Annotated in this window: 46 protein-coding genes and 1 pseudogene (1 of these 47 running past the window's edge); 16 read left to right on the top strand and 31 right to left on the bottom strand. The window is 71.4% G+C overall.

Going from position 1 to position 57,671, the window contains the following annotated elements:
• Positions 1 to 252: pseudogene (locus ABT025_RS22940) on the top strand (hypothetical protein); the annotation flags it as partial.
• Here ABT025_RS22940 and lepB read toward each other — a convergent pair.
• Complete coding sequence (lepB, locus tag ABT025_RS22945) at positions 249 to 869, bottom strand: signal peptidase I (RefSeq protein ID WP_350997442.1); 621 nt, start codon at positions 867 to 869, stop codon at positions 249 to 251. The pseudogene ABT025_RS22940 and the gene lepB sit on opposite strands and share 4 nt — an antisense overlap.
• A complete protein-coding gene (locus ABT025_RS22950) occupies positions 866 to 1,354 on the bottom strand; it encodes a hypothetical protein (RefSeq protein ID WP_350997445.1) in 489 nt (162 codons plus the stop codon). The genes lepB and ABT025_RS22950 overlap by 4 nt, the downstream gene beginning before the upstream one ends.
• A gap of 460 nt (positions 1,355 to 1,814) precedes the next feature.
• Here ABT025_RS22950 and ABT025_RS22955 point away from each other — a divergent pair, with 460 nt between their 5' ends.
• Together ABT025_RS22955 and ABT025_RS22960 are read left to right on the top strand one after the other, a co-directional pair.
• Positions 1,815 to 10,466 (top strand): golvesin C-terminal-like domain-containing protein, encoded by an 8,652-nt coding sequence (locus ABT025_RS22955; RefSeq protein WP_350997600.1) that lies wholly within the window; start codon positions 1,815 to 1,817, stop codon positions 10,464 to 10,466.
• Positions 10,467 to 10,507: 41 nt separating this feature from the next.
• A complete protein-coding gene (locus ABT025_RS22960; protein WP_350997448.1) occupies positions 10,508 to 11,044 on the top strand; it encodes a hypothetical protein in 537 nt (178 codons plus the stop codon).
• Between the two features lie 260 nt (positions 11,045 to 11,304).
• On the opposite strand, the gene ABT025_RS22965 is transcribed toward ABT025_RS22960, so the two are convergent.
• The 5 genes from ABT025_RS22965 to ABT025_RS22985 form a co-directional block, all read right to left on the bottom strand.
• The gene (locus tag ABT025_RS22965; protein ID WP_350997451.1) at positions 11,305 to 12,210 is read right to left on the bottom strand and encodes a universal stress protein; all 906 of its coding nucleotides are present in this window, start codon (positions 12,208 to 12,210) and stop codon (positions 11,305 to 11,307) included.
• 55 nt (positions 12,211 to 12,265) lie between these two features.
• Positions 12,266 to 13,207 (bottom strand): universal stress protein, encoded by a 942-nt coding sequence (locus ABT025_RS22970; protein WP_350997454.1) that lies wholly within the window; start codon positions 13,205 to 13,207, stop codon positions 12,266 to 12,268.
• 835 nt (positions 13,208 to 14,042) lie between these two features.
• On the bottom strand, positions 14,043 to 14,441 hold the full coding sequence (locus ABT025_RS22975) for a RidA family protein (protein WP_350997457.1): 399 nt from the start codon (positions 14,439 to 14,441) through the stop codon (positions 14,043 to 14,045).
• A gap of 4 nt (positions 14,442 to 14,445) precedes the next feature.
• Entirely contained in the window at positions 14,446 to 15,297 is an 852-nt protein-coding gene (locus ABT025_RS22980; RefSeq protein WP_350997460.1) for a fumarylacetoacetate hydrolase family protein, read from the bottom strand.
• Positions 15,294 to 15,761: a YybH family protein gene (locus ABT025_RS22985; protein WP_350997463.1), complete on the bottom strand. Its 468-nt coding sequence runs from the start codon at positions 15,759 to 15,761 to the stop codon at positions 15,294 to 15,296. Before ABT025_RS22985 ends, ABT025_RS22980 begins: the two co-directional genes overlap by 4 nt.
• A gap of 62 nt (positions 15,762 to 15,823) precedes the next feature.
• On the opposite strand from ABT025_RS22985, the gene ABT025_RS22990 reads away from it, so the two are divergent.
• The gene (locus ABT025_RS22990; protein WP_350997466.1) at positions 15,824 to 16,744 is read left to right on the top strand and encodes an MFS transporter; all 921 of its coding nucleotides are present in this window, start codon (positions 15,824 to 15,826) and stop codon (positions 16,742 to 16,744) included.
• A 219-nt stretch (positions 16,745 to 16,963) separates the two neighbouring features.
• Here ABT025_RS22990 and ABT025_RS22995 read toward each other — a convergent pair whose 3' ends face one another.
• The 6 genes from ABT025_RS22995 to ABT025_RS23020 form a co-directional block, all read right to left on the bottom strand.
• Positions 16,964 to 18,880, bottom strand: a complete 1,917-nt coding sequence (locus ABT025_RS22995) for a hypothetical protein (RefSeq protein WP_350997469.1) — start codon at positions 18,878 to 18,880, stop codon at positions 16,964 to 16,966.
• A complete protein-coding gene (locus tag ABT025_RS23000) occupies positions 18,877 to 22,710 on the bottom strand; it encodes a vWA domain-containing protein (RefSeq protein ID WP_350997472.1) in 3,834 nt (1,277 codons plus the stop codon). Before ABT025_RS23000 ends, ABT025_RS22995 begins: the two co-directional genes overlap by 4 nt.
• 3 nt (positions 22,711 to 22,713) lie before the next feature.
• Positions 22,714 to 23,937 (bottom strand): AAA family ATPase, encoded by a 1,224-nt coding sequence (locus tag ABT025_RS23005; RefSeq protein WP_350997475.1) that lies wholly within the window; start codon positions 23,935 to 23,937, stop codon positions 22,714 to 22,716.
• Positions 23,934 to 29,126: a hypothetical protein gene (locus ABT025_RS23010; protein ID WP_350997477.1), complete on the bottom strand. Its 5,193-nt coding sequence runs from the start codon at positions 29,124 to 29,126 to the stop codon at positions 23,934 to 23,936. Before ABT025_RS23010 ends, ABT025_RS23005 begins: the two co-directional genes overlap by 4 nt.
• Positions 29,123 to 29,983: a DUF4132 domain-containing protein gene (locus tag ABT025_RS23015; RefSeq protein WP_350997480.1), complete on the bottom strand. Its 861-nt coding sequence runs from the start codon at positions 29,981 to 29,983 to the stop codon at positions 29,123 to 29,125. The genes ABT025_RS23010 and ABT025_RS23015 overlap by 4 nt, the downstream gene beginning before the upstream one ends.
• A gap of 399 nt (positions 29,984 to 30,382) precedes the next feature.
• On the bottom strand, positions 30,383 to 31,015 hold the full coding sequence (locus tag ABT025_RS23020) for an NAD(P)-dependent oxidoreductase (RefSeq protein WP_350997483.1): 633 nt from the start codon (positions 31,013 to 31,015) through the stop codon (positions 30,383 to 30,385).
• Positions 31,016 to 31,169: 154 nt separating this feature from the next.
• Here ABT025_RS23020 and ABT025_RS23025 point away from each other — a divergent pair, with 154 nt between their 5' ends.
• A complete protein-coding gene (locus tag ABT025_RS23025; RefSeq protein WP_350997486.1) occupies positions 31,170 to 31,772 on the top strand; it encodes a TetR/AcrR family transcriptional regulator in 603 nt (200 codons plus the stop codon).
• Positions 31,773 to 31,906: 134 nt separating this feature from the next.
• On the opposite strand, the gene ABT025_RS23030 is transcribed toward ABT025_RS23025, so the two are convergent.
• Complete coding sequence (locus tag ABT025_RS23030) at positions 31,907 to 32,917, bottom strand: aldo/keto reductase (RefSeq protein ID WP_350997489.1); 1,011 nt, start codon at positions 32,915 to 32,917, stop codon at positions 31,907 to 31,909.
• A gap of 87 nt (positions 32,918 to 33,004) precedes the next feature.
• Between ABT025_RS23030 and ABT025_RS23035 the strand changes: the two genes are divergently transcribed.
• Positions 33,005 to 33,910, top strand: coding sequence for an AraC family transcriptional regulator (locus ABT025_RS23035; RefSeq protein WP_350997492.1), 906 nt, complete (start codon positions 33,005 to 33,007; stop codon positions 33,908 to 33,910).
• A 359-nt stretch (positions 33,911 to 34,269) separates the two neighbouring features.
• Here the strand turns inward: ABT025_RS23035 and ABT025_RS23040 are convergent, their stop codons facing one another.
• Positions 34,270 to 34,614 carry a hypothetical protein gene (locus ABT025_RS23040; RefSeq protein ID WP_350997495.1) on the bottom strand — a complete coding sequence of 115 codons (345 nt, stop codon included), beginning with the start codon at positions 34,612 to 34,614 and terminating at the stop codon, positions 34,270 to 34,272.
• 396 nt (positions 34,615 to 35,010) lie between these two features.
• Entirely contained in the window at positions 35,011 to 35,655 is a 645-nt protein-coding gene (locus ABT025_RS23045) for a LysE family translocator (protein WP_350997497.1), read from the bottom strand.
• Between the two features lie 493 nt (positions 35,656 to 36,148).
• Between ABT025_RS23045 and ABT025_RS23050 the strand changes: the two genes are divergently transcribed.
• Positions 36,149 to 37,375 carry a metallophosphoesterase gene (locus tag ABT025_RS23050; protein WP_350997500.1) on the top strand — a complete coding sequence of 409 codons (1,227 nt, stop codon included), beginning with the start codon at positions 36,149 to 36,151 and terminating at the stop codon, positions 37,373 to 37,375.
• A gap of 415 nt (positions 37,376 to 37,790) precedes the next feature.
• Here the strand turns inward: ABT025_RS23050 and ABT025_RS23055 are convergent, their stop codons facing one another.
• Entirely contained in the window at positions 37,791 to 38,243 is a 453-nt protein-coding gene (locus ABT025_RS23055) for an Lrp/AsnC family transcriptional regulator (RefSeq protein WP_350997503.1), read from the bottom strand.
• A 157-nt stretch (positions 38,244 to 38,400) separates the two neighbouring features.
• Between ABT025_RS23055 and ABT025_RS23060 the strand changes: the two genes are divergently transcribed.
• The gene (locus ABT025_RS23060; protein WP_350997506.1) at positions 38,401 to 39,021 is read left to right on the top strand and encodes a LysE family translocator; all 621 of its coding nucleotides are present in this window, start codon (positions 38,401 to 38,403) and stop codon (positions 39,019 to 39,021) included.
• A 384-nt stretch (positions 39,022 to 39,405) separates the two neighbouring features.
• Here the strand turns inward: ABT025_RS23060 and ABT025_RS23065 are convergent, their stop codons facing one another.
• From ABT025_RS23065 to ABT025_RS23090, 6 genes are all read right to left on the bottom strand, one after another.
• The gene (locus tag ABT025_RS23065) at positions 39,406 to 39,996 is read right to left on the bottom strand and encodes a hypothetical protein (protein WP_350997509.1); all 591 of its coding nucleotides are present in this window, start codon (positions 39,994 to 39,996) and stop codon (positions 39,406 to 39,408) included.
• A gap of 14 nt (positions 39,997 to 40,010) precedes the next feature.
• Positions 40,011 to 41,174, bottom strand: coding sequence for an ROK family glucokinase (locus tag ABT025_RS23070; RefSeq protein WP_123463723.1), 1,164 nt, complete (start codon positions 41,172 to 41,174; stop codon positions 40,011 to 40,013).
• A gap of 175 nt (positions 41,175 to 41,349) precedes the next feature.
• Positions 41,350 to 42,210 (bottom strand): ATP-binding cassette domain-containing protein, encoded by an 861-nt coding sequence (locus tag ABT025_RS23075; protein WP_350997513.1) that lies wholly within the window; start codon positions 42,208 to 42,210, stop codon positions 41,350 to 41,352.
• Positions 42,207 to 43,259 carry an ABC transporter permease gene (locus ABT025_RS23080; protein ID WP_350997516.1) on the bottom strand — a complete coding sequence of 351 codons (1,053 nt, stop codon included), beginning with the start codon at positions 43,257 to 43,259 and terminating at the stop codon, positions 42,207 to 42,209. Before ABT025_RS23080 ends, ABT025_RS23075 begins: the two co-directional genes overlap by 4 nt.
• The gene (locus ABT025_RS23085) at positions 43,256 to 44,269 is read right to left on the bottom strand and encodes a sugar ABC transporter substrate-binding protein (RefSeq protein ID WP_502972002.1); all 1,014 of its coding nucleotides are present in this window, start codon (positions 44,267 to 44,269) and stop codon (positions 43,256 to 43,258) included. The genes ABT025_RS23080 and ABT025_RS23085 overlap by 4 nt, the downstream gene beginning before the upstream one ends.
• A 229-nt stretch (positions 44,270 to 44,498) precedes the next feature.
• Entirely contained in the window at positions 44,499 to 45,257 is a 759-nt protein-coding gene (locus ABT025_RS23090) for a GntR family transcriptional regulator (RefSeq protein WP_350997527.1), read from the bottom strand.
• A gap of 159 nt (positions 45,258 to 45,416) precedes the next feature.
• Between ABT025_RS23090 and ABT025_RS23095 the strand changes: the two genes are divergently transcribed.
• Positions 45,417 to 46,421 carry a Gfo/Idh/MocA family protein gene (locus tag ABT025_RS23095; RefSeq protein WP_350997530.1) on the top strand — a complete coding sequence of 335 codons (1,005 nt, stop codon included), beginning with the start codon at positions 45,417 to 45,419 and terminating at the stop codon, positions 46,419 to 46,421.
• 22 nt (positions 46,422 to 46,443) lie between these two features.
• Here the strand turns inward: ABT025_RS23095 and ABT025_RS23100 are convergent, their stop codons facing one another.
• From ABT025_RS23100 to ABT025_RS23115, 4 genes are all read right to left on the bottom strand, one after another.
• On the bottom strand, positions 46,444 to 47,640 hold the full coding sequence (locus ABT025_RS23100) for a cytochrome P450 family protein (RefSeq protein ID WP_350997533.1): 1,197 nt from the start codon (positions 47,638 to 47,640) through the stop codon (positions 46,444 to 46,446).
• Positions 47,641 to 47,651: 11 nt separating this feature from the next.
• Positions 47,652 to 48,071, bottom strand: a complete 420-nt coding sequence (locus tag ABT025_RS23105) for a PaaI family thioesterase (RefSeq protein ID WP_350997536.1) — start codon at positions 48,069 to 48,071, stop codon at positions 47,652 to 47,654.
• A gap of 239 nt (positions 48,072 to 48,310) precedes the next feature.
• Positions 48,311 to 49,030, bottom strand: coding sequence for a response regulator (locus tag ABT025_RS23110; RefSeq protein ID WP_350997538.1), 720 nt, complete (start codon positions 49,028 to 49,030; stop codon positions 48,311 to 48,313).
• Positions 49,027 to 50,244, bottom strand: coding sequence for a sensor histidine kinase (locus ABT025_RS23115; protein ID WP_350997541.1), 1,218 nt, complete (start codon positions 50,242 to 50,244; stop codon positions 49,027 to 49,029). The genes ABT025_RS23110 and ABT025_RS23115 overlap by 4 nt, the downstream gene beginning before the upstream one ends.
• 146 nt (positions 50,245 to 50,390) lie before the next feature.
• Here ABT025_RS23115 and ABT025_RS23120 point away from each other — a divergent pair, with 146 nt between their 5' ends.
• Positions 50,391 to 50,594, top strand: coding sequence for a hypothetical protein (locus ABT025_RS23120; protein WP_350997544.1), 204 nt, complete (start codon positions 50,391 to 50,393; stop codon positions 50,592 to 50,594).
• On the opposite strand, the gene ABT025_RS23125 is transcribed toward ABT025_RS23120, so the two are convergent.
• Positions 50,584 to 51,507 carry a DMT family transporter gene (locus ABT025_RS23125; protein WP_350997547.1) on the bottom strand — a complete coding sequence of 308 codons (924 nt, stop codon included), beginning with the start codon at positions 51,505 to 51,507 and terminating at the stop codon, positions 50,584 to 50,586. The two genes, ABT025_RS23120 and ABT025_RS23125, sit on opposite strands and share 11 nt — an antisense overlap.
• 151 nt (positions 51,508 to 51,658) lie before the next feature.
• Here ABT025_RS23125 and ABT025_RS23130 point away from each other — a divergent pair, with 151 nt between their 5' ends.
• The 6 genes from ABT025_RS23130 (at position 51,659) to ABT025_RS23155 (ending at position 55,677) form a co-directional block, all read left to right on the top strand.
• Positions 51,659 to 52,303: a TetR/AcrR family transcriptional regulator gene (locus ABT025_RS23130; RefSeq protein ID WP_350997549.1), complete on the top strand. Its 645-nt coding sequence runs from the start codon at positions 51,659 to 51,661 to the stop codon at positions 52,301 to 52,303.
• 135 nt (positions 52,304 to 52,438) lie between these two features.
• Entirely contained in the window at positions 52,439 to 52,873 is a 435-nt protein-coding gene (locus tag ABT025_RS23135; RefSeq protein ID WP_350997552.1) for a hypothetical protein, read from the top strand.
• Between the two features lie 50 nt (positions 52,874 to 52,923).
• Positions 52,924 to 53,541: a TIGR03086 family metal-binding protein gene (locus ABT025_RS23140; protein WP_350997555.1), complete on the top strand. Its 618-nt coding sequence runs from the start codon at positions 52,924 to 52,926 to the stop codon at positions 53,539 to 53,541.
• Between the two features lie 226 nt (positions 53,542 to 53,767).
• Positions 53,768 to 54,514 carry an SDR family NAD(P)-dependent oxidoreductase gene (locus tag ABT025_RS23145; RefSeq protein ID WP_350997558.1) on the top strand — a complete coding sequence of 249 codons (747 nt, stop codon included), beginning with the start codon at positions 53,768 to 53,770 and terminating at the stop codon, positions 54,512 to 54,514.
• A 44-nt stretch (positions 54,515 to 54,558) separates the two neighbouring features.
• Positions 54,559 to 54,798 carry a hypothetical protein gene (locus ABT025_RS23150; RefSeq protein WP_350997561.1) on the top strand — a complete coding sequence of 80 codons (240 nt, stop codon included), beginning with the start codon at positions 54,559 to 54,561 and terminating at the stop codon, positions 54,796 to 54,798.
• A 48-nt stretch (positions 54,799 to 54,846) separates the two neighbouring features.
• On the top strand, positions 54,847 to 55,677 hold the full coding sequence (locus ABT025_RS23155) for an aldo/keto reductase (RefSeq protein ID WP_350997564.1): 831 nt from the start codon (positions 54,847 to 54,849) through the stop codon (positions 55,675 to 55,677).
• Between the two features lie 29 nt (positions 55,678 to 55,706).
• Here ABT025_RS23155 and ABT025_RS23160 read toward each other — a convergent pair whose 3' ends face one another.
• The 3 genes from ABT025_RS23160 to allB all read right to left on the bottom strand — a co-directional run.
• Positions 55,707 to 56,036, bottom strand: coding sequence for a putative quinol monooxygenase (locus ABT025_RS23160; protein ID WP_350997567.1), 330 nt, complete (start codon positions 56,034 to 56,036; stop codon positions 55,707 to 55,709).
• Positions 56,037 to 56,233: 197 nt separating this feature from the next.
• Complete coding sequence (gene alc, locus ABT025_RS23165; RefSeq protein ID WP_350997570.1) at positions 56,234 to 57,349, bottom strand: allantoicase; 1,116 nt, start codon at positions 57,347 to 57,349, stop codon at positions 56,234 to 56,236.
• Positions 57,350 to 57,351: 2 nt separating this feature from the next.
• Positions 57,352 to 57,671, bottom strand: the 3' end of a protein-coding gene (gene allB / locus ABT025_RS23170; RefSeq protein WP_350997603.1) for an allantoinase AllB. It continues 1,024 nt past the right edge of the window; 320 of the gene's 1,344 nt are visible here — the last part of the coding sequence; its start codon lies off the right edge, out of view; the stop codon is at positions 57,352 to 57,354.

Here is a 57,671-nt window from a genome sequence, read left to right on the forward strand (position 1 = left end):
CTCTGCCACGCATGGACCAGGGGCAACGGCAAACACCAAGGCGCGGCGTTCCGGCGCCTGGCGGAGGCCGCAGGCGGCGACGACACCGTGGACACCTACTGCGCCGCGCTGTCCGGCGCCGACAACGCGGCCTCGAAGCCCGGGAAGTCGACCGGAACACCCGCGACCGCACCGTCGAAGGACCACCCGACGCCCCCTCCCCCACGAGGAAGGAGTGCGGAGCACACCCCCGGCGCCGGTCAGCGTCCCTAAGGGCTGTCCCGACGGGTCCGCCGGCCGGCCAGCATGCAGATGCCGCCGACGAAGGCGGCCAGTACGCCGAGCGCTACGGCCAGTCCGAGTCCGACCGGGGCACCGCCGCTCTCGAGTGCGCGGCCCTGGACCGCGGCGGTGGGAACGGTGCCGGAGTCCTCGCTCAGGAAGTACCGCGAGTCGTTCGAGTTCTCACGGTTGTCCCCCAGCAGGAACATGCGTCCGTCCGGCACCTTCACGTCGTAGGGTGCCGTGTCGAACCCGGCATCCGCCTTCTTCGCATAAGGCTCGTCAGCCCGTGTTCCGTTGATGGTCAGGGTTCCGTCGGCGAAGACGACGCGGTCGCCACCGAGTCCGATGACGCGCTGGAGGACCGGCAGCCCGCCGTAGCGGTCCGGCACGCCGTAGAGCACGACGTCCCCTCTCCGCACGTCGTTGCCACCGGATCGCTCGACCACGACGCGTTCGCCCTCGCGGTACGTGGGTTCCATCGCTGCTCTGGCAGTGACCACCGTGTAGGAACTCAGAACCGTCCAGAGGGCCCCGGCAGCCGTGAGGGCGCCCAGAACCACGAGGGCGAGGTACACGAGGCGCGGGGCGGGAGTGAAGAGTTTCACGATCCCTCCTGTGCCGGCTCGACCGCGTCGGCGGTGTTCTCCGGGCCCGGCAGTTCGCCCTGACAGGTGGCGCGCCCGTAGGAGCCGGAGGCCGTCGCGGTCTGGACGTGCCGTCCGCGCACGGCGAGTGCGCAACGGGCCTGTCCGCCCTCGGCATCGAGCGTGATGGTGACGATGGGCGGGTTGCCCAACGGGACGCGCACGGTCTTCTTCCACGGCAGGGAGACCCGGCGGGCCACGACGGCCGTGCCGGACTCGCTGCGGGCCTGGTAGGTCAGGTCGGCGGTTCCCTCACCTGTGACCTCGTACGTCACCGCGGCCGTCGGCCTCGCCGGCTCGACGCTCTTCTCCTGGGTGCCGAGCACCCCGTACAGGACGAGGCCGGCGCACACGGTGAGGAGAAGCGCTCCGACGGCGATGCCGCGCCGGTCGGCGCGCCGGCCGGCCGCGCTCCCGGACTGCGGCGGTTCCGCCTCCGCGGACACGGGATCCGGAGCTGGGCGGCCCGCTGCTGAGGGCTCTGGCTCTTCGGTCGGTGGCATGCGTCGTCCCGGCTTCCCTGAGGCGTTGTTCGGCTCCGCGCCATGGCTCAGCCGCGGGCCGGGCGGTTATACCCCAGATGCGGTGCGCAGTTCCACTGCACGGAAATAGCGGGCGAATCACCCCCGAATTCGGGGTCAACTGTCGGCATTGTGCCGTGGCTTGACTGGCAGGCCATTCGGTGACTAGACATCACCCGCTTCCGCCGAGCGCCAACTCGCCCGGGTGAACTCCGTGTTCACGAGGGGGCTCAATCATGCATCCGGTCGGCCCGAGCCGATCGGCGGTTCGGCGTGTCCGCATTTCCCTCTGGCGCCCGGCCTTTCGCGCGCACGGGGGCGCGGGGCGTCGTAAGGGAAAGGGAATAGGGACGTGAAAGTCCGGTACGGGAGACTCGTCTCCTGCATGGTCGTCGCCGCGGTGGTGAGTACGGGGCTACCCCAGCTCGCCTATGCGGCACCGGCCTCATCCCCTGGTCACGACGGTGACAAGGGTGTGGTCGACACCATCAAGGGATGGTTCTCCGAGGATGACGGCGAGGGCTCGTCTCAGCCTTCGGCGGGTGGCGAGCTGGCGATCCCCAGCCGTGAGAAGCTGCCGAAGGGGAAGGCATCCGCCTCGGCCCGGCGCGTCAGGGAACTGACTTCGCGGCGTACCGAGCACGCACGGTTCTGGGAGTTGTCGGACGGCCGTGTCCAGGCCGAGGTTTCGGCGGTGCCGACCGGCTACGGGGTCGGCAGGGGAAAGACGAAGACCTGGAAGCTGATCGACACCGGTGTATCCGCCACGGATGCCGCGGGATTCGATTTCTCCAACACGTCCAATTCGGCTCGCAGCTGGTTCGGGTCCGGCCCTGGAAAGCTGCTGAAGTTCCAGGCCGGCGAGGACGGGCCCGCTGTCACCCTCGGCCTTGAGGCCGCGGAGTCGAAGTCGGTGAGCCCGACGGCGAAGGGCTCCACGGTCACGTACAAGGACGTGGCCGCGGGCGGAGCCGATCTCCAGTACCAGGTGGGCCCGGGGCATGTGAAGGAGAACATCCTCCTCGCCGGGGCGCCGTCGGGACCGGTGTCGTACACCTTCACCCTGGACGCGGGAGGGCTGACACCGAAGGCCCGCAAGGACGGGTCCATCGCGCTGTACGGCGAGCTGCCGAACACGCCGGTGATGTCGATCCCGGCCGCGTACATGACGGACACCCGCAAGGACGCCTCCTCGCCCTACGGACTCGCCTACAGCCCCCGGGTCGACCAGAAACTGGTGCGGGACGGCGACGACTGGAAGATCGTCATCACGCCGGACACGAAGTGGCTGGCTTCGAGCAAGCGCCGGTACCCGGTCACGATCGACCCGACGATCACCGTCATGCCGACGGCCGCGCAGTCGCAGGACACGATGGTCCTGTCCGACCAGCCCACCGCGAATTTCAACAACACCTGGAAGATGTCCGCGGGCAAGACCGACACGGGCATCTCACGCTCGCTGATCAAGTTCCCGATCAGCGAGATCCCCACCGGGACGAAGATCGACACGGCGCGTCTGGAGATGTACTACGACCAGACGCACACCACCAATGCCAACGATGTCACCATCGAGGCGCACCGGGCGACGGGTGCCTGGGACGAGTCGACGGCGACCTGGTCCAACACCAGCGCCCTCTCGGGCGAGCTGTCGGGCACCACGTACCAGATCGACGACGGCGACACCGGAACGGCCGCGGTGGGCGAGTGGCCCAAGGCCGCCACGACCGGCGGTGCGGCAACCGGCGACGACTACGCGTACAACAAGAACTCCGCCACCGGCGAGACGTACACGTGGCAGCCGCAGATTCCCGAGACCGCGTCCTACCGGGTGGAAGCCCACTTCCCGCCCGCCACCGACGCGGCTACCGCGGCCCCGTACACGATCAGCCACCGCGACGGCACCGCAACGGGCACGGTCAACCAGACCGGGACCGCCGCGGCGTGGAAGGCGGTCAGCGGCACGCAGTACTACTTCGCCCGCGGCAATGCGGGCGAAGTCGTCCTGGGCGACACCGGATCGTCCACCACGCGCAACATCGCCGACTCGATCCGGCTGGTGAACCCGGCCCAGATCGTCAAGAACACCGGCGAGTACAACGCGTGGCACAGGTTCCCGGTGACCGACACCGTCCAGAAGTGGCTCTCGGGCACCGCCGTCAACCACGGCTTCGTGCTCCAGGCCAAGGACGACACCGCGGCGGCCACCCTCACAGGCGGTCCCCGCTACGAGGCCGGCGACGGCTCCACGTACGGCGACGAGACGGCCGGCCTTCCGCGGCTCACCATCACCTACGGCAAGGTCGGCTCCGCACTGAGCTCGCCGACGGTCGTCCACGACACCGGCCCCGAGCTGAGTTGGTCCGCGTACTCCAACAAGTCCGGCGACACCGGCCAGGACATCGTCGAGTACCAGTTGCACCGCTCCACGCAGCAGGTGTTCACGCCCTCCGCCGCGACGCTCGTCGCCCCGGTGGACAAGGCCACCACGGCCTACACCGACACCACCGCCACGCCGACGCCACCATCCTCGGCGCAGGAGATCAGCCGCACGTACTACTACCAGATCGCGGTGAAGACGAAGGACGGCTCGGTCATCGGGTCGCCCACGCGCGTGGTCGGAGTTCCCAAGTCCGGCCGCACGATGAAGCTGGTCCAGGGCACCGCCGGCGGGGTCACCGACACCACGCTCTCCTCGCAGCAGCCCGCAACCAACCAGGACACCATCCAGTCCTTCGGCGTGGGCCAGAAGTGGCTCAGCGTCGGCAACAACTCCGGAACGTACGGAAAGACCCGCACCACCCTGAAGTTCCCCACGGCCTCCATCCCGACGACGGCCACCGTCCTCGAATCGAAGCTGTACATGTGGGGCGCGGAGACCACGACCGACACCGATGGCGCGATCTACGAACTCCACGGCCTGAACAAGGACTTCGCGGAGACGACGGCGACCTGGAACAGCGCCGCCACCGGCACCGCGTGGACCGCGCCGGGCGGTGACTTCTCCGCTGCCGTCTCCGACACCGTCGCCCAGGTCTCCGAGGTCGGCCGCCACTGGTGGGACGCCACCTCCCTCACCCAGAGCTGGGTCAGGACACCCGCCGGCAACAAGGGCGCCCTGGTCAAGCTGAAGGACGAGACGACCGCCGGACCGCAGGAACGCACCCTGTTCCTCGCCTCCGAGGGCGAGGACCAGCAGCTCGGCCCGCTGCTGCGCGTCATCTACGTGGACGCCACCTCGGAGAACACGTACTACGCACCGCAGACACCGGCCCGCATGACGCCGAACTCCACGTACACGGTGGACATGACGGTCACCAACACAACGTCCGCGGCGTGGGCGGCCGGTGAGCGGGTCCTCTCGTACACCTGGAAGCTCCCCGACGGCACCGACGTCACCACCGGGGGCAACCAGGTCAAGACCGCGGTCCCGGCACTCGCCCCGGCGGAGTCCGCGACGGTCAAGGCGCAGGTCAAGACGCCGATCAACTCCGACTCGGGCAACAAGCGCACCGAGTACGTCCTGGGCTGGGACATCCAGAAGGTCTCCGACAGCACCTGGCTGTCCGCCGGGACCGGTGGCATTCCGTCGCTGAAGCAGAACGTGGCGGTGGAGGACCCGACCTCCAACGCGCTGGGCCTGGAGAAGTTCTACTCCTATACGGGCAAGAACACCGGCGCCGGCTCGACGGTGATGAACAACCTGGCCGCAGGCAACTCGGTCTGGTCGTACAACGCCTTCACGAACCCAGGGCGCGGCCTGACCACGTTCGCACGGTTCTCGTACAACTCGCTCGACACCTCGGACACGGTGTCCGGTGCGGGCTGGTCGGCGCAGGCGGCAGGGCCGGTCCGGCTCGGCGCCCCACTGGACTTCCAGCCCAATCCGAACCCGACGGAGATCCGCCTCCCCGACGGTGACGGCACCACGCACGTCTTCCGGAAGCAGCCGGACGGCACGTGGAAGGCCCCTGCGGGCGTTCACTACAAGGTCACGATGAAGTCGGGCCTGGACTGCACCCCGAACAAGGACCCGATCCCGGACGCGTGGACGCTGACGCGCCCCGACGGCACGCGCTTCCTGTTCGGCTGCGACGGCTACATGACGTCGGTGACCGACAAGAACGGCAACACGCAGACGTACACGTACGAGGAGCGCAAGTCCAACAACAAGCCGACGAAGTTCCTGACGTACATCACCGACCCGGCCACTCGGCAGTCGTTGACGGTCGACTACTACAAGAAGGGTGACGCGTCGTACGAGTACATCGACGACACGGGCGCCAAGGTCACCGGCACGAAGCTCAACAACTCCAAGATCTACGACCACGTGAAGTCCATGACGGACATCTCGGGCCGCAAGGTCTCGTTCTACTACACGGACAAGGGCCTGCTGGGCCGGTTCGTGGACGGTGACGGCTCGGCGCAGCCGAAGGTCTTCGGATTCACCTACGACGCCACGCAGGGCAACAAGAACGTCAAGCTGGTCAAGGCCGTCGACCCGCGCGGAAACGCCACGTCGATGGCGTACAACGAGCCGTCGGCGGGCGACGACCCGAAGTACCACTGGTGGACCAAGAAGGTCACCGACCGCCTCGCCGGCGACACGGACTTCACGTACGCGGTGAACACCACGAACGCGAAGTTCACCGACGCGACGGTGACGGACGCGGAGTCCCACGCGACGAAGTTCGTCACGGACGACTTCGGGCGCCCGGTGCAGACGACGAACGCGAAGTCGCAGACCACCACGATGGCGTGGGACGCCGACAACAACGTCACCTACCTGGAGGAGGCGAACGGCGCCAAGTCCGCCTACTGCTTCGACCAGAAGACGGGCTTCCCGCTGTGGTCGCGCAACCCGGAGAGCAACAAGGCAGGCGTTCCGCCGCCCTCGGACTGCGCGCCGGGTACCTATCCGACGGACTCGCAGCAGTACACGTACCAGACACGCCTCGACGGCTTCTCGGCCGACCTGTTCAAGAAGACGTCGCCCGAGGGCCGTACGTGGCAGTTCGGGTACGACTCGTTCGGCAACCTGAAGACGGTCACGGACCCGAAGGGCGTCGCCACGGCGACGGCCGGGGACTACACGACGGCGTACGAGTACGACGCCTACGGTCAGATGACCAGGACGACGGATGCCAACGGGCATGCCTCGACGAACAGCGACTTCGGTCCGACCGGCTATCCGAAGACCATGACGGACGCGCTGAGCAAGTCGACGACGTATGTCTACGACGAGCGCGGCCAGGTCACAGAGGTCACCGACGCACTGGGCAAGAAGACCACGCAGACCTATGACGCCTACGGACGTCCGCTGGTCAGCACGGTGCCCAAGGACCAGAACGCGGGCGAACTGATCACGGCGCCGGCGCCCGTGTACGACGCGAACGACAACACCACGAGGACCACCGCACCGGACGGGGCCGTATCGACCGCGGTGTACGACAGCGCGGACCAGATCACGTCGGCGAGCGCACCGGCGAACAACAACACGAGCCCGCGCACCTCGACGTACACGTACGACAAGGTCGGCAACCTGAAGACGACGACCGAGCCCAAGGGCACGGCCACCGCTTCCGACGCCACCGACTACATCGCAACCAACTACTACGACGAGATCTACCAGTTGGCCTCGGCGGTCAACGCGGCCGGTGACAAGGTCTCGTACGTCTACGACAACGTCGGCAACGTCACCACGATCGTCGACCCCAAGAAGAACGCCACCGCGGACACCACCGACTACACGACCAAGAAGGACTACGACCTCAACCACCGTGCCGTCCAGGTCACCGACGCGGCCGGGAAGTTCACCACGCAGACCTTCGACAAGGACGGTCTGACCCTCTCCACGACGGACAAGGAGAACCGGACCACCACCGTCACCTATGACGAGCGTGGCAAGAAGACCGAGGTCAAGGCGCCCTACGACGGCACCAGGACGCGGTCGACCAAGTACGAGTACGACCAGGTCGGCAATGCGACAAGGGTGACCACGCCGCGCGGCACGGCCACGGCCGCGGCCGACGACTTCGTCTCCCGTACCGAGTACGACGCCCTCAACCGGCCGGTCAAGCAGTACCAGCCCTACGATCCGGCCGACAGCCGGTACAACGACCCGAACGTCTACACGCGCACGGACTACGACGCCGTGGGCCGGGTCTCCAGGACGTCGATGCCGCCGTCCGAGGGCGAGAGCGTCCGCAACGACACCACCCAGGACTACTTCGACAACGGCTGGGTGAAGAAGTCCACCGACCCGTGGTCGATCGTCACCGACTTCGACTACGACAAGCTGGGCAAGCAGGCCACCCGCACCATCTCGGCGGCGGACGGTTCGGCCAACCGCACCATGACGTGGTCGTACTATCCGGACGGGTCGCTCAAGAACCGGGCGGACGACGGCGTCCCGGTCGGCCAGGCCGTCGTCCTGGTCGACAACTCGGACACCCAGAACACGTCCTCCACCGGCACCTGGACAGCGGCGGACGCAACCGGGCAGCAGGGCTACGACCATCGCACCCACGCAGCCGGCGCGGGCACCGACGCGTACACCTGGACGCTGAACATACCCAAGGACGGCAGCTACACGGCGTACGTGAAGTACCCGAAGGTGACCGGAGCCGCCACCGCGGCGAAGTACACGCTCACCCACGGCACGACCACCGAACCGGCTGTCACCAAGGACCAGAACGCGAGCACCGGCACCTGGGTGGGGCTCGGCACCTACACCCTCGAGCAGGGTGAGGACGCCAAGCTCAAGCTGGACCAGAACAGCGCCGGGACCGTCGTCGCGGACGGCGTCAAGCTGGTGCGCAGCACCGCCGGCGAAACCGACAACGAGAAGCACGACTACGCCTACACCTACGACATCAACGGCAACCTGACCAAGATCGACGACACGTCTTCCACGGCGAAGATCGACGCCTACACGGTCTCCTACACGGGTCTGAACCAGGTCGCGAAGGTGACCGAGGCGCTTGCCGGGCAGGACAAGAAGTCCACGACGTACACGTATGACGCCAACGGCCGGGCCGACACGGTCACCCACCCCGACCAGTACTCCAAGTACAGCTACGACCTGCGGGAACTGGTCAGGACGGTGACGGTCGGCAAGACGGCCACGGACGCCGATCCGAAGGTCACCTCGTACACGTACACCGACCGCGGCCTCAAGCTGAAGGAGACCAAGGGCAACGGCAACACCGTCGACTACACGTACTACGCCGACGCCGCGCCGAAGACCACCACGGAGAACAAGCCCAACGGCACCCTCGTCTCCTCGCACACCTACGCCTACGACGCCGACGGCAACAAGGCGCAGGACGTCGCGAGGAAGATGGACGCCGACAGCCGCTCGTCATACCTGTCGTCGACGACTGACTACACCTATGACCCCGTGGACCGGCTCGCCAAGTCCGTCAAGACGGGCACCGGGGCCGGCACCGAGACGTACGTCCACGACGACAACGCCAATGTCATCAGCCAGACCGTCAAGGGCGTCACCACCGCGTACGAGTACGACCGCAACCGGCTGCTGACCGCGAGCAGCGGTGGGAGCACGGCGCGCTACACCTACGACCCGTTCGGCCGGCAGGAGTCCACCACCAGCGGTGGCAAGGTCATCGACCGGCAGGTGTACGACGGGTTCGACCACGTCGTGGAGTCGCAGAAGGCCGACGCCGCGGGGACGCTGAAGTCCACCACGTACGTCTTCGATCCGCTCGACCGGACCTCGTCCAAGACGTCGGACGGCAAGACGACCGACTTCGACTACCTCGGTCTGTCCAACGAGGTGCTGGACGAGAAGGTCGGCAGCGAGCTGACCAAGTCGTACCAGTACAGCCCCTGGGGCGAGCGGCTGTCGCAGATCAAGCACAACGACGACGGCACGTCCGAGGACGGCTATTACGGCTACAACAGCCGCACCGACGTCGAGACACTGACCGACGAGAACGGCGACTCGAAGGCGACGTACGGCTACACCGCCTACGGGAACAACGACGACGCCGAGTTCACCGGTATCGACAAGCCCGACGCGGCCGACCCCACCAAGGAGGAGTACAACCCCTACCGCTTCAACGCCAAGCGCTGGGACGCCCGGTCGGGTACGTACGACATGGGGTTCCGCGACTACAGCCCGGGGCTGAACCGCTTCACCACCCGTGACATGTACAACGGGGCCCTCGCCGACATGAGTCTCGGCGCGGACCCCTACACGGGCAACCGCTACGCCTTCACCGGCGGCAATCCGGTGAGCCGGACCGAACTCGACGGCCACAGCTGGCTGGACCCGATCAAGGACTTCTTCTCGGGTGGCGCGAAGGTGGCCACGAAGGCGCCCAAGGGCGTGTTCACGGCGGTTGAGGTCTTCCTCAACGGAATCGGGTGGAACACACCCACGGCGCCCAACGGCGTCGAGTCGGATCCCGGGGACACCCCTGACTACAACAAGGGGCTGCTCCTCAAGCCGGACTCCAAGAAGGAGTGGCAGCCGGCCGACACCCTGTTCCCGTTCACCCGCGACGACTGCGCGGCCGGCCAGAGCATGACGTACTACGCGCCGCTCGACAAGCAGGGCAGGGCCCAGGGCGCCTACGCGTGCCTCACCGCCGGTGGCTTCAACTACACGGACAAGGAGGGCAACACGATGTTGAACACACCGGACACGGAGATCATGGGCAGCAACGCGCCCTGGCCTCCGTCCACGCCGGGGTTCTTCGAGAACGCGCCGCCCGGATTCAGGCTGGGGAACAAGCCCCAGATGAACCGCGGACACCTTCTCGCCCGCCAGCTCGGGGGAAGCGGCACGGACCGTCGCAATTTGGTCCCGCTGTATCGCACCGCGAATTCCCCGGAGATGTCGACACAGGAACAGAAGATCGCGGACTCGATCGCCGCGGGAAATACCGTCTACTACTCCTCCGTTCCGGTATGGGGAAGCGATAGCAACCCCATTCCGCTCGGTGTTACCATGACCGCCTATACGTCCACCGGGGCCAGAATTGTCGATCAGACGATTTGGAACAGGCCCTGACCAGGGCGTAGTCGGTAAGTGAATTGCGCGGAGGGGTGCACATGGAATGGGTCGAACGCCTGGTGACGGTCACGGGTTGGGGCGGCGAAGCCGGCGAACCCGACTGGTCCGGAACCGAGGAATTCCTTGGCACCCCTCTCCCCGATGATTTCAAGGAACTGCGTCGCCGCTTCGCGCCCTGGGGTGCTTTCAGTGACCACCTCCTGGTCCTGGAGGCGAACGAGGATTCGGAGTCGGTGCGCGCCAACCACGCGAAATTGCTCACCTCGGTCTCGGCCAACCCGGACAACCGGCGGAATTTCGAACCCGCCGGCCTGCTCGGCGCGAACGAGGACAGCAAGGGAACGGGCCTTGTGCAGTGGGGCTACTCCTTCATCGAGGAGGAGTACTACTGGCTGGCCGACACCGCACGGGATCCGGCGACATGGCCGGTGATGGCCCGGGTGGACCCGCTGGAGCCCTTTCAGCGTTTCGACATGTCGGCCTCGGAGTTCGTCTACCGCGTTCTCACGGAGACGGGATTCGCACCCTTCGGTGTCGCAGCGTCGATCCCCGCGCCCTCTTACCGGGCTCTTTGATCCTGGCCGCAGATCAGCCCGTTCGACACCACGGCCCGCCCGGTTCTTCCCGGGCGGGCCGTGGTGCGTGGCATTCGGTCCGGGACCGGATCGGCAATGTGCCCCCACTCCGGACTTCGGGGCCCGCCCGGCACAACGGACGTGCACGCAGCGGGCCCTCATTCACCGGCCGCGTCGCCGGGCCGCGCTCTTCGGACCGCGCGCTTCGGGCCTCGTGCTTCGAACCGCGTGCTTCGGACCGCGCGTTGGAACCCCCTTGGTCAATTCTGTTCTGGTGGTTCATCGTGGGACTGAGGGGTCAGAAGTACCGGGCAGTGCGCATGGTGCAGCACGGCGTGGGTGACGTGGCCCAGGGGCGCACCGACAGGGACCGACCGGCGGCGGGAGCCGATGACCACGGCGTCCGCCTCCGCGGTTGCCGCGACCAGTACGGCGGCTGACGACGCGGCACGCACGACATCGTGGGCGACGTCCAGACCGGGTCGCTCCTCGCGCAGTCGCGCGACGAGACGCGCGACCTCGGCGCTCTCGGTGGCCGCGAGTTCGGACGGGTCGTCGAACATCGTCGCCATACTGCCGACGTTCTCCAGGAAGATCCACACGCTGACGACGCGCAACCGGGCTCCGCGGCGCAGCGCCAGATCCGCAGCGAGACGTACTGCCTCACGGTCCCGGTCATCCCGCGCGGCGGCCATGACGACCCCGGCAGGACGGTCGCGCTCACGTGGGGGAACCACAACGGTGGGCACCCTGGAGCGGGCCGCGACCCGCAGGGCGTCGGAGCCCACGAGCAGCCCCAGGAACCCTCCGTGCCCGCGCGTCCCGACGACGATCGTGCCCTCCTGACCGGCCTGGCCGAGCAGACAGGCCGCAGTGTCGTACGGGCATGTGGCCGTCGTGACAGTGACACCGGGAGCAGTCTCTCCCGCCAGCGCTTCCGCCTCGGCCAGCACGTCGGCGGCGTGGTCCTTCGCCTGCCGAACTCCCTTGAGGGACAGGCGGGGATGTCCCGATTCGGTCCTGGTGGCGTGCACGATGGTCAGCGGCTGCCCCCTGGAGTCGGCCTCGGCTGCCGCCCAGCGCACGGCCCGGTGGGCGTCCGGCATGGCATCGGTTCCCACGACCACGGGCCCGTCCAGAGTCAGACTTCGCCGATTGTTCCGCATGGTCCCTCCTCGATGCGGTGGGGGACGACACGGCTCCCTCCGTTCGGGGCCGCGGTCAGCGGTCGTCCCCGAGCTGATTTCCGGTCGCGACTGTCACCTCATCCGTGTCGTAGGGCACGATCTGCACAGCGCAGTGCGCATGGTGCAGCAGCGCGTGAACGACATGCCCTGGCCCGAGCTGCGGGACGGTGCGCCGCTTCCGGCTCCCCACGATCAACAGGTCCGCGTCCCGGCTGGCCTCGACGAGCCCGGCGGCGGCCGACCGGGCAGTGATGACCTCGGTGCGCACGGTCGGACCGTCCCGGTCCTCCCGGATCCGGGTGGCAAGACCGGCCAGCAGCCGTTGGCCCGGGCCGTCGAAGTGCCCGGCCTCGTCGGGGAGGTCGCGACGGGTTCCGGATCGCGTCAGCGTGCTCCGCACATGCAGCAGCCGAAGGACACCTGTGCGAGCCCGTGCCTCCCGCGCGGCCTGGACGACCCATTCCGCGTCCCGTTCATCCGCGATCGCGGCCACCACTGCGGCCACGACCGGCACGCCGTCCCCCCGCTCGGTCCTGCCGTGCACCACGACCACGGGCACGCGGCTGCCCGCGACAGCGCCGAGACCGACCGGCCCAGGGAGGAGAGGGCCGAATCCACCGCTGCCCCTGCTGCCGACAACAATGGTGTCGCCCGGCCGGGCAATCGCGTGGAGCGCGGAAACCGGCCTTTCGCGTCTGAGTTCGAGCGCGACGTCCAGTCCGGGAAATCGGTGCGCCGTCTCCCCCGCCAGTCCTCGCAACAGTCCGCGGCCGCGTTCCAGGACGTGTTGCGATGTCTCGAACGAGGCGAATCGATCCAGGCGGTCCAGATCGACGGCGTGTACGAGGCACAGGCCCTGCTGATGACGGACGGCCCGGGCCGCTCCCCAGAGCGCGGCAGTCCTGGCATGTTCCGAACCGTCCACACCTACGACCGTCTTCGGGGCTTCACCGGCGCCGGGCATGTCAGTACGCATCACGGCTCCTCGTACATGCGTCTGCCTACATTGTCGGTCTGTTCGCCGTCCGAAGCGACGCGGACGATGGCCCACGAGGACGACATCGGAGGCCGCCCCGAACCCCGCAGGGACAAGGGTCGCAGGGCACAGGGACAAGGCGCCGTACGGCTGTGACGCATCCGGTGGGCGAGGTCCGCGACGAGCGGGCCGCCCGGGTCGCGGGGGCGGGTGCGTTCCCGGGTGGCCACCGACTTCGGGCCGGGCGGGCAGCCCGCCGCCGCGCGTCGATGTCGCTACCGGGCCTGGGACTTCTTGTAGCTGGGGTCCAACCGGAATTCGGGGCACTCTTGGTTCTGGCATGCGCCCGGGCCCCAGGTCGGGACGAATATGCCGAGAGTCTTGTGACGATGGACTGCGGCCGGCACGGACTGCTTGCAGGCCGGACATTCGTACGCTTCTCGCTTACGTCTGACTTTGACCATATTTTTACGATATGCCCGCACTGGCGCATCGGAAAGTGCCCCGCCTCCTCGCCGGTCCTCCACCACAGGTGACGAGCCGGGCGTCGGCGGTGGCACCCGGCGGAACGGATCCCACCCGGCAGCTGCGGGGCGCAGGCACGGAAGAGTTCGCCATCGCCCCCACCGGCGCCGCCGGCCTCGGAGGCCGCCGAGCGGTCTCCTGAACATCCGCCTCCGTCTCCGCCCCGGGCGGCTGTGGCCGCAGGCATCACACATGCCACGGGTGTCATAGCTGTCACAGGTGCCGTAGGTGTCTCAACCAGCTCAGGCATCTCGGGCTACTCAGGTCGCTCAGGCACTGCAGAATGCAGACACCGCGGACACCGCAGGCGTCACAAGCCGTTCGTGTCGCCGAGAATCGCCAGGAGGTCGCAATGGACGAGCGCGCCGCCGTCCAGCTGTGCCGCGGCCACCTGGCGCGCGGGCCGGTGGGCCGGGTCGGGGAACATCTCGGTCCACTCCCGGTTGAGCGCGTCGCGGTCGCGGTACGCGGCGAGCCAGAACGTCATCTTGAGGATGTCGTCCGTGGTGCCGCCCACCGTCTCCATGAGCGCGCGGACGTGCGCGAACACGTTGGCGCACTGTGCCGGCAGGCCCGTCGGCATCTCCCCGGTGGCCGGGTCGCGGCCGGTGAGGACGCCCGAGGCCAGGAACGGGCCGATGCGGCTCGCGACCGGGACGGGGTTGGCATGCCCGAACCCCGGTAGGTGGACGCTGACGCGGCGCGGCACGCGATCAGGGTGCGACGACATGGTTCTCGATCACCCCGAGGCCCTCGATCTCGGCCCTCACCGTGTCCCCCGCCTTCAGGAAGCGTCCCGTGGGGGCGCCGATCCCGGCCGGGGTGCCGGTGGCGAGGATGTCGCCCGGCATGAGCGTCATGACCTGTGACAGGTATGCGATCTGCTCGTAGATGTCATGGATCATGTCGCTGGTGGGCGAGTCCTGCCGGACCTCGCCGTTGACACTCAGCCGCATCCGCAGGTCGTGCGGGTCGGCGATCTCGTCGTCCGTCGTCAGCCACGGGCCGATCGGTCCGTGCGTGTCGAAGGACTTGCCCAGCGTGAAGGTGGGCGAGCGCTTGGCGAGCCAGTCGCGCACGGACACGTCGTTGGCCACGAGGTAGCCCGCGATCACGGAGCGCGCGTCCTCGGCGGCCACGTGCCGGCAGCGCTGCCCGATGACGACGCCCAGCTCCACCTCGTAGTCGAGCTGGTCCGACACCGCAGGCTTGTGGATCGCGTCGTACGGCCCGACGATGCACGACACCTGCTTGTTGAACCACATCTGGCTCGTCGGGATCGGCACGCCCGCCAGGCGTGCCTCCTCCGCATGCTCCTTGTAGTTCATGCCGATGCCGAGGTACTTCTGCGGCTCGTCGACCGGCGCCTCCAGCACGACGGCGTCGAGCGGGAGGCCCGGGCCGTCGGCCGCGAGGAAGGCTTCCCGGAGCGTGCCGAGCACCGGCAGAATCGCGCGCAGCGACGTGCCCGCACCCGGGACGTCGGAGATGTCGGTGATCCGGTCGCCGTCGACGCGCCCGAGCCGTATCGGGCCGTCGGCCACGCGGAATCGTGCGATCTTCATCGTTGTCCGTCTTTCCCTGTGGTCTCGTCCTGCGCCTCCAGCTCCGAGGGCATCGCAGGCCATACGTGTTCGCCGTCCGGCGTCATCTGGAAGCTGAGGAAGCGCCACTCGCCGTCGTCGCAGCGCCGCACCACCTGGGTGACGACCCCGCCGAGGACCCGCTCGCCCCCCTCGGGGGAACGGAGCCGGTTGGTCAGCCGGCCCGTCATGACGGCCACGTCGCCGACGAGCCGGATCCGCAGCTCGCCACGCTCCGAGTCGAGGTAGGCCCGACGTGTCGCGACGTGCTCCAGGAGCTGAGCCTTGCCGTGTGTGAGCCCGGGGGCGTGGATGTGTACGAGCGACTCGTCGAACATCGCGTCCAGTGCCGGGATGTCCCCCGCGACGAGGGCCGCACGGCGACGCTCTTCGAGGGCGAGCAGCTCGGCCCTGGTCGCGGCGTCCGCGCTCACGACGGTACTCACAGGACCCCCCGGTACGAACCGCCGTCGAGCTGGAGGTTCCGGGTCAGCTCCTGGCCATCGTCATGATCACCTCCCTCGTCTACGCGGTCATCGAGGGCGGGGTCGCCGGCTGGGGCTCCGCAGAGGTCGTCATCGGGTTCGTCGTCGCAGCCGCGACCCTCGCCGCGTTCATCGTCACCGAGTTGCGTTCCACGCACCCCATGCTCGACATGCGGCTCTTCTCGTCCCTCGCCTTCTCCGGCACGGCCGTCGTCATGTGCCTCACCCTCTTCGCCCAGGTCGGCCTCGTCTTCACCCTGAGCGAGTACTTCGGACTCGTGCACCACGACTCCACCTTCGACATCGCCATCCGCCTCATCGCTCTCAACGGCTTCACCGTCGTCCTCGGCCCGCTGGTAGGACGCCTCATGGTCCGCACCACCCCCGGCCTCGTCCTGATCGTCGGCCTCGCCGTGGGCGGCGTCGGCGCCCTCCTCGTCACCAGCTTCGACGCGTCCACCGGGGTCGCCGTCTCCGCCGCGGTCATCGGCGTCCTCGGCATAGGCATCGCCCTGGCCACGGCCCCCATCACCACCATCGCCGTGAACAGCCTGCCGCCCCGACTCGCCCCCACCGCAGGTGCCGCCAGCAGCGCCCTGCGCCAGATCGGCAGCGCACTCGGCCCCGCGGTCTTCGGTGTTCTGCTCACCAACCGCACCCTGGCCACTCTCCCGGGCCACCTCGCGGCCTCGGATCTCGGCCCGGCCGACCGGGGGCAGGTGCTGGGTGTCGTCTCCGACGCCGGCATCCAGGCCGGCGCCTTCCTCCGCCTCTCCACCGGCCCGACCACGGCCCAGGCCCAGTCCGTCTACGGCGCGAGCTTCACGGACGCGCTGCACACCTGCGCCCTCATCGGCGGCATCGGGATGCTGGCCGCCGCCGCCGTGGCACTGGTCACCATCGGCGTACGCAAGACCGCGCACAACGCCGCCGCCGGCACCTGACCGATCCGGCGGCCCCGTCCAGCGCGCCGGTACCGGTGCTGTGCGGTGCGGTGCGGTGCCGGTGCGGCGCCGGGCGCTGAAGGCTCATCGTCCGTGTGAACGCCGTCCCACGACGGCGTTCACACGGACGGCCGGGACAACCAACGCCCACCGGGCCTGCGTCGAGGAGTACGACGGGCAGGGCGGGAACCGGAGCTGCACCCGCTGGTACCGAGGGGTCTACGCCACGGCCCGTCCTGGCACCTGGTCCGGGACGGACGGCGCCGCGGCCGGGCCCTCCTGCGTCGCTTGCCAGGCTGCCGCGCACAGGGACTCGGCCACGGCGGCCGTGTAACGGGCGGCTGCGAGCCAGTAGGTGGCGAAGCCGTCGGTGTCGGCGGGGAGAAGGCGGCCGAAGAGGTCGCGATCGCGTTGGGCCGCCGAGGCGCACATGGCCCTGAGGAGTCCGGCGGCCGTGGGGAGGCCCGCGCGGCGGATGCGGCGGGTCTCGGCGGTGACGTCGCCGAGCATGCCGAGGGCGGCGCGGCCTGCCGGGACCGCCTGTTCGACCCTGCGCTCCAGGAGGTACAGGGGCGAGTGCTCGCCGGACCCTCCGGGCTGTGGCGGGGCGGGGTGCACGGGGGCGCCCGGGTCCGGGAGGTCGGCGCGGCTCAGGCGATCGAGGCCGAGGTCGATCGTGCCCTCGCCCGTGGGGTGTGAGCAGGCGAGGAGGGTGAGCCGGGGGTGGAGGGAGGGCACCAGACGGCCGACGATCCTCAGCCGTGTCCCCGGCGCCGCGGCCAGCAGCATCAGATTGTCGCGGTGGGCCAGCGCGGGGTCGTCGTCGGCGACGGTGAGCCGCACGGGAACGCCTCCCTCGCACCGCGCGAGCAGGCAGGTGCCACCCGCCTCCCGTACGGCGCCGATGAGTTCGACATCCAGGAAGAGCAGGTCGCTGCCACCGCCGTCCGGGTCTGCGTAGCGGGAGATGGACCGCAGCGCGCGGGCGGCCTGTTCGGAGGGCGGCGTCTGCCACAGGGCGGCGAGCGGCAGCTCCGTCCACGCCGCGCCCTGGGCGGTAACGGCCTTGACGCCCTTGCCCGCACCCAGTCTTCCGTCCGGCGAGACCGTCGCCCCCGAGACGGCCAGGCCGGCCCGGCCCAGCTCCCGATGGGTGAGCGCGCTGTCCCCCAGGCGCACGGCCCTGTCGGCCACGCCCAGGGCGCGTCCGACGCCGCCGGGTGCCACGTCGCCGACCGTGAAGAGGCGGCCGTCGGATCCGGCGACCCAGGTGCGGACGCCGCCGTGCCCCGAGTCGGTGACCACGGGTTCGGTGAACAGGCCGTACAGACGCAGCGAGCCGTCCGGGCTGTACGGGCGGCGCGCGCGCCCTCTGACAGCGGCCAGTTCCGCCCCGGACGCCGTCCCCACTCGGTGTGCGGTGCCCAGGAGTTCGGTCAGGGCCGTGACGAGATCGGCGGTGCGGTAGGACGGATCCCCGGCGCGGGCCGCGCGCAGCAGCGTGACGACGGACAGCGCCGCGCTCGCGGCGCGCGGCAGGTGCCGGAGCCGGGCGGTGTGCGCGGCACGGAGAAGGGCCGACTGGGTGACGGCGCCGGCCCCGTCGACGCCTGCCTCCAGCACGGCGGTGCCCGCCGACCACAGAGCGGCGGCCGCGGCACGCTGGGCCGGGCTCGCCACCTCGGGCGTGGAGGCGGCGTCGGGGGTGGGGGTGGAGGCCGGGTCGGGGGTGGAGTCGGGAGCGGGGGCCGGGTCGGAGGTGGAGGCCGGGTCGGAGGCGGGATCCGTTGCGGAGGCGGGGTCGGGGACCGCCCCTGGGGGCTGGTCGGCGAGCTCCGGCGCCAGGTCCGCCGCGGGGGCGGCGCAGGCGGCGGCCGCGCGGTGGGCGCATGCCGGGGCCAGGAGGCAACCGCAGGTGATGGCGTCCGCCGTCGCCACCACGCCCCCCGGGGCGTGCAGCCGCAATTCGGTCTCGTCGTCGACCTCGATCGTCACCGTGTCCCCGTCACGGTGCGTCGGGCGGGCGCCGAGCTTGGTGACTGCCGCGTCCAGCCGCTTGCGCAGCCGGGGTGAGAGCTCCTCCACCAGCATGGCCGTGACCTCGGGCGCTACGGGTGGCAACTGGGCGGCGTTCATGCGGTCTTCTCCCCTATCCAACGGGCCAGTTCGAGTGGGCTGAGGGCCGCCACAGGCATGCCGGCGGCCACGAGCTGCCCTGCGACGCCCGTCGAGTAGCGGGGCCGGCCGGCGTCGTCGAGACTCGCGCACCCGAGGACGTGGCAGCCGGCGGTCACCAGGGCCCGCACCTCGGACAGCAGTCCGCCGAGTGGCGCGCCCTCCTCGAAGTCGCTGATGACGACGACGAGGGTGCGGGTCGGCACCGTGATCAGGCTGCGGGCGTGCCGCAGCCCGGCGGCTATGTGTGTGCCCCCGCCCACGCTCACCTCCAGCAGGAGGGAGAGGGGATCCTGCACATGGCCGGTGAGGTCGACGACCTCCGTGGAGAAGGCCAGGAAATGGGTGCTCAGGGTCGGCACCCCGGCGAGCACGGAGGCGGTCAGCGCGGACCAGATCGTGGACGCCTCCATGGATCCGGAGACGTCGGTGACCAGGATCAGGCGCCAGTCGGCCGACCGTCGGGCGCGACTGCGGAACACCGGCCTCTCGGGGATCACCCGGACCGTTCCGTCGGCCGTCCGCCGGGCGGTGGCCAGGTTGGCGCGCAGCGTGCGCGGCAGGTCCAGCCGACCGCCGGGGCGGCGGGTGGGCCGGGCCAGCATCGTGCCGGTGAGGGCGGGCCGCAGCCGGGTGGCGAGCTGCCGGGTCAGTTCGTCGACCAGGCGGCGGACCAGGGGCCGTAGTGCCGCAAGGCGGGCTTCGGGGAGCCCGCCGGCGTACCGCAGGATCGTCCGGAGCAGTTCCACGGAGGGGGTGACTGCCGCCGGGTCGAGTTCGGCGAGGACGTCCTGCCGGCCCGTCGCGGCTGCGGCGGCGAGGACCTCCTCGCGGATGCCGGGGCCGAACAGCGCGGCCAGTTCCTCTGACCACTCGCGGACACCGGGGAATGACGGTTCCCGGCCGCCGCGCGGTCCGGAGCCGCCACCGTGACCGGGGCCGGGAAGGCCACTGCGGGATCCCTCGCCGTGTCCCGCGCCGTAGAGCTCGTCCAGAGCGGTCGCCAGGCGGCCGGCGCCGGCCGGCAGCTGGTCCGGGCGCCGGCCGAGCACGAGCCGCCACCGGTCGGCGGGCGCGAGGGTCCGCGCGGGCGCCGCGTCGGTGGGGGGTGCGGCAGGCGCGGCCCCGGTGGAGGGTTCGGCGGGCGCGAAGGTCCTCGCAGGCGCGGCCCCTGTGGAGAGTGCGGCGGGGTGGCCGGACAGCGGTGGGAACCGGTCGTCGTGCGCGGGTGGCGGAACGGGCAGGCCGAGGCCGGTCAGGAGCTCGCGGGCCGCGAGATCGGCCTTTGTCCGACGGGCCAGCTCGTCCGGATCGTCCGCGTCAAGGGTGTCCACCCGTTCGCCCAACCGCTCCTCGACGGTGTCCAGCAGCCGGTCCCGGGCGGCCGGGCTCAGGGTGTCGAAACCACCGCGCAGGGCCGGCAGCCGGGCCAGGAACGCGGTGTCGTCCAGCTCGACGACCCGGTGCAACAACGGATCCAGGGCGCCGACACCGACGGTCAGAAGGGGGCCGGCCACGGTCAGGACGCCCGTGAGGCGGGCGGTGAGCGCGGCCCGCGAGGTGCTGTCCGCGGCTCCGTCCACCCAGGAGGCGACGCGTCCCCCGAAGGCCTCGGCCTCTTCGTGGCCCGTGAGCACCCTGACCGCTCCGGCGGCCGCGGCGATCAGCGGAGTGCCGTCCAGGGCCAGCCGGGCGAGGGCGGCGCTGAGCCGGATGCCGCCCACCCGGTCGGCCCGCTGGGCCAGTTCGAGCAGCGCCCGGGCGTCCTCGGGCTCCTCGGAGCCGGTCAGGCCGTCGACCTGGCGGACCGCGGCCGAGGTCAGGAGTTCGGCCGCCCGCGCGGTGCGGGTGGCACGGGCGGAGACGGCGGCGGTGGCGGTGGCGTCCGTGGCCGAGGGCTCGTCGGGCTCGGCCAGGCCCGGCAGGTGGCCGGCGTGGATACGATCCAGCAGGTCGAGCCCGGCAAGGAGTTCGGGAAGGGAACCGCTCGCGGGGAGTACGACGGCCAGCTCCGTCAGCCGCTCGTCGGCAAGAGCGGGGAGCCCGCACTCGGCGGCCTCCGTGAGGCCGCGGACGACCTGGGCTGCCGTCGGTCCGCCGTCAGCGCGCTCGGCCGCGTGTCGCTGCCGCAGCACGCCCACGGCCGCCTGGGCCGGGGTGACGCCGCGGGCCCCGGCCGCGGTGAGCATCGCGACCGTCGCCGGGGTCCACCGCACCTGCCAGCGCGTCGTGAGTCCTTCCGTGCCCGCCGCGCCGGTCACCCCCTGCTCCTGCGCGTAAGGGATGCCGCACACCGTCAGCCTGCGCAGCAGCAGTTCGCGGCGCCGGTCCAGGGTGGAGCGCGCCGGGTCCAGCCGGAGGTCGCGCGGTGTCTTCTCGTGCGCGTCCTCGGGGCCGGGGAGGGAGAGCGCCGCGGTCTCGGCCTCGACCGCGGGGCCCAGTCCGCTGCGCGGTGCGGCGGGCGCGGGCCGTCCGGTGCGGGCTCCGACGAGTACGCGTTCGAGGGCCCGGGCGACGGCGCGGCCCGTGCCGTAGGTCTCGCCGCGCCCCAGTACCGTCTGCACGGCTTCCAGGAGTTCACCGCGGCCGGGGGCGGGCAGGTCGCGCAGGCGGGCCAGGTCACCGGCCACCCGGACGACCTCCCGGCCCTCCGCCGGGCCGTAGGGGTGGCCCTGTTCGCGCAGGGCGGCGCAGACGCGGACCGCGGTGCGGATCAGCGCCTCGTGCAGCGCGGCCGGGTCCCCGGCGGCGTCCAGGACGGTGTGCTGCCACTCCGGGTCCCGGATGCCTGCCGGGTAGCCCGACCGTGAGTCGAGCAGCGGGTACGTGTACGGGACCAGGGAGACCGTGCACGCCGCCGTCCCGGCAGCGCCGTTCACGCGGCCGTCCGCGCCGGGACCTGGCGAGGCGGGCGCGTCTGCGAACACCTTTGGTGCGGGGTCCCCTGCGACTGACGGCAGCAGCGCCGGGGTGTGGAAGGCTCCCACCACCACGGCGGGCCGCCGCCCGTTCGCCAGGGCCTCGGCGACATGGCGGCGCATACACGCCTCGCGCACCAGGTCCGTGCGTTGCACCCCGCCCCGCGCCTCGGCCTCGTGGCGCAGTGCCCAGCCGGTGAGCAGGGCGGCACGGCGGAGCGCCTCGGGTGTCGATCCGGGGGCGAAGGTCTCCACCAGCCGGTCCCACAGGTCGTCGCCCTCCCGGCCGGTGAGCCGGGACCGGAGCGCGTCGGACAGTCCGTGCCCCTCGCCCGGAACGGGCGCGGAGTCCGCGCCCGGGGCGGGGGCGGGGCCGTCCGGAAGGTCCCCCGCCCACGCCCGGTCGGCCAGCGGCAGATCGCAGGCAACAGCCGGGACCCCGTTTCTCGCCGCCCAGCGCAGCGCGACCAGTTCGGGCGAGAAGTCCGCGAACGGGTAGAAGGCCGGACCCTGTCGGCCTTCGGAGACGGGCCCGGTCCCGTCGGCGGGTACGGCGGCCAGCGCCACCGGGGCCTCGGTCTCCTCGTGGGCGAGCCAGCCCAGCCAGGGCTGGAACTCGGCGGGCAGTTCGACGAGGAGGACGTCGGGGGCCGCCGCGTCCAGCAGTGCCGGGAGGGCGGCCGCCAGCGAGGGCGCGTGGTGGCGCACCCCGATCAGGAACGGCAGCCCGGGGCCGGCCGCCGCGAGGGCCGCCACCGCGGCTTCCGCGGTGGCGGGCCCGGCCCCCGGGCCCTGCGCCCGGGAAACGGCCGGCGCACCGGTGGGCGACAGCTCGACGGTGGACCACGTCTCGGGGATGGTCGACTCGCTCATCCGTCAGTTCTCCAGCACCGCGCGCAGGTCCCACAGGGCACGCCAGGTGGCCGACCCCTGCTCCGCGCGCCTGCGCACCGGCCCGTCCCAGTACCCCAGCAGCCGTGCCGCGTCGGCGGGGTCGTCCTTGCGGACGACCCCGAGCAGATGGCCGGGCAGGAGGGAGAGCACGTCCCGGTCGCCCGGGAAGTAGGCGGCGGCCAGGCCAAGGGCGCCCGCGACGGAGACCGCCTCCGCCGTACTCATCACCGTGGAGGGGCGCTCGACCTCCCAGCCCTCCACGGAGCGGCCCTCGCGCAGGTCCCGGAAGGCGGTGACAAGGGCTTCGAGGACCGCGTCGTCCACCTGGAAGGCGGCGCCCACGCGTTCGACGGCCGCCCGCGACTGGCGCCGCACGAGCGCGGTCTCGGCGTCCACGTCCCCGATGGGGCCCACGGTCTCGAAGTTGAAGCGCCGCTTCAGCGCGGCGGACATCTCCGAGACGCCCTTGTCCCGCAGGTTGGCGGTGGCGATGAGGGTGAACCCGGGGGCCGCGTACACCTGGGCGCCCTCGCCGCCCGCGAGTTCGGGGACCGCGATCCGCCGCTCGGAGAGCAGGGACACGAGAGCGTCCTGGACCTCCGGCAGGCAGCGGGTGACCTCCTCGACGCGGGCGACGGCCCCCCGGGTCATGGCGGCGAGCACCGGGGAGGGCACCAGCGCTTGCTCGGTGGGGCCCTGCGCGAGCAGCAGCGCGTAGTTCCAGCCGTACTTGAGCTGGTCCTCGGTGGTGCCCGCGGTGCCCTGCACGGTGAGCGCGCTGGTCCCGCAGACGGCCGCCGAAAGCAGCTCGGAGAGCATGGACTTGGCGGTGCCGGGTTCGCCCACGAGGAGGAGTCCGCGCTCTCCGGCGAGGGTGACCACACACCGCTCGACCAGGGCGCGCTCGCCGACGAACTTCTGCTCGATCACCAGGCGGGGCGGCACCCCTGCGCCGGGTCGGGCGCCCTTCGGCAGGCCGAGTGCGTCGCCCGCGCTGCCCATCACGAAGGTGACGACGGCGCGCGGGGTGAGCAGCCAGCCGGGTGGGCGGGGCCCGGAGTCATGGGCGGCGAGGAAGGCCAGCTCGGTGGCGTACCGGTCCTCGGGGAGCGTGACCTGACGGGGCTCCCGGCCGGGAGCCGTCGCCTGGTCCGGGACGCCACCCGTGGTGGTGCTGTCCATGGTGGTCGTGGTGTCGTTCGTCATCGGCGGCGGCCCTTCCGGGTTGCGCGGGTGTCAAGTTCTTCGAAGGCGGGGGCGTCGCCGTCGCGGACCCGTGCCCAGGCGGCTGCGAACAGCGCGGGCACGGGGAGGCCGGGCAGGGTCCGGGTGGACCCTGTCACGGGATACAGGCGTTCCTTCCAGGTCTCCAACGGCAGTCCGGGGGCGCCGCGTTCGAGCCAGCCGCAGGGGAGGAACAGGGTGCGGCCGGCGCGGGAGCGCTTCGCCTCCACGACGAGGCCGGTGGCGGCGAGTTCCGTCCGGGCCTTCTTGATCCGTGCCGGCTTCCACTCGGTCCAGCGGGCGCAGTTGCGGTCCGTCGGGTCGGGCAGGGCGAGCAGCATCAGGTAGAGCGCGGCGGCGTCCGCGCTCAGGCCGAGGGCGTCGGCGGCTTCGGTCACCAGCTCCGGCACCGCACGCGTCGGATCCTGCGCGGGGTGGTGCGGGGCGCCGTCGGGGGTGCCCGCCGAGGCCAGGGCGTCGGTCTCCTCGTCCAGCAGGGCGCGCAGGGCGAGCAGATCGCCGGTGCCGTACGGGGAGACGGTGCCCTCGACGAGGCCGAACGCCGGGTCGTCGGGGCCCGCCAGACCGGCCGGGCGGATCAGGAGCTTCTCGTTGTCGGCGTAGCCGGGGGCGAGGAGCAGCGCCGTGCCGGCCCTGACCAGACCGTCGGCATCGGCGCCGCCGGACTCGGGGAGCCCGTGGGCGGCGCGGACCACGGGGCCGATCGAGCCACCCGACTCGGCCCATTCCAGACCGAGGTCCAGCAACAGGTCCGGATCGGCGAGGCAGTCTCGCAACGCGGTGAGCCCGACGGGCAGGTGCGCCCGCAGGGGGTGCCCGTACGGCAGCGTGTAGGCGAGAGTGCGCAGGGCGGTCACGGCCGAGGAGACCGCGCCGCGTGCGCCCGCCCGGCGCAGTCCCGGGCGGCCGGTGCCGTCCGGGACGTACGTGCCGTGGGCGAGCCAGGTCCGGGAGCCCGCGTTGAGGATCAGGTCGACGGCCTCCGCGGCGGTGCCCGACAGGTCGAGATCCAGTTCCTCGGGGACACGGACGAGGGAGGCCAGGCGCTTCTGCCACACCTCGGCGGCGGCCCGGACGTCGGGGCCCGTGGACCACAGCTCGGCCGGGTCGGCGGGCAGCAGTGCCTGGAGCACGGCGTGCCGGTCGTCACGGGGCAGTGCGTCCAGCCTGGACTGCGCGGCCTCGAAGGTACGTGTCTTCACGCCGAGGAGCGTGAGCGCCTCGGCGCCGGGCTCCTTGACGGCTGCCGACAGCAGGGCGGCGGACTGGAGGGGACCGATGCCCGTGGCCGTGTGGAACGCCGCGGCGGCCTCCGGGCGCCAGGGTGCAGGGCCCTGTTCCCGTACCTGGGCGGTGAGCCGGGTGAGCCGGTCGCGGTCGATGCCCTGTCGGTGAACCTTCTCGTGGTCCAGGGTGAAGCCCGGCACGGGGCCGAAGGCTCCTGTCGGGTCGTGGTCCAGGGCGAGCCAGCGCACCGCGTCGTTACGGGAGTTCCATCCGTGGCCGGCGAGGACCACGACGGTGCGGGCGCCCCTGCGCAGCACCTGGCCGAGGCGGTGCACGGTCTCGGGGCGTCCCGATCCGGTCGTCCCTCGGGAGATCGGCTCGACGAGTTCCACCTGCCGGACGGTGCCCGCCGGGTCGGCCAGCGGGCCCGCGGCGAGGGTCTCCAGGAACACGAGGAGCCCGGTGCGGTGCTCGGCGGAGGTGGTCGCCGAGGCTGCCCGGTAGGCCAGTTCGGGCAGATCGCCGAGGAGTTCGGTCCAGGTCAGGGATTTAGCGGGCACGGTGTACTCGTCCCGCTGCCAGCCGTCCACGGGGGTGAACGGGACCGTGGACAGGATGGGTGGGCCGAACGCCGGCTCGCCGCCGAGGACATGGTTGACGGCGAGGATCTGCCGGATCACGGTCCAACAGCGCCCGGCTCCCCACCAACCACCGCGCATCCGCTCGGAGTTCCAGGCCGAGGCCGCCTGGAGGGTCATGTCGTCGCCGTGCTCGGGCTCCTGATCGAAGAACATGCCCTTGGTGCGCGCGGTGTTCCGGGGGGTGGCCGGCTCCACGGGCTTGGGCGGCTCCAGGTACCGGGCGGCTGCGACAGCCCGGTCGACAGCGTTCCGGACGAGCGCGGTGACGCCCGCGAGCAGCCGTGCGTCGGACACCTCGGGCAGCACCCGGGCGAGGGCCTCCTGGCTCAGCTCCTGCGACGAGGGACCGGTGTACTCCTTGACGGCCCGGAACGCCTCCAGGTGCCGGGTGACCGCGGCGGCGACCTCGTTGAACAGCTCTCCCGCCCGGGAGTCCGTCAGGTTCCGCAGGGCGTTGGAGCCCCGCTCGTCCCTCGGGCGCAGGGCGTGCCAGTAGGCGACGGGGGGCACGTACGGGGTGCCCGCCGCGTCGTCCCCGCCGGAGGAGCCGGGGGTGACGGACCACAGGCTGCCACCGGTACCGTCCGTGTCCGCCGGGTGCGCTTCGACGGAGCGGTAGTGCAGGGCCGCGACCGGCCGGGCCCCTCCGGGCAGGGTGAGGGCGCCGAGCGGCACCGGGGAGCCGCCGCCGGGCAGCGGGTGCGGAAGGGTGACGGTGTGGCCGTCGGGGGTGCCGGCGACGATCCGGTGCCCGTCGGCGGGGGCGGCCGTTCCGGGCTCGGTGACCGTGCGGCGGACCCAGCGGCCGAGGACCGTGCCGTCCGTGCCGAACGGGGTGTTCTCCAGGCCGGGCTGGAGGGGAAGCACCTGGCAGTTCTCGGTGAGCAGCCGGCTGCCGTCCTGCACTCCGGAGCGGAGGAAGGCGGGGAGGGACGCGCGGCCGTGCGTGCCGCCGGCCGGGTCGTACTCGAGCCACACCTGCTGTGTGCCCTGGTGGCCTTCCCGCCAGAGACCGGTGCCGTCGGAGATGACTGCGCGCTGGGGCGGGAGGGAGGTGTCGCCCGCGTGCAGGGCCTTGCCACCGGTGGCAAGGCCGCCGCCGGGCAGCGGCAGGGAGACCTCGTCCGAGGGGCCGGAGCCGCCCCAGCGGGGGATCTGTTCGCCGCCGACGGTGAACGCCTCGGCGGGACGGTGCGACCAGTAGCCGCGCAGCTTGCCGTCCTCCCACCAGATGACCAGCAACTCGCCGTCGACGTAACGGAAGGCGAGCTGCCGCCAGTGGTCGACGGTGGCGGGCAGCCGCAGGGTGTGCCGCAGCAGAACGCCTTCCGGGCCGACGACGACGGCCCGTTCGAGAGTGTTGAGGATCAGGGCGGGCCATGCGCCGGTGACCCCGACATCATTCGACCGGTGGCGCTGCCCGCGCGTGGTGGCGGCGGCCTCAGCGGTCAGTTCGGCGTAGGTCTCGTCGAGCGCGGGCCAGCCCAGTTCGTCGAGGACGCCGGTACGCAGGGTGGAGGCGAGCAACGGCACGACGTCGTGGGCCTCGAGAAGGCGCACGGCTTCCGGGGCGACGTCCGCGACGACGGAGCGGAACGCCGAGAGCCTGTTGAGAGCGGTGTGCAGCCCGGGGAGCCCCCGCGCGGCCGCGTACTCCTGGGCGCAGGCGGTCAGCCACTCCCTCAGGATTCCGGAGAGCACCGGGTGTGCGGCCAGCTTCGCCATGCCGGCGTCGCTCAGCCACTGGCCGTGCCCGTCGCCGAGGCCGCCGACGTTCCGGCTCAGAAGGGCGCGGAAGACCGGCCGTTCGGCGACGGCGGCGAGGTCCCGTGCGCCGGGCGCGTTGTCGATGAGCCACGGGCCGACCGGGACACCGGACGTCTGTGCGTTGCCCGTGTCCTGGTCGTCGGGCTCGGCGACGGGGACGCCGGAGGCCAGGCAGAGGTCGAGAAGGTCCAGGTCGGCGTTGCGCTGCCAGCGGCCCTGGAACAGCTCGACGGGGCGCCCGTCGGCGCGCAGCCGGTCCGCCATCCGGGCGGCCAGTTCGAGGGTCTGCGGGCTGCGGCCCGCGATGGCCCGGTGGCGTCGGCGGTGTGCCTCCCAGCGTGCGAGCCAGTCCGCCGGGGAGACGGACGGATCGGAGGGGGCGGCGGAGTCGGAAGTACCGGTGCCGGAGGTGTCCGGGAGGCCGGTCAGCAGGTCCTCGGCGCCCGACTCGGCCAGCAACGCCAGCCAGTCGGATTCGCCGGCCTTCTCTCGGCTGCTCTCGCTGAAGGTCTCCGGGAAGAAGCCGAGGAGACGGGTTCGCACGGCCGCATCCCGCCGAGCGAGGGCGAGGAGCGCGGAGTGGTAGGCACCCCAGAACGAGGCGGGGGCGCGAACGACTCCCGGGGAGCCGATCAGATCGGCCACCAGTTCGCGTTCGGCGGTCTCGCGGTCCAGCCCGGCGGCCTTGACCAGCGCGCGCACGTCCTGGGGCAGCGCCGCGTACGGCGGCATGCCGGCCGCGCAGCGCTCGACCAGCAGACGGCGGAACTGAGCCCAGGCGTCCGCCGGTGCGAGCCGGGCCACCAGGTCCCGCACGTACTGCCGCAGTGCCTTGACGGTCAGCGCGCCGGCGAAGGCGAACTCCAGGAAGACAGCCCGCTGCCTGTCCTCGTCCACGGCCAGTCCGTGCACCCGTTCGGCCTCGCGGGCCTTGCCGAAGAAGGAGGCGGCGTAGGTGGCGTTCTCGGCCTGGAGGAAGAGGCGTGCCACCTGCTCGTAGTAGGTGGGCAGGAAGTGGGGCACGGCCCGGCCGAGCCGGGTACCGAGTGCGTCGAAGCCCTCCTTGGCCGCTCCGGCGCGGGTCCTGGCCTGCCGGCCCAGCCGCTCGATGTCCTTGACCAGGGCCAGGGCGTGGTGCCCGTTGGCCGGGTCGTTGACCAGGGCCCAGGCGGGGAAACCCAGGGTCTCGCGGCGTACCTGGCCCACCATGGGGGCCTCGGCGGCCCGGGCCAGCCCGAGGAACTCCAGGGCCAGGTCCTCGGCTTCGCCGAGGGTGCCCGGCACCAGCCGGACCACGGGGCGGTCGCCGAGGGCGGAGTGGGTGTAGGTGCGGGCGGTCAGCGCGTCGGCGTCGTCCCGGTCGGTGGTGCCGACCGGGAGGATCGCGCCCGCGTCCAGCAGGGCCGCCGCGCGGGCCCCGGCGGCGGAGGTGCTCTCACCCCGGGCCTGGGCGGGGAGCGGCGCCGCGCCCGCTTCCGTCGTGTTCGCGTGGGTGTTCGTCGTCGTGATGCTCATGCCGCCCGCTCCTCGTCCGCCACGTCGCGGCCGGCGTAGAGCGCCGCGGCCATGCGCATGCCCTCGGACCACGCGACGGGGCCGACCTCGGCGGCCGTCAGCGCGCGCCCCGCAGGGTCGGTCCAGCCCAGGGGGCCCGTCTCGGTGCCGTACTCGTCGTATCCGTCGTGCTCGCCGATCCAGATGCGGGCTTCGGCGGTGGCACCGTCCTCGACGACCGGGCAGACCGCGTATCCGCCGCGCGACCGGTAGCCGAGTTGGGTGACGCGGCCGTGCAGGAAGCGCAGTTCCTTGAACGTGCCGCCGGCGTAGGTGTCCACGGAGGTGGTGTCCGGGGCGAGGCCCGGCGGGCGGCGCCACACCTCGCGGAACAACTGCGCCACGTTCTGGCTCACCCCCAGTTCGACCGCGAACTCCCGCAGCTCGTCGAGGTCGTCGAGGAGGACGGGGTGGGGCAGGCTGACGACGTCCGGGGTGATGCGGACCGTGTCGCCGTCCAGGTCGACGAGGCCGAGACCGCGGTCGGGGTCGACATCGCGCAGGAATCCGGCGACGCCACCGTCCGCGCCGGTGACCACCACGTCCCGCAGGGCCTCCTGCCAGGACGGGTCGGGCCAGACCTGGGCCAGCACGGCCGTGGGGACGGGCAACGAACGCACCATCCACTGCTCGACGTCGGTCAGGCACTGGTGTTCGTGCCGCTCCAGCCACTCGGTCAACTGCCGGAGTCCGATGACCGCCGGGTCGTCCTTCAATCTGGCCGGGACGGACTTCAGCCGTCGGCCCTTCCCATTGCGGCAGACCACCTTGCCCGCCTCCAGGGCGACTTCGTAGTCGCCCGCCGTTACCCACCCCATGCGCTGTTCTCCCCGGTTTCCGGACGGCCGCCGATGCGGCGGCACGCTGATGAAACCCGTCAGCGGCAACGCACCGTGACGAGTGGGAGAGACTCTAGGCGTCCCCAGTGACAATCAGTCCGGGCGCCTCCGCTTCGTCGTACGGGCCCGCCCTCGGAAGGGGCCTCCCGGCCATGCCCGGCGTCCCGCCGACGCCCGCGACACCGCGGAACGCGCCGACGTGTTCGGCGCCCGCGCACCGGCCCGCCCCGCCCGTACTCACCCGCAGGCCCGCCTCACCCGCAGGCCCGCCTCGCTCGACGGACTCGCCCCGGTCGGCGCCGTCCTGACCACCGAGGCAACTGCGCCCGCCGTCCTGCTCCGTGACACGGCAGGGCGGCCGGCGCCGGCCGAACTGTTCTACCGGGTGAGGACGACTCGGCCCTTCGCCTCGTACTTTCCGGTGGCTGCGCCCAGCAGGTAGTCGGCCACGTCCGCGCGACTGATCCTCCCGCCGATCCGGCCGGTGTGGGTATCGGCGTCGACCACCTTGTAGGCGGCGGTGCGCGGGCCGTTGGTGAGCATCACAGGCAGGACGACAGTGCAGTTCGGAGCGCCGGCTTCGAGTTCGCCGTCCGCCACACCCTTGTCAGCCATCAGCTTGCCCATGAGCAGCTTGGACGCGGCCGCCTGAACGACAGACTGCTGCCGGGACGAGTTCCCTGCGCCGAGCGCGGACAGCCACACCAGGCGCTTGGCCTTGCCCGTGGCCATGGCAGGCAGGAGAGCGGCGGTGGTCCGGGTGGCCAGGGTGGACTTGAAGTCCTTTCCCGGACCGAGTGCGGAGATGACCGCGTCGCTGCCCGCAACGGCGCCGGCGACGTCACCGGCGACCGTCGCGTCTCCGGTGATCACGGTGACGCGGCTGCCGCCGCGCTGGGGCAGCCTGGCCGGGTCGCGCACGAGGGCTGTGACGCCGTGGCCGCCCTCCAGGGCCTGCGTGAGGACCTGCTGTCCGGTGGGGCCGGTCGCGCCGAGAAGGGTGATCTGCATGGGCTTTTCTCTCCGGAGTACTCAGGGGGCCGAAGCGGGTCCACCATAAAGTGAACGCTGGCTCATCTTCTATAGTGAGCGCACGTTCATCTTTCTGCAACCGCGCTGGTGGGAGCCGACTACAGTCGGGTCAACGGAACGGAGAGGTGAAGCCATGGCCCAGGACCGGACTCTGCGTGCGGATGCGGTGCGCAACCGTGCCAAGATCCTGGAGAGTGCCCGTGAGCTGATCACCCGCCACGGTGCCGATGTGTCCACCGACGCGATCGCCCGCGCCGCCGGCGTCGCCGCCGGGACCCTGTACCGCCACTTCCCCAGCAAGTCCGACCTGATCAGCGCCGCGCTGCAGGGAAGTCTGGAACGTCTGGCCGAGATCACGGAGGCCTCGTGGGCGCGGGTGGAGCGGGAGCAGTCCTCAGCGATGGAGGAGTTCCGCGCGCTCGCCGCGACGTACGTCCACACCTCGGCCCAGGATCACGCCTTCCGTCTCACGGCAGACCGTCTGACCGAGGACCACCGGTTCAGCGAGGGGCAGCTGCAACGCGCCGCCGACGCGGGCAGACGCCTGGTCGAGCGCGCACAGCAGGACGGGGACATGCACCCGGACGTCACCATCGACGACATCTATCTGCTGCTGCACTCCGCTCCTGTCGACGCGCCCCTCGCCACCCGTAACCGCTGGCTCGCCCTCATGCTCGCGGGCTTCGACGCGGAGCGGCGGGAGTGGCCGGACGCGAGCGAGCGCCCGGGCCGGTGAAGGCCGGACGCCCCCGGCCGGGCGGCCTGGGTCGTCCGTCGGTCCAGGCCGCGCGGAAACCGCCCCCTCCCCCCCGGAACAGCGGAAGAGGGAGCGGCAGGTCCCGGCGAGCTGCCGGGGTGGCGTTCGGGTGACTACTTCCAGTCCGGCAGGGTGGCCTCGCTGTAGCGGGAGCCGGCCGCTCCGTGCGGCAGGATCTCCTCGATGCGCCCGAGGTCCTGGGGTGTGAGCGCGACCTGCGCGGCCGCCACGTTCTCCTCCAGGCGGTGCGGGCTGCGGGTGCCCGGGATGGGCACGATGTCATCACCTTGCGCGAGCAGCCAGGCCAGGGCCAGCTGGGTGACCGTGGCGCCCTTGCTCGCCGCCAGGGCGGTCAGTTCGCGGACCGCGGCGAGGTTCTTCTCGTAGTTGCCGGGCTGCCAGCGGTCGTCCGTGCTGCGCATGTCTTCGGCGGGGTACTCGGCGGCCGGCTTGACGGCCGCGGTGAGAAAACCGCGGCCGAGGGGCGAGTAGGGCACGAAGCCGATCCCGAGTTCCCGGACCACTGGCAGGACCTCGGCCTCCACGGCACGCTCGAACACCGAGTACTCGGTCTGCAGCACCGAGACCGGATGGACCGCGTGGGCCCTCCGGATGGTCTCGGGACCCGCTTCACTCAGCCCGAAGTAGCGCACCTTACCTTCGGCGATCAGCTCGCCGACCGTGCCGGCCACGTCCTCGATAGGGACGTTCGGGTCCACGCGGTGCTGGTAGAGCACGTCGATGTGGTCGGTGCCCAGGTGGCGGAGACTGTCCTCGGTGACCTGTCGGATGTGCTCGGGCCGGCTGTCGAAGGCCCTTCCGATCCTGGCCGGGTCGCTGAGGTCGAAGCCGAACTTGGTGGCGAGCAGGATGTCGTCACGGAAGCCCTTCACGGCACGGCCGAGAAGCTGCTCGTTGCTGCCGGTGCCCATGCCGTACAGCTCAGCGGTGTCGAAGAGGGTGACGCCGAGCTCGTGGGCGCGGTGGATCGTGGCGGTGCCACTCGTCTCGTCCGAGGTCCCGTAGGCGATGGTCATGCCCATGGTGCCCAGGCCGATCGCCCCTGCCTGCAGCCCCTGGCCGCCCAGAGTCCGGCGGGGGAGGTTCGTCGTGTGCTGTGTCATACCCTCCACGCTAGGGAAACGGAGCACTGGGAGCATGGGGCACCGGTCGCGTAAAATTGCCTGATCGTCTCAGCGAGGGAGTGTGCCGTGCTGGATCGGCTTGCCGCAGCCATCGACCGGCACTGGGCGGAACCAGGGGCGGACAGCAGGATTCCCCGGCTGTCCCTTGCCGCGGCCGACGAACCCATCGAGCCCACCGGCCTGCTGTACGAGCCGATGATCTGCTTCGTCGCCGTCGGCGCGAAGCGCACCACTTCGGGAGATCTGAGCCTGATCGCACGCGACGGCGAGATGCTCCTCACCACTGTCGACCTGCCGGTCGCCGTCGACCTGGTGAAGGTGCCCTACCGGTCCGCCGTCATGCGACTCGACGGTCGAGCGCTCGCCGACCTGCTCATCGAGCTGGACGAGACCGGCCCGGCGACCGCCGCGACCGCACCGGGACAGGTGAGCGCACCGATGACACCGGAGCTCGCCGACGCGGTCACCCGCTGGGTCGAACTCCTCGACGCCCCTGAGGACATCGGCCCTCTCGCCCCACGGATCGAGAACGAGGTCCTCTACCGGCTGCTGCGCAGTTCGCTCGGCACCATCCTGCGCCAGTGGTCGCTGACCGACTCGACCACGAGCCGGATACGCGAGGTGGCCCGCTGGATCTGCGAGCGCTACACGGAGCCGCTCAGCATCGCCGCGATCGCGGCCGTCGCGCACATGAGCCCCGCCGGCCTGCACCGGCACTTCAAAGCGACCACGGGTACGAGCCCCCTCAAGTACCAGAAGCGGCTACGGCTGCAGGTGGCCCGGCAGCGCCTGATCGCGGGCGGCGACACCGTTTCGCAGATCGCGCAGGCGGTCGGGTACCTGAGCGCCACCCAGTTCAACCGCGAGTACCGCAGCGCTTACGGCCTCCCGCCCGGGCAGGACGCGGCCCGGCTCCGCGCCCGGCTCTCCGACAACCGCACCGCCGCGGCCCCGGGGGGCAAGGCCCTTTGACGGCCGACTGCCTCCGGGGGTTTCGGAGTCGGCCTCTCCGGCGCGAACGGGCCCACGCACGCGAAGGCCCACGAAAGGCCGGCGAAACACCGCCGAGCCGTCGGGCTCAGAGCGGTTCGCGGCAAAGAGCTGTCCCATTAGGGTCCGGCCGCCGGGGCTGCGGTGTCGGGCGAGAAGTGACGAAGTCGTCCACCGGGCCGAACAGTTCGGTCGGATCCGTCGCGAGAGCCCGGTGCCGGGGAGCGACGATCCGGGACACGCCGGGCATCGTGTCCCGGCTGCCGCGTCCGCTCCGGGACCGGTCGGCCCCGGAGCGTTGTCCGGTCCCGGGGGATCGATTCCTCCGGGGTGGCGGTGGATCAGCCGAAGACGACCGAGCGCACCTTCAGCCGCTCCGAGGCCCCGCCGGTGTGCGGGCGGAGAGTGAAGGAGTCGCCCTCGCAGCCGAGCTCGGTGAAGACCGTCGCCCAGGCGTCCGTGCGGTTCTTCGGTGAGTGACCGGGCTCGGGGTTGTCCTGGCCGACACCGGGGAGATCGAGGCACTCACCGCTGGGCGGGCTGTTGAGGAAGCCAACGGCCTCGTATCCCTCGATGGTCACGTAGTCATAGCGGAACTGTCCGGTCGCGGCCGATGCGGAAGCGGGGGTCGCGGCGATGAGCAGGGCGGCGCCGAGAACGGCCGTGAAAGCGGAGCGAAGACGCATCGTGGGTCTTTCTGCTGGTGGGGACGTTGCCGTGATCCTCATTGCCCAGTCGTCGGACATTGCATCCCCGCTTCACCCGTACGGATGGCGAGGAAACGAACCTGCATTCCCCCAAAGGGCCGCGACGTCCTGTGATGGGGGGGGATCCGAGGCTTCACCACGGCCCTGAACCGACGCCTCCGGTGGCAGGACCGGCGCGGGAACAACGCGGGCGCGGGCGCCATCACAGCAGCCGGGCAGCAGGTGGCGCCCGTGGAGTTGTCGGTGACCCGCAGACCGCCGGCGGGCGCGGCGATACGGTCGTCGACCGGTTGGCCGACCGCCCCGGGGAGCATCAGCGCCCTCGTACGGGCGCTCACAGCAGGGCCGGCCTCACAGTGACGCAGGCCCGGGGGCTCAGCCGGAGACAGCGGTGCGGGACAGGGCGGTGCGCAGGGCGAAGACGCCGAGCAGGCCGCCTGCCGTGAGCCTTTGGGCGGCCATGGCGCGGGGCCGGGCGGCCAGAAAACCCGAAACCCGCGCCGCGCCCAGCATGACCAGAGCATTCACGGAGATCCCCACGACGATCTGCACACCACCGAGCTGGAGCAGTTGCCCCCAGGCCGGGCCTGCCTGCGGGTCCAGGAACTGGGGCAGCAGGGCTGCGTACATGAGAGCGATCTTGGGGTTGAGCAGGTTGGTCAGCAACCCCGTCGAGAACAGGCGGGCATCGGAGACCGGAGGCAGGTCCTGGGCCGGGGCGAAGGGCGAGCGGCCCCCGGGCTTGAGCATGGTCCAGGCGAGGTAGGCCAGGTAGGCGGCCCCGGCAAGCTTGACCACCGTGAACGCCACCGGCACTGCGGCGAACAACGCGGACAGGCCCGCAGCCGCGGCCAGCAGGTAGCAGACGAATCCCACGGCGGTCCCACTGAGACTGACCAGGCCCGCCCTGCGGCCCTGGGTGATCGCACGGGAGGCAAGGTGGATCATGTTCGGTCCCGGAGTGAGCGCCATGCCCAGTTCGACCAGCGCCACTCCTCCGACTGCGGTCAGAGTGATCACCGGTCGACCTCCAGGTCGTTCGTCAAGTACCTGATACGGAACGGGGATACCCGACTGCAAACGGGGATGCCCGACTGCGATGGACGGGTACGACGCATGAGCAGCGCCTGCCGCGCCGCTGCAGCATACGGCCTTGCCGCTCGGCGCCTTCATGTGCCCCGGCCTCCTCCCGGCCCCGTTCCCGAGGCGTCGCCTCTTTTGGCGGGCGGGTGCCGGGCATCACGGTCGTCGACACGAGCCGGTGCCTTCTGGCGGGCGGTTGGCATCACGGTCGTCCACACGAACTCGGGTCTTTCGGCCGCCGGGTGCCGGGCATCACGGTCGTCGACACGAGCGCGTACCCGGAACGACCGTCCGCATCCCTTCGCCCGGACCGGGGCCGTCGACGGGATCCCCGGCAAGGCCGCCGCCTGTTCAGCGAATCTTCGACGCAGGTCACCAGGGCGACCGGGTACAGTGCGCGCCGGCAGTCCGGCTACTTGAGGAGGGAAGCGTGACCGACACCAGCGAAGCCCGGTCCGCGGACGGTGCAGCTCATGCGACCCAGCAGAGTCGACTGCGCCGCCTGATGCGCTACATCCCCTTTGTCGCCCCCGTCCTGTTGTGGACTGTGCCCTGCTGGGTGCTGGTCCACGCCGGCCAGCACTGGCCGCTCCCCGTGGCGCTGGGCGGCACCGCCCTGTTCGTTCTCGGTCTGGTCGCCATGCCGCTCGCGATGGTGCGCGGCCACGGCCGACGGCAGCAGGACTGGGCGGCGATCATCGGAGACACCCTCCTCGGGGTCGGCTGGGTGCTGTTCACCTGGTCCGTCCTGCTCGGCGTCCTGCTGCGCCTCGCCCTGGCCGTGGCCGGCGTGGGCGACGGGCAGAGCCGGGCCCGGATCGTCAGTTGGGCGGTCCTCTGTGTAGCCGCCGTGCTGCTCGCGTGGGGGTACGCCGAGGCCCGCCGGGTACCACGGGTACGCCGGCTCGACGTACAACTCCCGCGACTGGGAGCCGGACTCGACGGAACCCGCGTCGTCCTCATCACCGACACCCACTACGGCCCGCTCGACCGCGCCCGCTGGTCGGCCCGGGTCTGCGCGAAGGTCAACACCCTGGACGCCGACCTGGTCTGCCACACCGGCGACATCGCGGACGGCACGGCAGAACGCCGCCGCGCCCAGGCCGCTCCGCTCGGCACCGTGCAAGCCACCCACGCCCGGGTCTACGTCACCGGAAACCACGAGTACTACAGCGAGGCCCAGGGCTGGGTCGACCTGATGGACGAGCTGGGCTGGGAGCCTCTGCGCAACCGTCATCTGCTGCTCGAACGCGGGGGCGACACCCTTGTGGTCGCCGGCGTGGATGACGTCACCGCCGAGTCCTCCGGCCTGGCCGGCCACCGCGCCCACCTCGCCGGAGCCCTGAACGGCGCCGACCCCGACCTGCCCGTACTGCTCCTGGCCCACCAGCCCAAGTTCGTCGACCGGGCCGCAGCGGACGGCATCGACCTCCAACTCTCGGGCCACACCCACGGCGGCCAGATCTGGCCCTTCCACCACCTCGTCCGCATCGACCAGCCCGCCCTCGCAGGCCTCAGCCGCCACGGCGCGCGTACCCTCCTCTACACCAGCCGCGGCACCGGTTTCTGGGGCCCGCCGTTCCGTGTCTTCGCTCCCAGCGAGATCACACTGCTCGTACTCCGCGCCCCTCAGCGGCTTCCCGAACAGCCCCTCTGAGCGTGGTCATGGTTGCGCCTGTCCGCGACCGGGCGGAAGACCGAAGACCTCGCGGGAGAAGCACCGCAGGACCGGTGGCCGGTGACGGAAGAGCGGGCGCTCGCAGGTGCCCGATCGAGCAGCATCGCCGGCGTCCCATTTCTTCGGACGTGCGCCTTCCGCCCATTTCTTGATCTCGTGGCGCAGGGGCGCCAGGCCGTTTCCGGACGCGGAGGCCTCGACCGTCTCCAGGTCCTACCGATGCTCGGAAATGCGCGTCCCCTTGCCGCGTGACGCCGGGCAGACCCTGCGCGATGAGCTTTCGCATCGCTGTTCTTCCGGCCCATGGGGTGGTGCGGCCACGCTGACCGCGTCCACTCCTGGGACGGAGCCGCCGCACGGGTCTCGACGTCCCGGCCACATCTCTCGTCGAGGACTACTCGGGCAGGGGGCGTCCGTCGATGACGTTCTTCATGACGAGGGTGGAGGTCAGGCGCTGGACCCCTGGCAGCCGGGCGAGCTGGTGGTCGTACAGCTGCTGGAAGGCGGCCAGGTCGGTGGTGGCCACACGCAGGAGGTAGTCCGGCTCACCGAAGAGGCGCTGGGCCTGGAGGACGTGCGGGATCTCGGCCACGGCCTCTTCGAAGTCACCGACAGTGTCGGGGGTCTCCCAGCGCAGGGTGGCGAAGACAAGGGCTTCGAAGTTCAGGCCGACCGCGGCCGGGTCGACGACTGCCCGGTAGCCGCGGATCGCGCCTTCGCGTTCGAGGTCGCGCAGGCGGCGGTGGCAGGGCGAGACGCTGAGCTGCACGCGAGCGGCCAGCTCGGTGACGGTCAGACGGCCGTCGAGCTGCAGCTCAGCAAGAATCTTCTGGTCCAGGGCATCCATGGCACAGATTCTCCCCCACATCGCACGGTCGTGAGGTAAATAAGCAAACACATTCGGGCAAATCCAGCCTAGCCTTCCCTCTCGGGCGCTGAACCAGACGCTGAGCCAGACGCTGAGCCAGACGCCGAAACAGATGAAAGATGCGAGGGAACGTTTTATGGATACGACGACGCTGGCGGCCTTCCTTGTGGTGGACCTGCTGCTGGTGTTCACCCCGGGCGCTGACTGGGCGTACGCGATCTCCGCCGGACTGCGGGGACGTTCGGTCGCACCCGCCACCATCGGGCTGGTCGCCGGGCATGCGGCCTACGCACTGGGGGCCGTCGCGGGCCTGGCGGTGATCGTGGCAGGCTCCCCGGCCGTACTCACCGCCCTGACTGTCGCGGGCGCCGTCTACCTGCTGTGGCTGGGCTGGGGCGTGCTGCGGCAGCCCGCCGTACCGGCGGTGGCAGCGGAAGGGGAGACGGAAGCCTCAGGCATGCAGACCATGCTCAGGGGGTTCGGGATCAGCGGGCTGAACCCGAAGGCGCTGCTGCTGTACTTCTCGCTGTTCCCGCAGTTCATCCACCCCGGTGCCGGCTGGCCGGTCGCCGCGCAGACCGGGCTGCTCAGCATGGTGCACCTGACCGCCTGCGCTGTCGTCTACCTCGCCGTCGGCGTCCTGGCCCGCACGGTCCTGAAGACCCGGCCCTCGGCCGCCCGAACCGTCACCCGCATCAGCGGTGCCATGATGATCGTCATCGGCGCCCTCCTGCTGGTGGAGCGCCTGGCCGGCTGAGTTCCCCGCCCCGATCCGCCCGAAGCGGACTTGCGGGAAGGTGCGGGGACGGAAGACCGGACACAGCAGGAGCAGGCGAGCCCCACGGTCCGCAAGCGCGTCCAGGACCACTTCGACCGCCAGGGCCTCCAGCCGCGCATGACCGCCTCGATGCGATCGGAACCGTCCTCGCGCCCCGCCGCACCCTGACCGAGTGCCGACCGGAGGTGTACGGCGTCCGGGCTGACTGCGAACGCAGACTCGCCGCCGGCGGCAGGCAGACCCCGACCCGCGCGAACAGGTCGGCCCGGTAGGACCCGTCCGGCCCGGTGGTCACTTTCCGACCGCGCCCCGCGCCCCGGGCCTCGGCGTCGACCTCGTGCGAGCGGGCCCGTCGGTTCTGGGTCAGGGGGTCGCGGCGGAGACGACGTACACGACAGGCGACACCGGGTCGGTCATGTCGACGGTGATGTCCTGGGTCGGCCGCGGGTCCTTGTTGGTGTGTGTGGTGCCCGCCCACGAGACGCCGTCGCCGAAGTACCAGCCCGCGACCTTCATGTCGCGCTCGCCCACGGTGACCTTGCCCGTCTCCAGGGCGGCACGCCCTGTGCCCACCTGGGTCAGGAACCGGTCGAGGCCGTTGGACGTCGTGCGGAACTGCACGTACATCCGGCTGGCCTTCCAGTTGTTGGTCTCGTAGTACTGGACCTCTTTGGCATCCATGGGGATCGGCACTTCGAAGATCCGGCGGAGCATGCGTGACGGCCAGCCCTCGCGGAGTCCCTGCGCCGCCGCCTCCGCGGCCTTGTCCTGGCCGGAGCGGCGGCTCTGCCCTGCGGAGATCAGCAGATAGCCCGCCGGGATGCCGATGAGCAGCACGATGATGGTCGCCGTGATCAGGCGCCGGCGGACGGTCCGGCGCCGTTCCTCGGGCGTCGGTCCCTCGCCGGGCGGCGGGGACTGGCGCGGCACGACGGGGTGCTCGGCTGCGGTCATGGGTGTGGGGATCCCTAGGAAGTGCGGGTGTTGCGCGTGTTACGGATGGTGCTGGCCGCCTGGTCGTAGATCTGGGCGTACCGCTCGTACCGCTCGACGCGTCGGCGGTTGGTACGACGGAAGCGGCGGGCCACCAGCCTGGCGAGGTCGGCCGCGCCGACCATACCTGCCTCGGGGCCGAGCTGCGCCTTCGCGATCCGGGCCTCGGGACGGTAGCCGCGGCCGGTGAGGTGCCGTTTGAAGGCGTCCCTGGCCGGTCCGATCAGCAGGTCGTCGGCGGCGCTGACACCGCCCCCGATGACGAAGCAGGAGGGGTCGAGCGCGGCGGCCAGATTGGCGATGCCCACGCCGAGCCACTGGCCGATGTCCTGGAGGAGCTCGATGCACATCGCATCGCCCTCGCGGGCCAGTTCGGTGATGAGCGGTCCGGTGATGTCGGGGATGTTGCCCTTGACCCGCTCGATGAGTCCGTGGGCCACCGGGGAGTCCGCGGCGGCCAGTTCCCTGGCCTCCCGGACGAGTGCGTTCCCGGAGCTGTACTGCTCCCAGCAGCCGCGGTTCCCGCAGGGGCAGCGGTGACCGCCGGGCACCACCTGCATGTGGCCGAACTCACCGGCGACGCCGTACTTGCCGCGCTTGACCTGACCGTCCTCCAGGATCGCGCCGCCGATGCCGGTGCCGAGCGTGATCATGACGAGGTGGTCCTCGCCGCGGCCGGCGCCGAAGCGCCATTCGGCCCAGGCTGCGGTGTTGGCATCGTTGTCCACCATGACCGGGACCACGAGCCGGGAGGCGATGGCGTCGCGCAGGGGCTCGTCGCGCCAGGCCAGGTGCGGGGCGAAGAGCACCTTGGAGCGGTCGGCGTCGACCCAGCCTGCCGCCCCGATGCCCACCGCGTGCACGTCGTGGCGGTCCGAGAGGTCCAGGACCAGCTCGACGATGGTGTCCTCGACGACCTTGGGGCTCTTGGACTTGTCGGGCGTCTCCGTCCGCAGGGTCTCCAGGATGTTGCCGTCGGCGTCGACGACGCCGGCCATCACCTTGGTTCCCCCGATGTCGATGCCGACCGTGGGCACCCGTGGCGCGGTGAGGTGCGAGCGCCGCTCCCTGGTGCCGACGGTCCGCAGGACGGTGGCGCGGGCGGAGCCGCGGTGCGTGAAGTCGCGGTACGTGCTCATCGTCCCTGCGTGGTCTGGGGGGCCGGCTCGTCGTGCTTCCGGCGGCGGACGGTGCCCGCCGCAGTCGATTCTGCCACTGACGGCCGGGGGCCGTGCGGCAACCGGCCTGCCGCCGCCCGCCCGGCAGGCCCGGAGACCCGGCCCGCCGGGCGGGCGGGAACAGCTGTGGACACGGTCACGCGGAGGTTTCGTCCTCGTCCGGCCGGCCGGCCGGCATGCCGGGGGCGCGCTCCAGCTCGTGGCTGAGCTCCTCCAGCTCGCTGCCGCCCGCCATCTGCCGGGTCAGCTCGTCCAGCGTGACGCTGCCCTTCGTGTGGCTGCCCGCCATGGCGCCCCGCTTGAGGAGCACGAAGCGGTCACCGACGAGGTACGCGTGGTGCGGGTTGTGCGTGATGAGAACCACGCCGAGTCCGGCGTCCCGGGCGGCGGCGACGTACTTGAGCACCACCCCGGACTGCTTGACGCCGAGCGCCGCGGTCGGCTCGTCCAGGACGAGGACCTTGGCGCCGAAGTGGACGGCACGCGCGATGGCGACGCACTGGCGCTCACCGCCGGACAGGGTGCCGATGGGCTGGTCCACGTCGCGCAGGTCGATGCCCATCCGCAGCAGCGCCGAGCGTGTCGTCTCCCGCATCAGCCGGACGTCGAGGCGCTTGAAGGGCCCGGCGCCGGTCGTCGGCTCGGAGCCGAGGAAGAAGTTTCGCCAGACCGGCATCAGGGGCACGACGGCGAGGTCCTGGTAGACCGTGGCGATGCCCCGGTCCAGGGCGTCGCGCGGATTGGCGAGTGCGGTCTCCTCGCCGTCGATCAGGAAGCTCCCGGCATCGTGCCGGTGCAGGCCCGCGATGATCTTGATCAGGGTGGACTTGCCGGCGCCGTTGTCACCGAGGACACAGGAGATCTCGCCCGCGTGGACCTCCAGCGAGACGTCCTGGAGCGCCTTGATGTTGCCGTAGTACTTGCTGACGTGGTCGAGCTCGACCAGTGCCCGCCGGTCGGTGTCCGCCGGCCCGCTCGATGCCTGGGGGGCCGTCATTTCGTCGCCTCCGCGCGCTTGCGTACCCATGCGTTGAGCAGGGTGGCCAGGAGCAGCATCGCTCCGAGGAAGAACTTGAACCAGTCCGGGTTCCACTCCGCGTACACGATGCCCTTGCTGGTCATGCCGAAGATGACGGCGCCGACCGCCGAGCCGATCGCGGAGCCGTAGCCGCCGGTGATCAGGCAGCCGCCGATGACGGCCGCGATGATGTAGATCAGCTCGTTGCCGACGCCCTCGCCGGACTGCACCACGTCGTAGCTGAACAGCAGGTGCTGCCCGGATACCCAGGCGGCGAAGGCCACCCCGAGGTAGAGCCCGATCTTGGTCCGGATCACCGGGACGCCGACCGCGCGGGCCGCGTCGGCCCCGCCGCCCACGGCGTAGATCCAGTTGCCGAAACGCGTGCGGAGGAGGATCCAGGTGGCGACCGCGACGAGGACGGCCCACCACAGGATGGTCACCTTCAGCTCGACGCCGCCGACCGTCCAGTGCGAGGCGAAGACCTTGCGCGCCGAGTCGAAGCCCTCCATGTTGCCGATGGTCTTCGTCGAGACGGTGCCGCTGATGAGCTTGGTGAGTCCCAGGTTGAGACCGGTCAGCATCAGGAACGTACCGAGCGTGATGATGAAGCTCGGGAGCTTGGTACGCGTCAGCATGAAGCCGTTGAAGGCGCCGATGACCAGCGTGACCAGCAGGGACACGAAGACGCCGACCCAGACGTTGGCCGTCATCTGGTAGCTGAACATCGACGAGACCAGCGCGGAACTGGTGACCATCACACCGGCGGAGAGGTCGAACTCTCCGCCGATCATCAGCAGCGCCACCGGCGCCGCCATGATCCCGATGGTGGAGGCCGCGTACAGCACCGTGCCGAAGCTGGTGGCGCGCAGGAAGCTGTCGGCCACGACCGCGAAGAAGAGGAAGACGGCAACCGCGCCGACGATCGAGCCCAGTTCGGGCCGGCCGAGCAGCTTGCGCAGCGGTGAGGTGCGCAGCAGCCGCTCGTCCGTACCGGTGGGGGACGACGATCCGGACGCCGCGGTCATCGGGTTCCCCGGTCGGCGTACTCGGCCAGCTGGGCGGCGTCGGCGGAGGTGATGACCTGCGGGCCGGTCAGGACCGGGCGCCCGCCGCCGAGCACGTTGCGGTTGTAGCGGTAGAGCCAGAGCAGATCGACGGCCTCGTACCCCTGGAGGTAGGGCTGCTGGTCGACGGCGAAGCCGAGGGTCTTGGCCTGGAGCTCGGCGGCGACCTTGGCGTTCAGGTCGAAGGTGTCGACCTCCGCCTTGCTGCCGGCGGTCTGCTTCGCCTTGACGGCGGCGTCCGCGAACGGTGCGCCGAGGGTCACGACCGCGTCGATGTCCTTGTCCGCCTGGAGCTTCGCCTCGATGGAGGCCTGGACGTCCGGCATGTTGGTGCCCTCGACGTACAGGTTCACCATCTCGCCGTCGAAGGTCTTCTTCGCCCCGGCGCAGCGCTGCTCGTGGCCGACGTTGCCCTGCTCGTGCAGGATGCACAGGGCCTTCTTGCGGCCGCGCTTGTTGAGCTCGTCACCGACGGCCTCGCCCGCGATCGACTCGTCCTGGCCGATGTGCGTGAGCGCGCCGTAGCTCTTGGACTCGGCGGAACCCGAGTTCACCGTGATCACGGGGATGCCGGCCCTGACGGCCTTGGCGACGACGTCCTTCATGGCGTCGGGCTTGGCAAGCGTGACGATCAGCCCGTCGACCTTCTTGTCGATGGCGGCCTGGACGAGCTGGGCCTGCTGCTGCGCCTCGTCGTTGTGCGAGTACAGGAAGTTGATGTTGTCCTTCTTGGCCGCCATGTCGGCGCCCTTCTGGACGATGTCCCAGAAGGTGTCGCCGTCGCCCGAGTGGGTGACCATGGCGAAGGTCCAGCGGGGCGTGTTCACCGCGGACCGGCCCTCGGCCGCGGCCTGCGCCGCACGCTCCTCCGCCCGCTTGCCGCCGGTGCTGCTGCATCCCATGAGGGAGGCCCCGAGCACCGCCGCTAGCACGGCGCCCATCGCACGTACCCCTGTCCGAACCCTTGCCACGACGCCGTGCCCTTCTTGTGCTGCTCGCTGTGCTGCTGGTGGAGCCGGGGCCATGCGGTCCCGGCCCGGCTGGGCAAGTATCCCCGAGCCCGAGGCCCCGCCGGCCGGAGGGGCGCGGCGCGTGTGTCGGGAGGGGGCGTGTACGGCAGCGGGGCGGCCGGGTGCGGCCGTCGTCACCGTACGAGTAGCCGAGAAGCCTGTGACACCGTACGAGAGCCTGGGCTCCGTGTCACCGTACGAGGAGCTGGAAATCGAAGGCGTAGCGCGAGGCGCGGTAGAGGTGGGAGCCGAACTCGACCGCCCGGCCGGTGTCGTCGAAGGTGGTGCGCTCCATCGTGAGCAGGGCTGCGCCCTCGCTCTCGCCGAGCGGGCCTGCCTCCTCGGCGGTGGCGAGCCGGGCGCCGACGGTCTGGCGGGCGCTGTGCAGGGTGATGCCCGCGCCGCGCATCATCCGGTAGAGGCCGGTGGCTGCGGTCCGGTCGCCGGAGAGGTCGAGGAGTCCGGCGGGCAGGTGGTTGCGCAGGAGGGCGAGGGGTTCGCCGTCAGCGTGGCGCAGCCGCTCGATGTACTGGACCTCGGCGCCTTCCGGGACGCCCAGCGCCGCGGCGACCGCCGCCGTGGCGGGCCGGGTGGTGTTGGCCAGGACGGTGGTCGAGGGGTGCCGGCCCGCGGTCTCCAGGTCGTCGTAGAGGCTGCTGAGTTCGAGCGGGCGCCTGACCTTGCTGCGCAGCACCTGGGTGCCGACGCCGCGGCGCCGGACGAGCAGGCCCTTGTCCACGAGCGACTGGATGGCCTGGCGGACAGTGGGCCGGGACAGCCCGAGCCGGACGGCGAGGTCGATCTCGTTGCCCAGCAGTCCGCCGAGGGCGAGCCGTCCGTCCTCGATGGCCGCCTCCAGCTGCTGAGCGAGCTGGTAGTAGAGCGGGACCGGGCTGGATCGGTCCACGTTGAGGTTGAGGACCGTGGCGTCGGCAGTGGATTTCGGCACGTCGGGAGCCTAACGCGCACATCAGCATCTCCCGTAGTCAGGTAGTCAGGTAGTCCTGTTGTCCGAACAGGGTCGGTCTGAGACCAATCCGCCGAAACGAGCCCCGATTTGTCAGGACATATGGTTGACACCGTCACCGGCGGACGGCACGTTGGGACCATGCGCATCGGACTCCTCGGCACCGGCCGGATCGGCTCCTTCCACGCGGGAGTCCTCGCCCGCCATCCCGCGGTGGAGGCCCTGGTGGTGGCGGACCCCGACCCGGCCCGCGCGGCCGCCGTCGCCGACCGGACCGGTGCGCGCGCGGTGGCCACGGCGACGGAGGTGTTCGACGCCGGTGTGGACGCCGTGGTGATCACCTCCGCCACATCCGCCCACGCCGAGCTGATCGGCCGGGCCGCCCGCGCCGGGCTGCCCGCGTTCTGCGAGAAGCCCGTCGCCCTGGACCTGGCGGGCACACTCGGGGCGCTCCGCGCGGCTGAGCGTGCGCACAGCGTCCTCCAGCTCGGCTTCATGCGCCGGTTCGACGCCGGATACGCGGCGGCACGCGCCGCGGTGCGCGGCGGGGCGCTCGGCCGGCTGCACACCGTACGGGCGGTGACGTCCGATCCGGCGCCGCCTCCCGCCGCGTACCTGCCGCTCTCCGGCGGGCTGTTCCGGGACTGTCTGGTCCATGACTTCGACATGGTGCGGTGGGTGACGGGCCGTGAGGTGGCGCGGGTGTACGCGACCGGGTCGGACGCCGGGCCCGCGATGTTCCGGGCGGCCGGCGACGTGGACACGGCGGCGGCGCTGCTGACGCTGGACGACGGCACCCTGGTCACGGCGACGGCGACCCGTTGCAACGGCGCCGGGTACGACGTGCGGATGGAGCTCGCGGGCGAGCGGGACCAGATCGCGGTCGGCCTCGACGACCGCACGCCCCTCACCTCCGCCGAACCGAGGAGCCCCGGCACCCCGGCCCGTCCCTGGCCCGGCTTCCTGGAACGCTTCGGCCCCGCGTACGAGGCCGAACTGGACGCCTTCGTCCGCCTGGTGCGCGGCGAGGCGGCCAATCCCTGCGACGGCCGGGAGGCGTTGCACGCGCTGCGGGTCGCGGAGGCTTGCGAGGTCTCACGGCGCGAGCGGCGCCCGGTGGAGCTGACGGAGATCCCGTCCGCCTGACCCGGGCACACCGCCTGCCCGTTCACCATCCGACCGGCAGCCCCTCCGGCCCCCGGATGAGCATCCCCGTACGCCAGGTCAGCTCGGACGGATCGACGTCCAGTGCGAGATCCGGGCAGCGCTCCAGCAACGATCTGATGGCCACCGCCGCCTCGATGCGGGCCAGCGGCGCGCCCAGGCAGTAGTGGATGCCGTGACCGAAGGCCAGGTGCCCGCGGGCGTCCCGGGTGATGTCGAAACGGTCCGCCTCCGGGTAGCGGCGCGGGTCGCGGTTGGCATCCGACATCGCGACCAGGACGAGCTCACCGCCGCCCGGAATCACCGTGCCGCCCACATCCATCGCTTCGGTGGTGAACCGGTACGTGGGTGTCTCCACCGGGCCCGCGTAGCGCAGCATCTCCTCCACGGCGTTTTCGATGAGGCCGAAGTCGGCTCGCAGTGCCGCCAGTTGGTCCGGGTGGGTGAGCAGGGCCAGCACGCCGTTGGAGATCAGGTTGACCGTGGTCTCGTGCCCTGCGACGAGCAGCAGCCAGGCCATGCCCATCAGTTCGCCGGCGGAGAGCCGGTCGCCCTCCTCGTCGGCCGTGTGGATCAGCGCGCTCATCAGGTCGTCGCCCGGTTGTCTGCGCTTGTCGTCGAGCAGCCCGGCCAGATAGCCCGACATCTCGGTGGTCGCGGCGCGGCGCGCGTCGCCGTCGATGGAGGACACCACGGTGTTGGACCACTCGCGAAAGGCCCGGCGGTCCAGGAAGGGCACGCCGAGCAGTTCGCAGATGACGGACATGGGCAGCGGGAAGGACAGGGATTCGACGAGATCGGTCCTGCGGTCCGGACCCGCGAGCATGGTGTCGAGCAGCTCGTCCGTCATCTGCTGGACGCGCGGGACGAGTTGCTGCATCCGGCGGGCGGTGAACCCGCGGGTCACGAGTTTGCGCAGGCGGGTGTGCGCGGGTGCGTCCGAGCTGAGCATCGAGGTCCCCGAGGCGACCTGGCTGACGCCGAGGGAGGGCGAGGCGTTGCGCCACTCCTTGGAGAAGCGCTGGTCCGCGAGTGCGGCCCGGCCCTCCTCGTACCCGACCACGAGCCAGGCGGGTGTGCCCTCGGGGATGCGGACCCGGTGGACGGGTCCACGGGCCCGTAAGTCCGCGTAGACGGGGTGCGGATCACGGGTGAAGCGCTCACCGAGCGCGCCGAGGTCGAGTATCGCTTCGGTCGTCATGTGGAGCTCCTTCAGGACGAGGTGGCGCTCAGCACGGTGCCCTGGGCAACGGCACACAGTGTCTCTGCGCCGTCCTGGCCAACGACAAACAGATCGCAGCGCGCCACGGCCTGCCTGCGGCCGGTGTGGACGACCTCCGCACGCGCGACGAGTGTGGCGCCGGTGGCCGGGCGGAGGTACTGGATCGAAAAGCCGCCGGTCAGTACCGCCGGGCCCAGCGTCGTGCCGGCGGCGAAGGTGAGGGCGTTGTCGGCTGCGTAGGCGAGCACGCCTCCGTGCAGGAATCCGTTCTGCTGCCGCAACTCCTCACGGCTGTCGATCTCCAGCGTGGCAGCGCCGCCGCCGAAGGCGGTGATCCGTGCGCCGACGAGGGCGCTGAACGGCTGGCTGTCGAGTACCTTCTGTGCCGTCTGCAGGTCGAGTCCGGTCATGGCGGGGTCCTCTCTGTCTCGCCGGCGAACCGCCCGGAGAGCGAGTCCCTGTCACCGGCGCACGGGGAGCCTGCGCGCTCTGCGGATCAGCGTGCCCGGCAACCGGTCCGGCTCCCCGGCATCCAGGCCGAGTGCGAGTGCGAGTGCGAGTCGGGGCAGCGTTCCAGCAGTGTACGGATCGCGGTGCGGCGCTCCGTGTGCCGGTCGCCCCGAGGCGCGGTCCCGCGCGAACGAGGGGTTCAGGACGGGCCGGTGTCGCCGTCGCCGTCGAGGAGGCCCGCGTCATGGACCAGCAGCGCGATCTGGACACGGTTGTTGAAGCCGAACTTGGCGAGAATCCGGGACACCTGGGTCTTCACCGTGGCCACGCTCAGATAGAGGGCGGCGGCGATCTCCGCGTTGGAGCGGCCGTGTCCGACGGCGACGGCCACCTCTCGCTCCCGGTCGGCCAGCAACGCGATGCGCTGCCGGGCCCGTTCGGCGCGGCCCGCCCGCTCCTCCTGCCCGGAGCCCGCGGCGCGGACCATCAGCTGACGGGTGACCGCGGGCGACAGGACGGGATCGCCGGCCGCCACCCGCCGCACGGAGTCGACGATCTGCGCGGGCGGTGTGTCCTTGAGGACGAAGCCTGCGGCTCCGGCACGGATGGCGCGGAGCACCTGCTCGTCGGCGTGGAACGTCGTCAGGACGACGATCTCGGGGGCGTCGGGGCGGCTGCGCAGCGCCTCGGTCGCGGTCAGCCCGTCCATGACCGGCATCCGGATGTCCATCAGGACCACGTCGGGCCGGAGCCGGTCGACGAGTTCGACGGCCTCGGTGCCGTCGGCCCCCTCCCCCACGATGTCGATGTCGTCGGCGCCGCCGAGCATGAGGGTGAGCCCCGCCCGTACGAGCGGGTCGTCGTCGACGACGATCAGCCGGACGGGCCGGGGCGTGGGCGTGGGCGTCGGGTCGGTCATGAGGACCACGGTAGCCAGGCCCGCACCCCGAACCCGCCGTCCGGTTCCGGTCCGTGGTCGAGGCGGCCCCCCGCGAGGGTGGCCCGCTCCGTCAGGCCGATGAGGCCCTGGCCGGATCCCGGTACGTGCTCGAAGGGTTCGGTGGGGGCCGGGTTGCGCACTTCGACGGTGATCCCCTGCCCCGGGCCGCCGCCCACCGTGACGGTCACCTCGGTGCCGGGGGCGTGCTTACGGGCGTTGGTCAGGCCCTCCTGGGCGATGCGGTAGACGGTGCGGCCGGTGGCGGCGGGGGCTGCGGCAGGGTCGGTGATGCGGTTGTCGAGGGTGACCTTCATGCCGGCCAGCCGGGATTCGGCGACGAGGGTGTCCAGCGTGGCGAGGGTCGGCTGCGGCCGGTCGCCGTCGCCGTCACGGGGGCTGCGCAGGACGCCGATGATCTCGCGCAGGTCCTGGAGTGCCTCGTGCGCGCTGTCCCGGATGACTCCGGCGGCACGTGCGACTTCGGCCGGGGGTGCGTCGGGGCGGAACTCGAGGGCGCCCGCGTGGACGCTGAGCAGGGTCAGCCGGTGGGCGAGGACGTCGTGCATCTCACGGGCGATGTCCTCGCGGGCCAGCCGCTGCGCCTGCTCGGCGCGGAGTCCCGCCTCGGTCTCCGCCCGCCTGGCGCGCTCGCGCAGCGTGACGACGAGCTGGCGCCGGGCCCGTACGACCATGCCCCAGCTGAGCACGAGCAGGACCAGCAGCAGCCCGATGATGGTGGACGCGACGAACGAGGTGGACGGGTCGGGGCGCAAATACGGCTGTACGGGGGCGACCAGCAGGGCCCCGGCGCCGATGAAGGCCACGGGGCGGAAGGGCCGGTGGACGGCCACGCTGAACAGCGCCACCAGCCAGGCCCCCGCCGCGGCCGGTTCGACGGCGGACACGAGCGTCAGCACGATCGCGAGGCCGACGGGCCACCGGCGCCGGACCCACAACGCGCAGCAGGCCGCGGCACCGGCGAGCGAGTCGACGAGGACGAAGACGTGGAGGGTGGTCTCGTCGGCCTCGACCGCGGCGACGGCCGCCAGCCCGATGCCTGCCGCGCACAGGAAGGCCGTGATGTCGACAATCCAGTCGCGCACAGTGCGGCGCATCCGGCCGCCCCGGTCGCCCGGCAGCTCGGGGTCGGCCATCGCCGAGGGCAGCAGCCAGGGGTATTCGGTGCGCGTCATATCGACAAAGCTACGCAGCCGGGGCGGGGCTTCCGGGCGTTCCGGGCCGCGCAGCGACCAAAGTCGCGGAAGCGGCGACTTTCGGACCTGCCGCGCAGACCTCTGGCCGACGCGGCACCCGTGCGCGGCCCGACAGGCTCGCTCCCATGAAGAGACTCTGCGAGACGGTCGGCTTCCTGGTCTTCGTCCAGGGTGCCGCCGGACTGCTCCATGAATGGCTCGACTGGTTCAGCTTCTTCAGCGTGGTGCAACGGGTGCCGTTCATCGGCGACTACTCGTTGTTCGCCTGCATCGTGCTGGTGGTGGCGGGGGCCGCCGTCATGATCGCGTCGGATGCGGTCAAGGAGTAGCCACGTCCGCACTGCGGCGCCCCCAGGCCGTTCCGGCCAGTACGAGCACCGCGCCCGCGACCCCCAGGACGCCCAGCCGTTCACCGCCGATCGCGATTCCGACGGCGGCGGCCCACAGCGGTTCCGTACCGAGCAGCAGGCTGACCCGGGACGGTGAGGTGCGGCGTACGGACCACATCTGCACGAAGAACGCGAAGAGCGTGCAGAACACCGACAGGAACAGCAGTCCGCCCCACTCCCGGACGCCGAACCCGGCGGCGACCGACCAGGGCGGCTCCCCGGTGCCGGGAGCGGCGGCCAGCAGAGCGAAGACGGCGACGGCGCTGCCGAGCTGGACCGTCGTCAGCGACAGCGAGTCCGCCGACTGGACGGACTTGATGCGCGCCATCAGGAGCACATGGAGGGTGCGGGCGAGTGCGGCGACCAGCATCAGCAGATCACCCGCCGAGGGGCTGGTGAATCCGCCCCCCTGGGTCAGCAGCACCACTCCGGCGACGGAGAGCCCGGCGGCCGAGAGGAAGGCCCCGGTCGGCCGGGTCCGCGTCACGGTGGCCTCGGCGAGCGGGGTGAAGATCATGGTGAGGCTGATGATGAGCCCGGCGTTGGTCGCCGAGGTGTGCACGATGCCGTACGTCTCCACCAGGAAGATCCCGCTGAGCACCAGGCCCAGCAGTCCGGCACCCCGCCACTGGGCCGCACTCAGCGCCCGCAGCCGGGACCATCCGGCGGCCACCAGGACGGGCAGCACGACGGCGAACCGCAGCACGAGGACGGCTATGACGGTCTGCGACGTGGTGATGCCCTTGGCGGCCAGATAACTGGAACCCCAGACCACCGCGACGAGCAGGACCGGCAGATCGGTGACCCACGCCCGGCGCGGCGGGGCGAGGACGGGCACGGCGACAGAGGACACCCGGAACTCCTGGTTCTCCACAGGACTGATGTGGAGACCTCACTGGCTCGCACGCGGAGCGATCACGCTACCGGGCCCCCTCCTACAATGGCGAGACCCGGGACCGGTCCGACGGCAGCCGCCCCCACCTCACGGAGTACGGAGTCGCCAGATGGCGGGAGAGCGCCAGGACGGAAGGGTCGAACGGGGCAATCGCACCCGTCAGCTGATCCTCGCCCGGGCGGCGGCGGTCGCTTCGGTCGAGGGCTTGGAAGGTCTGTCCCTCGGCCGGCTGGCCACGGACCTCCGGCTGAGCAAGAGCGGCGTGTTCGCCCTCTTCGGCTCCAAGGAGGAGCTCCAGCTGGCAACCGTGCGGACCGCCGTCGCGGTGTACGACGAGCATGTCGTGCAGCCGGCCCTCGCCACGCCCTCCGGCCTCGGACGGATCCGGCGGATGTGCGAGCGCTGGATCGCGTACTCCCAGGAGCGGGTGTTCCCGGGGGGCTGCTTCTTCTACGCGGCCATCGCGGAGTTCGATGCCCGCGAGGGCGCGGTGCATGACGCGGTCGCGGCCGCGCAGGCCGGCTGGGTCGCGTTCGTGGAACGACGGATCGAGGAGGCGCGGACGCTGGGCGAGATCCGTACGGACTGCGATGTCCCGCAACTCGCCTTCGAGATCATCGCGTTCCTGGAACTGGCCAACGGCGATTCCGTGCTCCGTGACAGCCCGGACAGCTATCCGAGGGCAGCGCGCGCGATCCTGGGCCGGCTGCGGACGGTGGCAGTTGACGCCTCGTCACTGCCGGCCGCGCTGTAGAGACCCGTACCACTCGACCCCGGCCGGGCCGGTCAGGACCGACTGGCGAAAACAAACAGCACGATCGTTCGTCCAGTTGTACTGTTACGGGCATCCGCCGCGGACGGCCGCGCCGGACCATGGAAAGGGCCACACATGCCGCACACCCTCTGGAGCACGGCTTGGCAGGACGGCCCGGCCGCCGAGCCTCCCGGCCGCGGCACCGAAGTGGTCGTCTCCGTCACCGAATTCGTCACCCACCGCCCCTGGACCACCTTCTCCGTCGGGGCGGCCGGCATGCGGCTGCGCCGCACCTGGCCGCAGACGCCCGGCGCGGTCGGCATGTGGCTGTGGGCGGACGTCGGCCCCCGGATGAACCGCTCGGGCTCGATCACGGTCTGGACGGCACGCGAACACCTGCTGGGATTCGTCGCGCGCCCCGACCACCGGCGCATCGTGCACGCGTACCAAGGCCGGGGCACCCTGCGCTCGGCCACCTGGCACACCCCGTTCACCGGCCGCACCGCGCTGCGCGAGTCCGCCTGGCGCCTGCTCTCCGGCGACGGCCCGTGGCCCGCGTCCGGGTCCTGAACCCGCTCGGCCGCACCGACTCATCCACCCCTCCCGAAAGGAACCACACCGTGGACATCGCACGGTTCGACCGGGCCGCGGTCCTGGAATCCGTCCGCGTCGTGGAGCGCGCGGCCCCCGGCGACTGGGACCGGCCCACCCCCTGCGAGCGCTGGACCCTACGGCTCCTCGTGGAGCACATGGGCGCCCAGCACATCGGGTTCGCCGCCGCCGCGCGGGGAGAAGGGGCCGACCCGTCCGTCTGGGAGCCTCGTCCGGCCGGCGAGGATCCGGTGGCTTGGTACCGCGGGACGGCCCACGCCGTCCTGGACGGCTTCGCCCGACCGGGCGTGATGGAGGGGCGGTTCACGCTCCCGGAGATCAGCACGGAGGCGACTTTCGCCGCGACCACCGCCATCGGGTTCCACTTCATCGACTACGTCGTGCACTCCTGGGACGTGGCCGCCGCCCTGGGCGTGCGCACGGCCCTCCCCCCGGCCGTCGTCGAGGCCGCACTGCCGATCGCCCTGCGCGTCCCGGGCGGGGCGCGGCGCGAGCTGCCGGGCGCGGCCTTCCGGCCGGCCCTGGATCCCGGCGACCGCGCGGTAGCCGGCGGGTCCGGCACGCTGGGACTCATCCTCACGACGCTCGGCCGATCACCGAAGTGGCGTCCGCCGCAGGGTGGTTGAAGGGACCACGCCGTCGGCTCACGTACCGGTGAGTGCCGGCTTCGCCATGGCCCTTCCTTTCGGGAACTCCTGACGATTCCCCTCCATCCGCTCCGACCCCGCACGGCCGGAACGCATCGGCCGGACCCGCCGTACCGGAGTCGGCGTCCAATTCCCGCCGGTGTCCGGTGCGCCGAAGGACTTTGCTTGGTCCTGTCAGCACGACCGGCAACGGACAGGAACCCTGATGAACAGCACCGTCAGCACGAACCGCACCGCGCTCGTCACCGGCGGCAGCCGCGGCATCGGCGCCGCGACCGCCCTGCGGCTCGCCCAGGACGGCGCCGACGTGGCGCTGACCTACGTACAGGACGAGGACGCCGCCCGCGAGGTCGTGCGGAAGATCGAGGCGGGCGGCCGCCGCGCCGTCGCCCTGCGCGCGGACTCGGCCGACCCGGAGGCCGTCCCCGCGGCGGTGCGCCGGACGGCAGAGACCTTCGGCCGGCTCGACATCCTGGTCAACAACGCGGGCATCGGCGTCCTCGGCCCGATCGGAGGCCTCACCGACGCCGATGTCGACCGGGTACTCGCCGTCAACGTACGGGCGGTCTTCCTGGCCTGCCGGGCTGCGGCCGGTGTGCTGGAACAAGGGGGCCGCATCATCTCCGTCGGTACGGCCCTGAGCCGGTACGCGGGCGGTCCCGGCTCCACCCTTTATGCGATGAGCAAGTCGGCACTGTCCGGACTGACCAAGCCGCTCGCCCGAGAGCTCGGCCCGCGCGGGATCACGGTCAATCTGGTCCAGGCCGGTGCGGTCGACACCGACATGAACCCCGCCGACGGCCCGTACGCCGCCGGGCAGCGGGCGGCGAACGCGCTGGACCGGTTCGCCACTCCGGGCGAAGTGGCCGCGATGATCGCGTACTTGGCCGGCGACGAGGCTGCGTACATCACCGGTGCGGAAATGGTCGTGGACGGTGGCCACGCGGCCTGACCGTGGCAGGGTGAGGACAATGATTCCGGCCTGAGGAGGCACTCATGTCCACACCGGGCGAAGAGGACGACCGTCCGCTGTACGAGCGGTTCGGATTCCGCATCGCCAGGCGGGGGTACGACCGCGACCAGGTCGAGGCCTACCTCACCCAGCTCCTCGGCGGCGCCCCGCCGGCCGGCAACCCGGCCTTCGAACTGGTCCGCCGCGGCTACGAGCGGGGCCGGGTCGACGAGGTCATCACCCGGTTGCACGGCGAGGCGGCGGGCCGGGGCGGTCGGTCCTGACCAGCTCGTTAGGCTGGCCGGGCAGCGATCCGCCGAGAAGGGACGATCATGCCCGCGACCCCGGTACACACCCTCAACGACGGCCGTACGCTCCCCGCGGTGGGACTCGGCACCTGGCCACTCGACGACGCCGCGGCCGAGGAAGCCGTCGCCGGGGCGCTGGGTCTCGGCTACCGGCTCGTCGACACCGCGCTGAACTACGGCAACGAGACCGGGACGGGCCGCGGCATCGCCCGCAGCGGCGTGCCCCGGGAGGACATCTTCGTCACCACCAAGGTCCCGGGCCGGCACCAGGGTTACGAGAAGACCCTCGCCTCGTTCGAGGAGTCCCGCCGCCACCTGGGGCTCTCCTACGTGGACCTGTATCTCATCCACTGGCCACTGCCGCGCCTCGATCTGTACGTGGACACCTGGCGGGCACTGATCCGGCTGCGCGAGGACGGGCTCGTGCGCTCGATCGGGGTCTCCAACTTCACCGCGGCCCACCTCACGCGGCTGGAGGAGGAGACGGGGGTGCTGCCCGCCGTCAACCAGATCGAGATGCATCCGCGGCTGCCGCAGGAGGAGCTGCGGGCCGTGCACGACGCCAAGGGCATCGTGACCGAGAGCTGGAGCCCGCTGGGGCGCGGCCGCGACCTGCTGGCCGACCCCCAGCTCGTCGCGATCGCCGCGGCGCACGGGGTGACGCCGGGCCGGGCCGTGCTGCGCTGGCACACCCAGCTGGGTGCCGTCCCGATCCCGAAGTCGGCCGACCCGGGCCGACAGCGCGAGAACCTCGACCTGTTCGGCTTCGAGCTGACACCGGACGAGCTGGCACGCATCTCCGCCGGTCCGCAGGAGCGGTTCGGCGGCGACCCCGAGGTGCACGAGGAGTTCTGAGGCGGGAGGGCGGCGAACCGCCCTCCGTTTCAGCTGGACCGCGGCTGCACCTCAGCCATACGGGACCAGCCCTCGCCCGGCACCTCGACATTGATGATCTCGGGCACCTCCGCCACCAGGTCCGCCATCGTGTCCATCGCCGCCGCGAAGTGCGCCGACTGCACGTGGGCAGCACCGGCCTCGGGGGACGCGAACGCCTCCAGCAGCACGAACTGGTCCGGGTTCTCGACGCTGCAGGACCAGTCGAAGAACACGTTCCCGGGCTCCTGGCGGGTGGCTACGGTGAATTCCTCGACGGCCGGAAGCCAGTTGTCGCGCTCGGCGGTGCGGACGGTGAACTTGACGGCGATGAAGATCATGGCGACTCCTGTGGGGGATGTGAGTGAACCCGGGCAGGGTCCCACATCCGCAACGGTATCGCCCGAATACGGACAGCCTCCGGCAGGGGCGGTCGGCCACCGCCGGGAAGCCTCCGGCAGGGGCGGTCGGGCCCTCGCCAGGAGGCCTCCGGCAGGGGCGGTCGGCCACCGCCGGGAGGCCTCCGGCAGGGGTCGGTTCAGCCGCCCAGCTCGACGTGACGGGCAGTCAGCCGCGCGGCACCCTGTGGCGTCAGCGAGCCGAAGAGGCGCAGCCGCGAGATGCCGCCGTCCGGGAAGATGTCGACGCGGACCTCGGCGGCCCGTACCGCCCCGGTCAGGACGAAGCGGTGGTTGGTGTCGGGCTGCAGCCGGGTCCTGGGCAGGATTTCGGCCCAGTCGCCACCCTCCGTGTCCCGGGCCGAAAGGCTCGCCCAGCCGGCCGAGTTGCCCTTCAGGCAGGCGGTGTCGATCTCGACGGCACGGATCTCCGCCTCTTCGACGAGGTGGTAGTGGATCCAGTCGTTGCCCTTGTCGCGCCGGCGCCGGGTCTCCCAGCCGTCGTCCATCTTGCGGGACCTGCCGGGCTGGATGGTGTTGGTCGCCGGGGAGTAGAAGCGGTCCGACGCGTCCTCGACCCGGCCGCCGTTCTCCAGCGCGACGAGGTCGAACGTGCCGAGCGCCGTCAGCCAGACGGGGTCCGGGGCGACTTCCCCGTACACCCGGAGCCTGGCTATGCCCCCGTCGGGGTGCTGCTTGACCCGCAGGTGGGTGAAGCGCTGCCCGGCGTCGACGGTGAAGCCGTTCGCCGCGTGGCCGCCGACGGCCGTGCGGGGGACGAGCGTCATCCAGGTCACGCCGGGCGCGAGGAGGTCGTCGGGGGACGGTGACCCGGGCAGCGAGACGCCTTCGACGGAGACCGCCTGCGGGTAGTTGCCACGGAAGTGGGCGGTGTCGACGACGATGCCGCGTACGACGCCCGGCGCGCCGAGGCGGACCAGCGCCCAGTCGTGGTCCTCGTCCACCGGGTGCGGCTGTGCGGCGCTCACGCCGCGACGGCGACGGGTCTCCCAGCCGTCCATGATCTTGCCCTTGTGCCCGAAGTGTTCGGGGTCGAAGTGGGCGGGCTCCGGCTTCAGGAGGTTCTCGCGCTCCGCGAAGAACTCGTCGTTGGCGGCGATCACACCCGCGCCGAGCCGCCGGTCGGCGAGGTCGACCAGGTGGGTGAAGGGGAAGTCGGCGGTGCGGTAGTCGGCGTAGGGGTCGCCGCCCCCGTACGGGTTCGCGTCGCCGGTGAAGTGCACTGTCGCCGTCATGGTCAGTTGTTCCTTGTCTGGAGGCGGCCGGTGGGCGCGGCGAGGGTGCCTTCGGTGGCGATCCGTACGCCGCGCAGCCAGGTCGACCGGACGACGCCTTGCAGGGTCCGGCCGGCGTACGCGGTGACCTGGTTGCGGTGGAAGAGTTCGGCCGGGTCGACGGTGAAGGTCGCGTCGGGTGCCAGGACGGCGAAGTCGGCGTCGCGGCCCGCCTCGATCGCGCCCTTGGCGGTCAGACCGGCCAGTGCGGCGGGGGCGGACGACATCCAGCGGGCGACGTCGTCGAGCGAGTGGCCCCGCCTGCGGGCCTCGGTCCAGATGG

It is taken from the genome of Streptomyces sp. NPDC002809, from assembly GCF_040295435.1.
GTDB lineage: Bacteria > Actinomycetota > Actinomycetes > Streptomycetales > Streptomycetaceae > Streptomyces.

What these genes read in the sequence shown, in the direction of transcription:
- ABT025_RS22955 (WP_350997600.1), top strand. Translation starts at nt 1,815, where the DNA reads ATGGTCGTCGCCGCGGTGGTGAGTACGGGGCTACCCCAGCTCGCCTAT.
- ABT025_RS22960 (WP_350997448.1), top strand. Translation starts at nt 10,508, where the DNA reads ATGGAATGGGTCGAACGCCTGGTGACGGTCACGGGTTGGGGCGGCGAA.
- ABT025_RS22965 (WP_350997451.1), bottom strand. Translation starts at nt 12,210, where the DNA reads ATGCGGAACAATCGGCGAAGTCTGACTCTGGACGGGCCCGTGGTCGTG.
- ABT025_RS22970 (WP_350997454.1), bottom strand. Translation starts at nt 13,207, where the DNA reads ATGCGTACTGACATGCCCGGCGCCGGTGAAGCCCCGAAGACGGTCGTA.
- ABT025_RS22980 (WP_350997460.1), bottom strand. Translation starts at nt 15,297, where the DNA reads ATGAAGATCGCACGATTCCGCGTGGCCGACGGCCCGATACGGCTCGGG.
- ABT025_RS22990 (WP_350997466.1), top strand. Translation starts at nt 15,824, where the DNA reads ATGATCACCTCCCTCGTCTACGCGGTCATCGAGGGCGGGGTCGCCGGC.
- ABT025_RS22995 (WP_350997469.1), bottom strand. Translation starts at nt 18,880, where the DNA reads ATGAACGCCGCCCAGTTGCCACCCGTAGCGCCCGAGGTCACGGCCATG.
- ABT025_RS23000 (WP_350997472.1), bottom strand. Translation starts at nt 22,710, where the DNA reads ATGAGCGAGTCGACCATCCCCGAGACGTGGTCCACCGTCGAGCTGTCG.
- ABT025_RS23005 (WP_350997475.1), bottom strand. Translation starts at nt 23,937, where the DNA reads ATGACGAACGACACCACGACCACCATGGACAGCACCACCACGGGTGGC.
- ABT025_RS23010 (WP_350997477.1), bottom strand. Translation starts at nt 29,126, where the DNA reads ATGAGCATCACGACGACGAACACCCACGCGAACACGACGGAAGCGGGC.
- ABT025_RS23015 (WP_350997480.1), bottom strand. Translation starts at nt 29,983, where the DNA reads ATGGGGTGGGTAACGGCGGGCGACTACGAAGTCGCCCTGGAGGCGGGC.
- ABT025_RS23020 (WP_350997483.1), bottom strand. Translation starts at nt 31,015, where the DNA reads ATGCAGATCACCCTTCTCGGCGCGACCGGCCCCACCGGACAGCAGGTC.
- ABT025_RS23025 (WP_350997486.1), top strand. Translation starts at nt 31,170, where the DNA reads ATGGCCCAGGACCGGACTCTGCGTGCGGATGCGGTGCGCAACCGTGCC.
- ABT025_RS23030 (WP_350997489.1), bottom strand. Translation starts at nt 32,917, where the DNA reads ATGACACAGCACACGACGAACCTCCCCCGCCGGACTCTGGGCGGCCAG.
- ABT025_RS23040 (WP_350997495.1), bottom strand. Translation starts at nt 34,614, where the DNA reads ATGCGTCTTCGCTCCGCTTTCACGGCCGTTCTCGGCGCCGCCCTGCTC.
- ABT025_RS23055 (WP_350997503.1), bottom strand. Translation starts at nt 38,243, where the DNA reads ATGGATGCCCTGGACCAGAAGATTCTTGCTGAGCTGCAGCTCGACGGC.
- ABT025_RS23060 (WP_350997506.1), top strand. Translation starts at nt 38,401, where the DNA reads ATGGATACGACGACGCTGGCGGCCTTCCTTGTGGTGGACCTGCTGCTG.
- ABT025_RS23065 (WP_350997509.1), bottom strand. Translation starts at nt 39,996, where the DNA reads ATGACCGCAGCCGAGCACCCCGTCGTGCCGCGCCAGTCCCCGCCGCCC.
- ABT025_RS23070 (WP_123463723.1), bottom strand. Translation starts at nt 41,174, where the DNA reads ATGAGCACGTACCGCGACTTCACGCACCGCGGCTCCGCCCGCGCCACC.
- ABT025_RS23075 (WP_350997513.1), bottom strand. Translation starts at nt 42,210, where the DNA reads ATGACGGCCCCCCAGGCATCGAGCGGGCCGGCGGACACCGACCGGCGG.
- ABT025_RS23080 (WP_350997516.1), bottom strand. Translation starts at nt 43,259, where the DNA reads ATGACCGCGGCGTCCGGATCGTCGTCCCCCACCGGTACGGACGAGCGG.
- ABT025_RS23095 (WP_350997530.1), top strand. Translation starts at nt 45,417, where the DNA reads ATGCGCATCGGACTCCTCGGCACCGGCCGGATCGGCTCCTTCCACGCG.
- ABT025_RS23100 (WP_350997533.1), bottom strand. Translation starts at nt 47,640, where the DNA reads ATGACGACCGAAGCGATACTCGACCTCGGCGCGCTCGGTGAGCGCTTC.
- ABT025_RS23105 (WP_350997536.1), bottom strand. Translation starts at nt 48,071, where the DNA reads ATGACCGGACTCGACCTGCAGACGGCACAGAAGGTACTCGACAGCCAG.
- ABT025_RS23110 (WP_350997538.1), bottom strand. Translation starts at nt 49,030, where the DNA reads ATGACCGACCCGACGCCCACGCCCACGCCCCGGCCCGTCCGGCTGATC.
- ABT025_RS23115 (WP_350997541.1), bottom strand. Translation starts at nt 50,244, where the DNA reads ATGACGCGCACCGAATACCCCTGGCTGCTGCCCTCGGCGATGGCCGAC.
- ABT025_RS23120 (WP_350997544.1), top strand. Translation starts at nt 50,391, where the DNA reads ATGAAGAGACTCTGCGAGACGGTCGGCTTCCTGGTCTTCGTCCAGGGT.
- ABT025_RS23130 (WP_350997549.1), top strand. Translation starts at nt 51,659, where the DNA reads ATGGCGGGAGAGCGCCAGGACGGAAGGGTCGAACGGGGCAATCGCACC.
- ABT025_RS23135 (WP_350997552.1), top strand. Translation starts at nt 52,439, where the DNA reads ATGCCGCACACCCTCTGGAGCACGGCTTGGCAGGACGGCCCGGCCGCC.
- ABT025_RS23145 (WP_350997558.1), top strand. Translation starts at nt 53,768, where the DNA reads ATGAACAGCACCGTCAGCACGAACCGCACCGCGCTCGTCACCGGCGGC.
- ABT025_RS23150 (WP_350997561.1), top strand. Translation starts at nt 54,559, where the DNA reads ATGTCCACACCGGGCGAAGAGGACGACCGTCCGCTGTACGAGCGGTTC.
- ABT025_RS23155 (WP_350997564.1), top strand. Translation starts at nt 54,847, where the DNA reads ATGCCCGCGACCCCGGTACACACCCTCAACGACGGCCGTACGCTCCCC.
- ABT025_RS23160 (WP_350997567.1), bottom strand. Translation starts at nt 56,036, where the DNA reads ATGATCTTCATCGCCGTCAAGTTCACCGTCCGCACCGCCGAGCGCGAC.
- alc (WP_350997570.1), bottom strand. Translation starts at nt 57,349, where the DNA reads ATGACGGCGACAGTGCACTTCACCGGCGACGCGAACCCGTACGGGGGC.